At 40.7% G+C, this 42956-nt stretch carries 27 protein-coding genes and 1 pseudogene; 18 read left to right on the top strand and 10 right to left on the bottom strand.

Annotated features, from left to right (window positions below; all coding sequences use genetic code 11):
• The first annotated feature begins 421 nt into the window (after nt 1-421).
• The 3 genes from QX565_RS15400 to QX565_RS15390 all read left to right on the top strand — a co-directional run bounded on the left by QX565_RS15400 (nt 422) and on the right by QX565_RS15390 (nt 4865).
• Complete coding sequence (locus QX565_RS15400; RefSeq protein ID WP_289293377.1) at nt 422-2632, top strand: S9 family peptidase; 2211 nt, start codon at nt 422-424, stop codon at nt 2630-2632.
• A gap of 205 nt (nt 2633-2837) precedes the next feature.
• Complete coding sequence (gene lipA, locus QX565_RS15395) at nt 2838-3680, top strand: lipoyl synthase (RefSeq protein ID WP_414429715.1); 843 nt, start codon at nt 2838-2840, stop codon at nt 3678-3680.
• Nucleotides 3681-3746: 66 nt separating this feature from the next.
• Nucleotides 3747-4865 (top strand): hypothetical protein, encoded by a 1119-nt coding sequence (locus QX565_RS15390; RefSeq protein ID WP_221649280.1) that lies wholly within the window; start codon nt 3747-3749, stop codon nt 4863-4865.
• On the opposite strand, the gene QX565_RS15385 is transcribed toward QX565_RS15390, so the two are convergent.
• The 3 genes from QX565_RS15385 to QX565_RS15375 form a co-directional block, all read right to left on the bottom strand.
• Nucleotides 4831-5535: an SAM-dependent methyltransferase gene (locus tag QX565_RS15385; protein WP_221649279.1), complete on the bottom strand. Its 705-nt coding sequence runs from the start codon at nt 5533-5535 to the stop codon at nt 4831-4833. The genes QX565_RS15390 and QX565_RS15385 overlap by 35 nt on opposite strands.
• 133 nt (nt 5536-5668) lie before the next feature.
• Nucleotides 5669-6676 carry a gliding motility lipoprotein GldB gene (gene gldB / locus QX565_RS15380; RefSeq protein ID WP_221649342.1) on the bottom strand — a complete coding sequence of 336 codons (1008 nt, stop codon included), beginning with the start codon at nt 6674-6676 and terminating at the stop codon, nt 5669-5671.
• Nucleotides 6677-6700: 24 nt separating this feature from the next.
• On the bottom strand, nt 6701-7558 hold the full coding sequence (locus QX565_RS15375) for an enoyl-ACP reductase FabI (protein WP_002559373.1): 858 nt from the start codon (nt 7556-7558) through the stop codon (nt 6701-6703).
• A 327-nt stretch (nt 7559-7885) separates the two neighbouring features.
• Between QX565_RS15375 and QX565_RS15370 the strand changes: the two genes are divergently transcribed.
• From QX565_RS15370 to QX565_RS15350, 5 genes are all read left to right on the top strand, one after another.
• Nucleotides 7886-9496: a glycoside hydrolase family 28 protein gene (locus tag QX565_RS15370; protein WP_289293373.1), complete on the top strand. Its 1611-nt coding sequence runs from the start codon at nt 7886-7888 to the stop codon at nt 9494-9496.
• Nucleotides 9497-9703: 207 nt separating this feature from the next.
• Complete coding sequence (locus tag QX565_RS15365) at nt 9704-10924, top strand: DUF4861 domain-containing protein (protein ID WP_221649277.1); 1221 nt, start codon at nt 9704-9706, stop codon at nt 10922-10924.
• Nucleotides 10925-11038: 114 nt separating this feature from the next.
• Complete coding sequence (locus QX565_RS15360; protein ID WP_289293370.1) at nt 11039-11740, top strand: hypothetical protein; 702 nt, start codon at nt 11039-11041, stop codon at nt 11738-11740.
• Between the two features lie 196 nt (nt 11741-11936).
• Nucleotides 11937-13613: a glycoside hydrolase family 43 protein gene (locus QX565_RS15355; protein WP_221649275.1), complete on the top strand. Its 1677-nt coding sequence runs from the start codon at nt 11937-11939 to the stop codon at nt 13611-13613.
• A 126-nt stretch (nt 13614-13739) separates the two neighbouring features.
• Complete coding sequence (locus QX565_RS15350) at nt 13740-14393, top strand: HAD family hydrolase (protein WP_289293368.1); 654 nt, start codon at nt 13740-13742, stop codon at nt 14391-14393.
• Nucleotides 14394-14451: 58 nt separating this feature from the next.
• On the opposite strand, the gene QX565_RS15345 is transcribed toward QX565_RS15350, so the two are convergent.
• The gene (locus QX565_RS15345; protein ID WP_289293366.1) at nt 14452-15357 is read right to left on the bottom strand and encodes an alpha/beta hydrolase; all 906 of its coding nucleotides are present in this window, start codon (nt 15355-15357) and stop codon (nt 14452-14454) included.
• A gap of 159 nt (nt 15358-15516) precedes the next feature.
• On the opposite strand from QX565_RS15345, the gene QX565_RS15340 reads away from it, so the two are divergent.
• From QX565_RS15340 to QX565_RS15310, 7 genes are all read left to right on the top strand, one after another.
• Complete coding sequence (locus tag QX565_RS15340) at nt 15517-16818, top strand: acetylxylan esterase (RefSeq protein ID WP_221649272.1); 1302 nt, start codon at nt 15517-15519, stop codon at nt 16816-16818.
• Between the two features lie 159 nt (nt 16819-16977).
• Nucleotides 16978-20196 carry a SusC/RagA family TonB-linked outer membrane protein gene (locus QX565_RS15335; RefSeq protein ID WP_289293363.1) on the top strand — a complete coding sequence of 1073 codons (3219 nt, stop codon included), beginning with the start codon at nt 16978-16980 and terminating at the stop codon, nt 20194-20196.
• A gap of 18 nt (nt 20197-20214) precedes the next feature.
• Nucleotides 20215-22113, top strand: a complete 1899-nt coding sequence (locus QX565_RS15330; protein WP_289293362.1) for a RagB/SusD family nutrient uptake outer membrane protein — start codon at nt 20215-20217, stop codon at nt 22111-22113.
• A gap of 20 nt (nt 22114-22133) precedes the next feature.
• Nucleotides 22134-23783 (top strand): DUF5123 domain-containing protein, encoded by a 1650-nt coding sequence (locus QX565_RS15325; protein ID WP_289293361.1) that lies wholly within the window; start codon nt 22134-22136, stop codon nt 23781-23783.
• Nucleotides 23784-24073: 290 nt separating this feature from the next.
• Nucleotides 24074-26560, top strand: coding sequence for a tetratricopeptide repeat protein (locus QX565_RS15320; protein ID WP_289293359.1), 2487 nt, complete (start codon nt 24074-24076; stop codon nt 26558-26560).
• Nucleotides 26561-26612: 52 nt separating this feature from the next.
• On the top strand, nt 26613-28379 hold the full coding sequence (locus QX565_RS15315; protein ID WP_289293358.1) for an HSP90 family protein: 1767 nt from the start codon (nt 26613-26615) through the stop codon (nt 28377-28379).
• Between the two features lie 9 nt (nt 28380-28388).
• Nucleotides 28389-29447, top strand: a complete 1059-nt coding sequence (locus tag QX565_RS15310; protein WP_289293356.1) for a hypothetical protein — start codon at nt 28389-28391, stop codon at nt 29445-29447.
• Nucleotides 29448-29668: 221 nt separating this feature from the next.
• On the opposite strand, the pseudogene QX565_RS15305 reads toward QX565_RS15310, so the two are convergent.
• Nucleotides 29669-31198, bottom strand: a pseudogene (locus QX565_RS15305) (glycoside hydrolase family 28 protein).
• A gap of 203 nt (nt 31199-31401) precedes the next feature.
• Here QX565_RS15305 and QX565_RS15295 point away from each other — a divergent pair.
• A complete protein-coding gene (locus tag QX565_RS15295; protein WP_289293352.1) occupies nt 31402-35772 on the top strand; it encodes a hybrid sensor histidine kinase/response regulator transcription factor in 4371 nt (1456 codons plus the stop codon).
• A 137-nt stretch (nt 35773-35909) separates the two neighbouring features.
• Nucleotides 35910-38513: a xylan 1,4-beta-xylosidase gene (gene xyl3A, locus QX565_RS15290; protein WP_289293351.1), complete on the top strand. Its 2604-nt coding sequence runs from the start codon at nt 35910-35912 to the stop codon at nt 38511-38513.
• Nucleotides 38514-38576: 63 nt separating this feature from the next.
• Here xyl3A and QX565_RS15285 read toward each other — a convergent pair whose 3' ends face one another.
• From QX565_RS15285 to QX565_RS15265, 5 genes are all read right to left on the bottom strand, one after another.
• Nucleotides 38577-38969: a DUF6941 family protein gene (locus QX565_RS15285; RefSeq protein WP_289293350.1), complete on the bottom strand. Its 393-nt coding sequence runs from the start codon at nt 38967-38969 to the stop codon at nt 38577-38579.
• 7 nt (nt 38970-38976) lie between these two features.
• Complete coding sequence (locus QX565_RS15280; protein ID WP_289293349.1) at nt 38977-39414, bottom strand: hypothetical protein; 438 nt, start codon at nt 39412-39414, stop codon at nt 38977-38979.
• A complete protein-coding gene (locus QX565_RS15275) occupies nt 39407-39907 on the bottom strand; it encodes a hypothetical protein (protein ID WP_289293348.1) in 501 nt (166 codons plus the stop codon). Before QX565_RS15275 ends, QX565_RS15280 begins: the two co-directional genes overlap by 8 nt.
• A gap of 746 nt (nt 39908-40653) precedes the next feature.
• Nucleotides 40654-40941: a hypothetical protein gene (locus QX565_RS15270; RefSeq protein WP_289293347.1), complete on the bottom strand. Its 288-nt coding sequence runs from the start codon at nt 40939-40941 to the stop codon at nt 40654-40656.
• 47 nt (nt 40942-40988) lie between these two features.
• A complete protein-coding gene (locus QX565_RS15265) occupies nt 40989-41261 on the bottom strand; it encodes a hypothetical protein (RefSeq protein WP_289293346.1) in 273 nt (90 codons plus the stop codon).
• 523 nt (nt 41262-41784) lie between these two features.
• Here QX565_RS15265 and QX565_RS15260 point away from each other — a divergent pair.
• Nucleotides 41785-42657, top strand: a complete 873-nt coding sequence (locus QX565_RS15260) for an Rpn family recombination-promoting nuclease/putative transposase (RefSeq protein ID WP_289293344.1) — start codon at nt 41785-41787, stop codon at nt 42655-42657.
• The last annotated feature ends 299 nt before the right edge of the window (nt 42658-42956 follow it).

The raw sequence follows: 42956 nt of genomic DNA, 5'->3' as shown, positions 1-42956 counted from the left end.
TAAACGAAATAAAATAATACTAAATAATTAATATTCAATTAAATAACAATAAGAAAAGTACATATGCAATAGTAAATTATTTAATGCGTCGGCCCTGAGTCTCGGTAGGCAACGTTGTTTTAGATGTACATGTAAAGCTACTCCACATGCACATGTCGTACTGCTCCACATGTACATGTCGTACTGCTTTACATGTACATCTAAAACAAAGAAGCACTACGACCTTCGATACATTCGATTACAACTAACCGGACGAAACCTCTAACAGAACACCAATATGCCTTACTATAATAAAATCTGTAAAAGGGAATTAATAAAGATAACGAGTACTGGCGAACGATAGATAAAAAAGTATCCTTTCTTTGACGAATTTCAGTTTATTACTAACTTTGCAGGAATAAGAAGCAAAAACTAAGAAATAATGAAAAAGATAACCCTTACCCTTCTACTTTTCCTTGCTTGCGTGGCAGGTATGGCACAAGGTAGTAAAAAACTCGACCTGAAGGATATAACTTCCGGTAAATATCGTCCGGCAAGCATTCGGAACGTAGTCCCAATGCCCGACGGTGAGCACTACACACAGATGAATGACGAAGGTACCCAAATCACCAAATACTCTTTCAAAACAGGAGAACCTGTAGAAGTAATCTTCGACGTGGCCAAAGCCCGCGAGTGTGATTTCAAACACTTTGACAGTTATCAGTTTTCTCCGGATGGGTCCAAACTGCTTATCGCAACTGAAACAACGCCCATTTACAGGCGTTCATATACAGCCGTACATTACTTATATCCCTTGAAACGTAATGATAAAGGGGTAACGACAAACAACATTATTGAACGGCTTTCTGACGGGGGCCCTCAACAAGCCCCCGTTTTTTCTCCTGACGGAACAATGATTGCTTTTGTACGGGATAACAACATCTTTCTGGTAAAAACACTCTATGGAAACAGTGAGAGCCAGGTGACGGAAGACGGCAAACAGAATGCAGTACTCAATGGCATTCCCGACTGGGTATATGAAGAAGAGTTCGGATTTAACCGGGCACTCGAATTCAGTGCCGACAACTCAATGCTGGCTTTTATCCGTTTTGATGAAACGGAAGTTCCTTCGTACCAGTTTCCACTCTTTGCCGGAGAATCACCGCACATCAACGGGCTGGAAGATTATCCGGGAGAATACACTTACAAATATCCGAAAGCCGGATATCCGAACTCCAAGGTAGAAGTACGTACTTTCGATATCAAATCAAAAGTAACCCGCACGATGAAGTTGCCATTGGATGCCGACGGATACATCCCTCGTATCCGTTTCACGCAAGACCCTAACAAGCTTGCCATCATGACGCTGAACCGTCATCAGAATCGTTTCGACATGTACTTTGCCGATCCGCGTTCAACTGTTTGCAAACTGGCATTGCGCGATGAATCACCCTATTATATCAGCGAAAACGTATTCGACAATATTCAGTTCTACCCCGAAAACTTCAGTTTCCTCAGCGATAAAGACGGATACCCGCACCTCTATTGGTACAGCATGGGAGGGAACTTGGTAAAGCAAGTGACTAAAGGTGCTCATGAAGTAGAATCGTTTCTGGGATATGACGAGGCCGATGGTAGTTTCTACTTCATCAGCAACGAAGAAAGCCCTATGCAACAAGCTGTTTACAAAATAGACCGTAAAGGTAAAAAGACCAAGCTGTCTCAAAAAGCAGGTATGAACAGTGCTTTGTTCAGCCCCACAATGAAATACTACATCAATACATACACCAACCTTGACACTCCGGCTGTTATCACCCTGAATGACAACGAAGGTAAGACGCTGAAAACATTGGAAGCCAACAATGCACTTAAACAAAAACTGGCACAAGTAGCACTTCCCAAGAAAGAATTCTTCAAGTTTAAGACTTCCCAGGGAGTAGAATTAAACGGCTGGATGATGAAACCGGCAGACTTCTCTGCATCCAAAAAGTATCCGGTACTGATGTATCAGTACAGCGGTCCGGGATCACAACAGGTGTTGGATAACTTCGCCATCAGCTGGGAAACCTATATGGCAAGTTTAGGTTACATCGTTGCTTGTGTAGATGGACGTGGTACCGGTGGACGTGGTACAGAATTTCAAAAAAGTACTTACCTGAACCTGGGTGTAAAAGAGGCCAAAGATCAGGTGGAAGCAGCCAAATATCTAGGTACACTCCCTTATGTGGATAAAAACCGCATTGGCATCTGGGGCTGGAGTTACGGCGGATACATGGCAATAATGAGTATGAGCGAAGGAACTCCGGTATTCAAAGCAGGGGTAGCTGTGGCTGCACCAACCGACTGGAAATTCTATGATACCATCTATACAGAACGCTTTATGCGCACGCCAAAGGAAAACGCAGAAGGATACAAAGCTGCATCTGCTTTCACACGTGCCGATAAACTACACGGTAATCTCCTATTGGTACATGGTATGGCAGATGATAATGTTCATTTCCAGAATTGTGCCGAATATGCCGAACATCTGGTACAACTGGATAAACAATTCGACATGCAGGTCTACACCAATCGTAATCATGGTATTTATGGTGGCAATACCCGCCAACACTTGTACACGAAACTGACCAATTTCTTTTTAAATAACCTATAAAGTAATGAATTATGAGGGTGTCAAAAGCCGGATCAAGCTATCAATATGTAACTTTAGAAACACAGATTAACGCAAATCAGCGCAGATTTAACTTAATCTTTGCGTAAATTAGCGTTAATCCGCGTTCTAATAATGGATGATTTTACTCTTGACACACCTTCCTAATTCATAAATCATAACTCTCAAACCATAAATCATACATCCAATGAGAAAGCCCGAATGGCTGAAGATAAATATCGGTGCCAATGCACGTTACACAGAAACAAAGCGTATTGTAGAAAGTCACTGTTTGCACACCATTTGTAGCAGTGGCCGTTGTCCGAACATGGGAGAATGCTGGGGAAAAGGTACAGCTACTTTTATGATAGCCGGTGACATCTGCACCCGTAGTTGTAAGTTCTGCAATACACAAACCGGTCGCCCGCTCCCGCTGGATGTCAACGAACCAACGCATGTAGCAGAATCCATCGCACTAATGAAGTTATCGCATGCCGTAGTAACCTCCGTGGATCGTGACGACCTCCCCGACCTTGGAGCTGCCCACTGGGTACGTACCATCACCGAAATAAAAAGAATAAACCCGAAAACAACTCTTGAAGTACTGATACCCGATTTTCAGGGACGGATGGAATTAATAGATCCTATTATTTCGGCGCATCCGGAAATCATTTCACACAATATGGAAACCGTACGACGTATCAGTCCGTTGGTACGCAGTGCAGCCAACTATGATACCAGCCTTAAAGTTATCCACCGGATAGCCAGTAGTAACACTACCGCAAAAAGTGGCATCATGGCAGGGTTGGGAGAAACTCCGGCAGAAGTAGAAGAACTCATGGATGACCTTTTGGCGGCCGGATGTAAAATTCTCACCATCGGACAATACCTGCAACCCAGCCATCGGCACTATCCGGTAGCAGAATACGTCACTCCCGAACAATTTGCCGCATATAAGAAAATCGGACTGGAGAAAGGCTTTGAGCAGGTAGAAAGCGCTCCGCTCGTACGTTCTTCCTATCATGCGGAAAAACATGTGAGCAAATTTTAACTTTCAACCCTCAACTTTAAGCCATATTAGTTTGTTTTATAGGAAACAGACAAAATGTATACTAAAATGAGTCATAAAGGAATATTGTCTTCCGCATTTAACATGTCATTGGGATACATCCCCGTTATCATTTCCATAGTTTTATGCGAATTTATAACGCAAGACACTGCAATCTATATCGGAACAGGTATCGGATTACTTTATTCGTATTGTTCAATGCATCGTAAGGGAGTGCGGATTCCTAACTTTATCCTTTACATTTCTACAGCCACCCTGGTATTACTAACCATAGCAGCGTTAATTCCAGGTGACTATGTTCCTCCCGGCGCTCTGCCAATGACAGTGGAGGTAAGCATTCTTATCCCGATGCTGATTCTTTACCTGCATAAAAAAAGATTCATCAATTATTTCTTGAAAAAGAAAGAGATTTGTTCCAAACGTCTGTTTGCCCAAGGTGCAGAATCAGCCATTGTATCTGCACACATCGTATTGATACTGGGAGTGTTACACTTTATCGCCATTAGTTTGGGAATATTTTTCGTACACCCTCTTGAAAATCCGGCAAAGTGGATCATATTCAATCTCCTTCCTCCCGCCATTTTTGTTTTGGCTATTATCTTCAACCAGATCAGCATCCATTACTTCAATAAGTTGATGGCGCATACCGAATACGTACCCATTGTCAATACTCAGGGAGATGTGATAGGGAAGAGTCCGGCGCTGGAAGCTCTTAATAATAAAAATAGCTATATCAATCCGGTGATACGTATCGCAGTGGCCTCGCACGGAAAACTATTTCTTTGTGAACGCCCTCAAACAGCTACGTTGGATAGAGGTAAAATGGATATTCCAATGGAATGTTACCTCGGCTTCGGAGAATCACTTGCCGAAGGTTGTCGAAGAATTTTACACAATACCTTTCCTGGTATCAACGGATTGAAACCGACATTCAGCATCATGTATCACTTTGAAAATGCCGTGACCAACAGGCTCGTCTATCTTTTTGTTCTTGATATAGAAGATGACTCTATCCTTTGCAATCCGCAATTTAAAGGTGGAAAGCTTTGGCAGTTCCAGCAGATAGAACAAAATTTAGAACGTAACTTCTTCAGTAAATGCTTTGAAGAAGAGTACGAACACTTGAAAGATATTATTGGTATAAGAGAAAAATACAGGGAATTTTAGATAGTTCGGGAACCTTTCCTTTCCATTCTTTCACTGTTTTAGTGCGAATGTATTCGCCTTCACAAGTTATATTGGCAGCAATGCAAAGCCGGGTCTGCGGACGACAGTTCTGCAAAATATCTTCAACCATTTTGTTATTGCGATAAGGCGTCTCAATAAAAAGCTGCGTCTGGTGCTCAGCATAGACACGTTGCTCAAGCATCTTTATTTTCTTTACGCGTTCGGTTGGTTCGATAGGTAAATAGCCATGGAATGCAAAACTTTGTCCATTAAAACCAGAAGCCATCACAGAAAGTATAATCGAGGAAGGTCCTACCAACGGAACTACTTTCAGATTCTTGCGCTGAGCAATGGCAACAACATCCGCCCCCGGATCTGCGACAGCCGGACAACCAGCTTCCGAAATCACTCCCATAGAAGCTCCCCCAATCAACGGTTTCAGATAGCCGGAAATGTCTTCAGGAGAAGTATGCTTATTCAACGTATAAAATGTCAGAGTATCAATATCAATCTCCCGGTCTACTTTCTTCAGAAAGCGACGCGCCGAACGAATATCTTCAACGATAAAATGACGGATATCAAGAATGATTTCTTTATTATAAGAAGGCAATACGGACTCGATAGTAGTATCACCCAAAGTTACAGGAATGAGATAAAGAGCAGTTTCCATGAGAAATAATGAATTAAATAATGTGCCAATATGCTAATATGCCAATGTGCCAATTGGCTGCGCTATATTTAACGAAAATATGCCGAATGGTAATTGGCACATTGGCATATTGACATATTGGCACATTATTCTATTATTTATAACCTGATTCTTGTAGCATACGATGATAGTCAGTAGTCTCCAGCAATTGCTGTAAGCTGACATCTTTATGCTTTTTCATATACGAAGAAACAATACATGTACCCATCCAGGTACCAATCAATGCCGGAGCATTCTCACCAAAGAAGGCAGTAAACGGTGCAGGTTTCATATACTTACGCACTATCATCGGATCACGTGCATAGAGATGCTGATTTGCCAGCATATACTCCCATACATTCCTTTCGTTCTCCTTGCACCACTTTTCTTCTGCATCGCCATAGCCCATAGCCTCACCTGTAGAACGATATCCCAGTATTTTTTGCACTGCATAATTTATCTTACCAGAATGCAACATCATATCGAGCAGACAACTTCCTTCCTGAAAAGGAAAAGGATACTTACTCATCAGATAGAATACAAAACAATCGGGCACAATGCGGTCAGGTCGCATAGAACGGCACTGATAATCGTAATAAAAACGTTTATATAAAGGATAATCCTCCCCCATATACTTATCCAGACTAATGCCAAGTAAAGTATCCGAAAGAACTACCGATTCATTGAATGCCGAAATTTGTGAATAGACATTTGGGATTTTGATATCGGGAACCTCTTTCTTCAGTCTTTCAAAACCTTTGGTCAACCCTTTCTCTACATCTTCCAGATCAGGGAAACGAGCTTCCACATCTGCCATCAGTCGAAGCAAAGTAGTATCCGAATAAAAAGTCCGAAGCCGCAAAGAAATGGTATCATCATTAACCTGCCCCAACCCAAGAACCTCTTCAATCAAAATCTTGGTAGGCTGACGGTACTCCATATTCATTTTTTGCAGAGCGGAGAAACTATTGGAACGCACATACTCGTTCAGCAGCTTATCATAGCGAACTATGGAAATCCCATTCTCCTCATTATGCAATAGCGTATTCTCCCCCGTACCCATCCGACAGGCTACGGCGAATACACATAATATAATAAAGAGAAGAGGATTTCTTAGTCTTATCATTTTTATAACTTATAATGCTTCTTATCCGTAAATGATATTTCCTTCTTCATCTTTATACTCATCGAGTCCCTTCTCATAAGTAGCCATTGCACGAAGACTCATACCTACACTGGAGAAACCACCATCGTGATAGAGATTTTGCATAGTCACTTTACGAGTAAGATCAGAGAACATTACGATACAGTAGTCAGCACATTCATCAGCAGTAGCATTACCCAATGGAGACATACGATTAGAGAAATCGAAAAGTTTATCCATTCCCTTCACACCCGAACCTGCTGTAGTAAATGTGGGTGACTGGGAAATAGTATTTACACGCACACTATGTTCACGCCCGTAAATATAGCCAAAACTACGAGCGATAGACTCAAGCAGTGCTTTTGCATCCGCCATGTCATTATAACCATAGAATGTACGCTGAGCAGCCACATAACTCAAAGCAAGAATTGAACCATAATCTGCAATAGCGTTCAACTTTTTGGCAGCCTGAATCATTTTATGGAAAGAAACAGCTGATATATCCAACGTTTTCTCCAGCATTCCATAATCAAGATCATCATAAGTACGTTTTTTACGTACATTAGGAGACATGCCTATAGAATGAAGAACAAAATCAATCTGACCGTGCAACACATCCATAGAAGTTTTAAATACATTCTGCAAATCTTCTACACTGGTAGCATCAGCAGGGATAACTTCACAGTTCAATTTTTCGGCCAGAGCGTTTACTTCGCCCATACGTATGGCCATAGGAGTATTTGATAATGTAATAGTTGCACCTTCTTCTACGGCTTTCTCTGCTACCTTCCAGGCAATAGACTGGTCGTTCAGAGCACCGAAGATAATACCTCTTTTTCCTTTCAACAAATTGTAACTCATACCTTTTAAATAGTTAAATTAGGTTGCAAATATAGGAACTTTCTGTATAAAAACACGAGAAGTGTGCAAAGAAAAGCCGAAAATGACAAAAAATCCACCTAAACCAACAGATTGTACACATCTAACGGGATTATCGACTCTATATTTGCACCAGATAATTAAGAGGTTTTTTCATAATATTTATTTAAGGTTAGAATTAGGTTAACATGAATCTTATTATCCATTCCGGTAGATCGCTCGGGAGAGTAGTCTGCCAAAGGATAATAAACCTCTTCGGTTATCAAGTGAAGACAACCCTTAGTATTAATCCATAGAAAGATAATTTAAATGAACACATTAACAAAAAAGCTCCTGCTGTTAACAGCTATATGCCTCCCCCTCTCACAAGGGAATCGGACATGCGCTCAAGAAGGAAATGTAATTGACAACAGTATTTATAAGGATCTCCCTTTTGATATGCCTATTGTAGAGCAACCTGCATTTCCGGACTATACAATAAGCATTGTTGCATTCGGAGCTAAAAATGACGGGAAATTTCTAAACACAAAGGCCATCAATGAAGCAATTAAAGCTGTCAATGCCAAAGGCGGAGGTAAAGTTGTCATTCCGGAGGGATTGTGGCTAACGGGTCCTATCGAACTTCTGAGTAATGTAAACTTATATACAGAACGTAATGCAATGATTCTTTTCACAGATGACTTTGATGCATACCCTATAATAGAAACCTCCTTTGAAGGATTGGAAACACGGCGTTGCCAATCTCCCATCTCGGCACGCAATGCAGAAAACATAGCTATCACAGGATATGGAACATTCGACGGATCGGGAGATAGCTGGAGACCGGTTAAAAGAGACAAACTTACTGCTTCTCAATGGAGTAAGCTTGTCAAATCGGGCGGTGTAACGGACGCATCCGAAAAGATATGGTATCCAACAGCCGGTGCATTGAAGGGTGCCTTAGCGTGTAAAGACTTCAATGTTCCCGAAGGGATAAACACTGATGAAGAATGGAATGAAATCCGTCCCTGGTTACGCCCGGTACTACTCAATATTGTAAAAAGTAAGAAAGTGTTGCTGGAAGGCGTTACATTCAAGAACTCTCCCAGCTGGTGTCTACATCCATTATCATGCGAACATATCACAATCAATAATGTAAAAGTATTCAATCCCTGGTATTCTCAGAACGGAGATGCACTTGATCTGGAATCCTGTAAGAATGCTCTTATCATCAACAGTCTGTTTGATGCCGGAGATGATGCGATCTGTATCAAATCCGGAAAAGATGAGGACGGTCGCCGCCGCGGAGAACCTTGCCAGAATGTATTAGTAAAAAACAATACAGTACTACACGGGCATGGTGGTTTCGTAGTGGGAAGTGAAATGTCCGGAGGTGTAAAAAATATATACGTAACAGATTGTACTTTCCTAGGTACAGACGTAGGTCTTCGTTTCAAAAGTACCCGTGGGCGTGGTGGAGTAGTAGAAGGAATTTACATCAATAATATTAACATGATTAACATTCCGAATGAACCATTGCTTTTCGATTTGTTCTATGGTGGTAAGGGGCCGGGAGAAGAAACAGAAGAAGAACGTGCAGCAAATACGAAAACAGATTTGCCACCCGTAACCGAAGAGACTCCTGCATTCAAAGATATCCATATTACAAATATTAATTGTAAAGGCTCCGGGCGTGCCATGTTTTTCAATGGGTTACCCGAAATGCCTATCCAGAATATAACAGTGAAAAATGTTGTAATTACAGATGCTGCCGAAGGCGCTGTTATCAGCCAGGCAGATGGCGTGACTTTAGACAACATCTACATCGAAACGCAAAGTAACGGCCCCACACTCCAAATAAAAAATGCAAAGAACATTCGGATAGATGGTAAACTACATAAGCAGGTAGGTGCTCAGGGCACCAATCTAACCCTAAAGTAAAACCACATTTACATAGATTAGATCAAAGCAGACAGTCCTTTTATCATCACTAACAGGGCTGTCTGCTTTTTTTAGCTTACATTTGCAGAGGAGTTCGCCACAGTAAAACTGAGTTTCTATTATTAACAACCAGGCAATTCTCTGTACAACTCTGTGATAAACAAACGACATTGACATTCACTCAACAATAAAACAATAAAGAAAAACATGAAAAGAAACCTTTTTACCGCTTTATTATTTCTATGTTCCTGCCCGTTAGTAGTTCTGGCACAGAGCAATGAAAAGACAATCACAGTAGAAGTGAGTAACCCCTGGAAACAGGCAAAATCTGATGAACCGGTAGTAATCAACCTAAAGGATATCAACCCCGGATTTCGCATTAAATCAGCAACAGTAATAGATGGTACTACAGAAATACCATCACAACTGGATGACCTGAATGGAGATCGCCGCGCAGATGAACTTGCATTTGTTATCGATTTGCCTGCCAAAGGTAAGAGAACACTGAAAATCACCCTGTCATCAGAAAAAAGTAATAAACAATACGAACCACGTGTATATGCAGAAATGATGGTAAGTGATAAAAAAGGAAAGCATGTTCCTGTTCATTCCGTGACCATCCCGGGTACTGCCAACATCTATAACCAGATGCACCACCATGGTCCTGCATTTGAATCGGAACTGGTAGCCTACCGTTTATACTTTGACCATAAACAAACCGTAGATATCTACGGAAAATTCAATAAAGGCTTTGAGATTAAAGAATCACAGTTTTATCCTACCGATGAACAATTGGCACGTGGTTTTGGTGATGATGTACTACGTGTAAGCGGTAGTTGCGGCGTAGGTGCACTAAAGGGTTGGAATGGAAAAAAAGCACTGCACATAGAACCTGTAAGTACACTCACAGAGAGTATCATTGCTTACGGTCCTGTCCGTACTATTGCTGAAATAAAAGTAACCGATTGGCAATATCAAGGTTCTGAATTGAATATGACTACCCGTTACACCCTCTATGCCGGGCACCGCGACATGAAGGTAGAAGCTCTTTTTGAAGAACCTCTGAAGGATGAAATATTCTGCACCGGTGTACAAGACATTGAAGGTTCCGTATCTTATTCTGATCATAAGGGGCTTATCGGTTGCTGGGGTACAGACTGGCCCGTAAATGATACTGTAAAATATGCAAAAGAAACTGTAGGGTTAGCTACTTGCATACCACAGAAATATGTAGTAAAAGAAGTGAAAGACAAACCCAACTATCTCTATACCCTAACAGCCAAAGGAGATAACCATTTCTCATATCACACCACATTTACTTCAATGAAAGAAACATTCGGCTACAAAACTCCGGAAGCATGGTTCGCCTATATTCGTGAGTGGAAAGAAGGGTTGGAACATCCTTGTGTGATCAAAATAAAGCAATAAAAACAAATATTACACCCTATTCGAACAAATATTACCCATTGCGAGAGGTAATACTTCATACTTTTGTACAGTAATAAACAAAGAACATTATTGTATAACTTAAAAATTATTATTATGAAGAAACAATTACTTCTCGCAATGGCTTTCGTAGCTGGCGTATTTACAGCGAATGCACAAGGAACTTATTCTGTAGGAGAACAATTCTTAGATACTGATGGCAATCTTACGGTATCTTCTATTAGTAGCGCCGATTTAGGTAGTATAACGTCTGTACCGGGTGTTACATTAACATTTGGAACCAATACTTATACTATAAAGAAACATGATAATCCATTTAATGAAGTATTCACTGCTCGTTTTGAAGGAGGTAATAATCCTGTCATAGCAGATGGAACAGGATGTCTTTACAAATTCGAGGTAAGTGAAGACGGAGAACTCGATTTAGCATATCAATTAGGTAATGCCAAGAAGATGTATGTTCTTGACAACGGAACAGACCTAACGGAAAATGTAATGGCTGGCTTTCCTTATGAAGTTGCAGAAAAAGTTACAGAAGGAAAAACGATCAAAGTACAAGCTGGACATACTTATTATTTCTTTGGTGCAGGAACTAAGTTAGGATTCTATGGTTTCACATTCCGCAAAGCTACCAGTGGCACAGGTATTTCAGATACAGCAGTTGAAAAACAAGTAATCGCTACAGAATATTATAATGTTCTTGGTATGAGACTGAGCGAACCTGCCAAAGGTTTGAACATTATCAAAAAGATTATGGATGATGGTTCTTCAGAAACAACCAAAGCATACATGGAATAAGTTTCTATTCAAAAATATAACTGCAAGTGCCCTTACCTGTTTAAATGCAAGTAGGGGCATTTTAGTATCTAATTATTCCACATTAATGCACAATAAATCCTCCAAAGCAATCGATTATTTATCACTGCTTTCATCTGGAAGACTTATATTTGTAACCAAGAATTCTATAACATAACTAAATAATAAAAAACAATCCATGAAAAGATTAGCACAGACCTTAGGCCTCTGCCTATTAATGACAACCCCGGCCATAGCACAGAAAAGTTATGTGTCCGAAGTATGGGTTGCAGACCAGGGAAACGGAACATATAAAAATCCAATCCTTTATGCCGATTATTCCGATCCGGATGCCTGCCGTGTAGGAGATGATTTCTATATGACTTCATCCAGCTTCAACTGCCTCCCCGGCCTGCAAATTCTTCATTCAAAGGATCTTGTAAACTGGAACATCATAGGTGCTGCTGTTCCTTACGCCCTCCCTCCCATCGAAACTCCCGAACATCCGGAACATGGCAATCGTGTATGGGCACCAGCCATCCGCCATCATAACGGAGAATTCTATATCTTTTGGGGAGATCCTGATCAAGGTGCATTCATGGTGAAAGCACGTGATCCGAAAGGCCCTTGGAGCGAACCAGTACTTGTAAAAGCAGGAAAAGGTATCATCGATACTTGCCCTTTATGGGATGAAGACGGTAAGGTATACCTCGTACACGCCTATGCAGGAAGTCGTGCCGGACTAAAAAGCGTCATTGCTATCTGTGAACTGAATGCAGATGCTACCAAGGCCATCACACAGTCAAGAATTGTATTTGACGGACATGAAGCCCACGAAACCTGTGAAGGACCTAAATTCTACAAACGAGGTGATTACTATTATATATTCCATCCGGCAGGTGGTGTACCAACAGGTTGGCAGGTTGTTCTTCGTTCTAAAAATGTCTACGGTCCATATGAGTGGAAAACAGTATTAGCACAAGGTAATACTCCGGTCAATGGTCCTCATCAGGGAGCATGGGTAGATACTCCAACGGGAGAAGACTGGTTCCTGCATTTTCAGGATGTAGGTGCATACGGTCGTATCGTACATCTTCAACCGATGAAATGGATAAACGACTGGCCAGTAATCGGTAATGATACAGACGGAGATGGTTGTGGCGAACCCGTACTAACCTATAAAAAACCAAATGTCGGTAAAACCTATCCTATCTGTACACCACAAGAAAGTGACGAATTTAATGAATACACACTTTCTCCACAATGGCAATGGCATGCCAATATCAATGAAAAATGGGCATACTATGCAGGTGATCATGGGTATGTACGTCTTTATTCTTATCCGGTAGTGAATGAGTATAAAAACCTTTGGGATGTAGCCAACTTACTACTACAGAAAACTCCTTCAAATAACTTCACTGCAACAATGAAGCTGACTTTCAAGCCTACAACCAAATACAAAGGTGAACGTACCGGACTTGTAGTTATGGGTCTGGATTATGCCGGATTAATTCTTGAAAACACGGATAAAGGGCTTGTGCTCTCACAGTTAAGTTGCAAGAAAGCAGATAAAGGAACACCGGAAGAAGTAAATGAAGCTATTGATTTACAAAACAACACAGTATATCTGAGAGTTAAATTCAGCAGTGACGGTAAGAAAATCGGTAAAAGTGAAGGTGGACATGACCTTATAGTAATGTGCGACTTCAGTTATAGCACCGATGGTAAAAAATTCCAGAAATTAGGAAAACCATTCCAAGCCAGAGAGGGCAAATGGATCGGAGCTAAAATAGGAACATTCTGCACCCGTCCTGCCTTGGTAACGAATGACGGTGGCTGGGCGGATGTTGACTGGTTCCGTATCACAAAGAGATGAAACGGGAAGCTTTAGAACTATAATAACTGTTTCAAGTAAATGCATTTATGCCTCTGCAAAAAGAAACTATTGCAGGGGCATATTTGTTTTCCTACATTTGCAGAACGATTACTAAAATAAAGAGAAATGAAGAAACTTGTTATATTCGATTTAGACGGAACACTACTAAATACGATCGCCGATCTGGCAAACAGTACGAACCATGCACTTAAAAAATTGGGATATCCTATACATAAAATAGAAGAATACAACTTCATGGTAGGTAATGGAATTAACAAACTCTTTGAGCGTGCCTTACCGGAAGGAGAAAAAACAGAAGAAAATGTACTCCGTGTACGCCAGGAATTCGTACCCTATTATGACAAACACAATGCGGATGAGAGCAAACCATACCCCGGAATTGCAGCCTTATTAGAAGCACTACAGACCCAAGGGATACAGTTGGCAGTTGCGTCCAATAAATATCAGGCAGCTACAGAGAAGCTCGTAGCCCATTATTTTCCAAACATCCGGTTCGTAGCTGTACTGGGACAACGGGATGGAGTGAAAGTAAAACCGGATCCAACAATTGTGGAAGATATCTTGCGAATAGCAAACGTTGAAAAAAAAGAAGTTCTCTATGTCGGAGATTCGGGCGTAGACATGCAGACTGCCATCAACGCAGGAATCACCTCTTGTGGAGTCACCTGGGGATTTCGTCCACGTACAGAATTGGAAAGCTTTCATCCGGATTACATTATAGACAAAGCAGAAGTAGTGAAATCAATGATTAGTGATTAGTGATTAGTGCTATGCAGCGTGATTATAACGCAGCCTGCTAATCACTTATCACTTATCACTAACCGCTAATCACTCCCTCCAGCCATTTCTCAACTAGTATAGGCCATTGATTAGTTGTCCCCGGATTATTACGTAAAGCGATACTGTGTCCTCCTTCCGGAAAAATATGCAGAGTTGTTTTCTTTACATCAGCTCGTTTCAGTGCAGTATAGTAGAAAATACTGTTGAGAGAAGAGACAGACCGATCATCAGTAGCATGTACTATAAAAGCCGGTGGAGTCTGATTTGTCACACGTTCATCACAAGAAAACTGATGCAACAATTCCGGTGACAGTTCCTTTCCCAAGAGATTATCCCGACTTCCTTTATGAGCCGTTTCCCCCATTGAAATCACAGGAGAAATAAGTATCGTAAAATTAGGACGGAAAGACTCTTTATCCAGTGCATCTCCTCCAGCCCCCCAATCTTCTGAAAATGTAGAAAGACAAGCCGAAAGATGCCCTCCTGCCGAACACCCCATTACTCCTACCTTATCGATATCAATGCCATAATCTGCCGCATGAAAACGAATGTACCTCATTGCACGTTGTGCATCTTCCAAAGGAGCCTGATAGCTCACTATCACATCCGGTGATTGCGGCATACGATGATTGAGAACAAAAGCAGTAACCCCAAACGTATTGAACCATTTAGCCAACTGCCATCCACTAATCTGATAAGCCAGACGTGCATATCCTCCACCTGGAATAATTAACACGGCAGTCTTCTTATTTTCTGCTTTCGAAGGTTCAAAAACATACACTCCAGGTGTACCTACCTGATATACCCGTTCATTAGCAATACTATCTTTCACAGTAATACCTTTACTGTTTGGCATGTTATTATTCCATATAGGATAAAAAGTCTGTGCAACACCTATTTGAAACATTCCTGCCAATAACCAAAAGCATAAGCCTCTTTTCATTTCATTTATACGATTAATAAACTCAGAGTGACAAAGATAGTATAGCTTTTTTATTTCAAGGTAGAATAATTGGTACATATACTCGTAAAAAGAAACATTATTTCTACAAAAAGCTACGCAAACTCCATTAACTTTGTTTCAACATTTAATAATTGTATCATGAACCAGAAAAGCATACTACTCATTCTTACTTTATTGTACTGTCACGTAGCATCTTTCGCTCAAAAGACAAATATCAAAGACTATGTCCATATCGAGATTACTCCCGATCACGACGATTGGACATACCGTACAGGCGAACAGGCATCATTTACTATTCGAGTTATACGTGGAAACATAATGCTCAAAAACATTCCACTCACCTATGAAATAGGTCCCGAAAAACTTCCTCCTAACCAAACAGGAAGTAGCGATCTGAAGAATGGTAGCTTTAAAGTGAAAGCCGGTACAATGAAAACGCCCGGTTTCATCACTTGTCTTTGCCGTACAAAGGTAGATGGTATTATCTACTCCAACTATGTAAATATAGGGTTTAGCCCAGAAAAGCTACAAGCAACCACTACACTTCCCGAAGATTTCACCAAGTTCTGGGAACGTGCCAAAGCAGAAACAGCCAGCATACCGATGGAGCCTCTAATTACTCTGTTACCCGAACAATGTACTCCGGAAATAAATGTATACCATATCCGTTTACAACACTATCAGAAAGGAAGTTATCTTTATGGTATCCTCTGTATACCTAAAAAGTCAGGTAGATACCCGGCTGTTCTCCGTGTACCGGGAGCCGGAGTAAAGAAACAACCGGCAGAAATGAAACTTGCAGAAAAAGGAATGATCACCCTTGCCATCGGTATCCATGGCATTCCGCAAACACTACCGGATAACCTGTATGCCGATCTGAGTAAAGGTGCATTAAACAACTATGCCTTCTATAATCTCGATAGTAAAGATCACTATTACTATCGTCGCGTATATACCGGCTGCATACGTGCGCTCGATTTTCTGTGTAGCCTGCCCGAATATGATGGGGAGAACTTAGGTGTCATCGGTGGAAGTCAGGGCGGTGCATTGGCAATGGTTACTGCCGGATTAGACTCCCGAATAAAGGCACTCGTAGCTTTCTATCCTGCTCTTTGTGATGTGACCGGTTATCTTCATGGGCGTGCGGGAGGATGGCCAGCCATGTTTGCCCCTCAAAATCAGGTATTGAACAATAAACCCGAAAAGATTGAAACGTCCCGTTACTATGATGTCGTCAATTTCGCACGCTTTATTCAGGCACCCGGATATTATTCGTGGGGGTATAATGACCCGACCTGTCCTCCTACTTCCACTTTCTCTGCCTACAATGTCATCACTGCTCCCAAGCAGTTGTTCATTGCTCACGATACAGGTCACTGGCGTACAAAAGAGCAGGATATAGTGACCAATAATTGGTTCTGTAAACAGCTGATTAAGTAGTACATTTCGTCTTAAAACAAAAAATACTACCCTAAAAACAAATATTGCACATCTACTAATTCACATCCTCATACTTTTGTAGCGATCAAACTAACGCTCTATATGGGTGTAACTAAGAAAAACAATCATTTTAATAAACTAAAAGTAAACATGCAAAGAATGTCTAACCAAGTGAAAAACATGCGAATCGTGCTGCTTATGTTATTTGCAGCTCTATCGCTCAGCGTTTCCGCGCAAACAATCACTCTCACGGGTAATGTTAAAGATGCGACCGGCGAACCGATAATCGGAGCCTCTGTTGTAGAAAAAGGTAATACCACTAACGGTACAATTACTGACCTTGATGGTAACTTCACTCTTAAAGTTTCCTCTAAAGCTACTCTTGTTATTTCATACATCGGTATGAAAACTCAGGATTTTGCACTCAAAGGACAAACAAAAATTAATGTAACGCTACACGATGACACCCAGGCATTGGACGAGGTAGTAGTTATCGGTTATGGTTCAGTACAGAAAAAGGACTTGACTGGTTCTGTATCTTCAGTTAGTGCTAAGCAATTGGAATCAATTCCCGTGTCAAGTGCAGCTGAAGCTTTGCAAGGTAAAATGGCTGGTGTTCAAATTACAACAACAGAAGGTTCCCCCGATGCCGACGTAAAAATCCGTGTTCGTGGTGGTGGTTCTTTATCACAAGATAATTCACCACTTTACATCGTAGACGGATTCCCAGTGTCAAGTATCTCAGATATCGCTCCTACAGATATCCAATCTGTAGACGTATTAAAAGATGCATCTTCTACAGCTATTTATGGAGCTCGTGGTGCAAATGGTGTTATAATCATCACTACTAAATCAGGTAAGGAAGGAAAGACTCAAGTCAACTTCGGAGCTTCTTTCGGTGTACGTAATGTGGTGAAACAAGTCGGAGTACTAAATCCTTACGAATATGCCCTTTATCAATATGAATTAGATCAGACAGGAACTTCTTATGGACAATATGATGACTTGGAGATTTACAAATCGGTAGAAGGTGCCAATTATCAGGATGAAATATTTGGCCGTACAGGTACCCAACAGCAATACAACGTTAGTATCAGTGGTGGTAGCAAGCAGACTAAATACAGTATCAGCTACGCACGTAATGAAGAAACAAGTATCATGAAAGCTTCTGGCTACGTGAAGAATAATATCAACGCTAAAATTAATACAGAAATCAATAAATGGTTAAGTCTTGATTTTAACGCACGTCTTATACAACAAACAATCGATGGTTTAAGTGGAGGTGCAGACAATGAAAGTAGTAAGGCTTATTCATTGGTATCCCGATCTATCACTCATGCTCCCATCAAAGCTTTGGCAGAAGATGCAGAAGATGATGAAAACAGTACGAATGCACGTTACACTCCGACTGAACGTTTAGATGCAACTTACAAAAAACAAAAAAGATTCCGCCAAGATTATAATATAGGTCTTAACTGGGAACCATTTAAGGGATTAAAATTCAGAAGTGAATTTGGCTATGGCTGGAAATTCGACAATACTGATCAGGTTTGGGGTTATAAAGCAACAGCTAACTCTAAATATGGTCATGGCGGTTTACCACAGGCATATATCACAAAGGTTAACAACCAGAACTGGAGAAATGCCAACACATTGACTTACGACAATAAAAAGCTCTTTAACGGACGCGACCGTATCAATGTAATGATAGGACATGAAGTCTCTTCCACACAAGATGAAAAGACTTATCTCACAGCTGTAGATTTCAGCAAAGACGCAACTACAACAGAAATTCTCGCAGCTTTGGGTAATGGTACATCACTGCCAACCAGTACTTATATCGGAATAAAAGACAATTTACTCTCATTCTTTGGTCGTGCTAATTATTCATTGATGGACAAATATCTGTTCACTTTTACTATGCGTGCCGATGGTTCAAGTAAGTTTGCCTCAGGAAATCAATGGGGATATTTCCCGTCAGGTGCTTTCGCATGGCGTGTTTATGATGAAGCCTTCATGGAAGGAGCAAAAGATTATTTGTCAAACCTCAAACTTCGGTTAAGTATCGGTACATCCGGTAACAATCGTATTCCCAGTGGCTCCATGTACACTACATACTCAGTAGCCGGAACATCAGACAAAGGTATCTACTTTGATGAAAAAACAGCCGTTGTACTAAAACATGGAAACATCCTTTCCAATCCTGATTTGAAATGGGAAACAACTATATCAAGAAACTTAGGTATCGACTTTGGTTTCTTTAACAACCGCCTTTCCGGTGCTTTGGATTTCTATTGGAATACCACCAAGGATCTATTAATGAAAACAACTATTGCTTCTAGTTCCGGGTATGCTTTCCAATATAAAAATATGGGACAAACCTCAAATAAAGGTGTAGAGTTGCAGTTAGATGCTGTTTTGGCTGAGACAAAGAACTTTGGATTAAATTTGAACTTCAATATCTCATATAATCGTGGAAAAATTGATAAATTGAACAATAGTAAATTCTGGCAAAGTAGTAGCTGGGCCGGAACAGCAGTTGCAGGTATTGAGGATTTCCTAATAGAAGAAGGAGGTCGTTTGGGTGAAGTATACGGATATGAAACTGATGGATTCTATACAGCAGATGATTTTACCTTCAATCAAACAACAGGTACATATGCACTGAAAGCAGGCGTAAATGATTGTGGCTCACTTATTGGCGGAAAAGTTTATCCAGGTTCTATCAAATTGAAAGCGAATGAAAATGGTGAATACAAGAAAGTTCGTTTAGGTAATACCATTCCTCCATTATCAGGTGGTTTTGGTTTGAACGGAAGATGGAGGAACTTTGACTTCACTGCATTTTTCAACTACTCTATTGGTAACAAAATCGTTAATGCAACTAAATTGGGTTCCAGCTTTTATAGCGGTTCATCCAAAAACTGGAATTTGAATGATCATTTTACTTCGAACGATCGCTATTCATGGATTGATCCTTCTACTGGCAAAAACCTATTGAGTAGTGCCTCAATAAAAGAAAACGGTGAAGCATGGACTATTAATCGTCTGAATGAAGTGAATGGAAATGCCAGTATCTGGAATCCAGCCGGAGCAACAGCAATGCCTCTAGTAGATTGGGCTGTGGAGAACGCTTCATTCTTACGCGTCAATAATATTACAATCGGTTATACACTGCCTAAACTGTTTGTTAGCAAATTGAAGATACAAAATGTACGTATCTATGCTACAGGATATAATTTGTATTGCTTTACTAATTATAGCGGTAGTGATCCGGAGGTTGATTGCTGTACCAGCACTCCGATGACTCCGGGAATCGATTATTCGGCTTATCCAAAGAGCCGTTCATTCGTAGGTGGTATTAATGTTACATTCTAATTAAAGACAAAAACAGATATGAAAAATATATTCAAATCATTATTCATTGGAATGAGCGTAGCAACTCTCGCTTCCTGCTCAGACTTTCTGGATCAGACATCTCCTTCAGAAATGACCGGAGAAGCTGTATTCAACTCAACAACCTATACTTCGCAAGCCCTCAACAAAGTATATGCCGGTCTTACCAAAGATGAGACTTATGCACAGGTAGTCCCCTTACTTTGTTCGCTAAACTCTGATATAGAATTAGTAGACGGATTAGGAGAATCAGCAGTAAACTCTAACAACGAACGTGGTGTATGTAACTATAATCCGCAACTGGATTGGGCCAAACTGAACCGTAATTGGACTGGTATGTATGAGGCTATTGAGAATGCTAATATTGTAGTTGAAGGAATAGAAGGCAGCTCATTGATAGCAGAAGGTAATGCTTCAAGAGAAAAAATGCTGATATACAAAGGAGAAGCATTAACACTACGGGCTATGCTTTATCTTGATCTGATCCGTACTTATGGTGATGTTCCGATGAAATTTGAAACAACGAACACAAATGGTTCGAACATTTATCTACCTAAAACAGATCGTGATGTTATCTATGAAAGATTAATTCAGGATTTGGAAGAAGCTATCAGCTATCTACCATGGGCTGGAACTTCCGGTTATACAACAGAAAAAATAACAAAAGGATTTGCACACGGTTTATTGGCTCGCGTTGCTTTAACATATGCCGGTTATTCTATCCGCGAAGCGTCAAAAGCCGGTTATGAAAATTTACCTAACTGTGATGCAACTTATCCGACACAACGCCCGGGAGCAGAAAAGCGTACAGAACTTTATACATTGGCTCTAAAAAGCCTAGATGCTATCATTGCCAGTAACAAACATAAGCTAAATCCTTCTTTTGAAAACGAATGGTATTTATTGAATCAATTAAAATTAGATCAAACTTATCAGGAGAATCTTTATGAAGTAGCTCACGGAGTGAGTATGTCTGGGGAATTAGGATATACAGTTGGTATTCGTATCAATGGAAAGACCACTTATTATGGTGCAAAAGGGAACTCATCCGGTAAAGTAAAACTGACAGCTCCTTTCTTCTGGACATTCGATAAAAATGACTTACGTCGTGACCTGACATTCGCTACATACGAAATCAAAGAAGGTGATAACGGTAATACGATCGAAAATATGACAGGTAATGCACCTTTCGCTATGTATATAGCCAAATGGGATGTTCGTAAAATGTCAGATACATGGCTTAGTGCAGCAAGAGCATCTGCTGACAAAGTAGCAACAGGTATCAATTGTGTTATGCTGAGATATTCAGACGTATTATTAATGTATGCAGAAGTTTTAAACGAATTGCAGGGTGCCGATGCAGTTGGACCAACGAGTGGACTAAGCGCCAGAGAGGCACTTACACAAGTTCGTAGCCGTGCTTTTTCTGAAGCTCAACAAGCAAGTGTACTGAGTTATGTAAACAGTCTTACAAGCGGAGAAGATTTCTTCAACGCAATAGTAGATGAACGCGCATGGGAACTTGCAGGTGAAGGCGTACGCAAATACGACCTGATTCGTTGGGGATTGCTTTCTAAAAAGATTGAAGAGTCAAAAGATGAATATATGGATTTGATTACAAAAGCCCCTAAAAAGCTATATTATAAAATGAAGAAAGACAATGCAAATGAAATTGATCTTTCAAGTATTTGTTGGTATGAAGAACCAGATAATATAGATGAGTATAAAAGCGTATCAGGTTGGGGTAGTGAAGATCCATTAACAGGAAAAAATGTAGCCTTCGTTCCTTACATAAGTATCGGATTGAACAATAAAGTGATCAACAGACATGTATTCCCAATTGGTGCTACTACTATCTCTGACTCAAACGGTACATTGCAAAATTCTTACGGATTCTAATAGTATAAAAGACAATAGTTATGAAAATAAATAAATTAAAATATATGGCCTTGTCGGGAGTAGCATTACTCCTGGCAGCAATTGCCACCACATCTTGTGATGATGCCAACGACTGGACAACAGATTCGTCTTACAGCCGTTTGTTCAAAGTAACCAAGATGGGGATTACAGTTAGTGCAACAGATGCTGAGTTTACATGGACTTCAACACCTAATACAGAATATTATATCATTGAAGTTAGTAAAGATTCACTATACGATGCTATCGAAATGGGAACAACTAACGGATCTATTGTATATGGTCAAGATAAGAGCATAACAAAGTCACCATTTACCTTAATCGGCCTTGATAGTTCAAGTAAGTATTTCCTCCGTATGAAATCAATGTCCGCAACTCAGGAATCTAAATGGTCTTATCCTGAAGAGTTTTCCTTCAAAACCAAATCGGAACAAATCATGCAAGAGGTTGGTTCAGGAGATAAAACTGCTACAACAGCCATTCTACATTGGGCAGCCGAAGCCAAAGCAACCCACATCGAATTACTAAAAGGCGACCAATTGGATAGAAATATAAATCTAACCGATGAAGCGTTGGAAGAAGGAACAATTACTTTAGAAGGCCTTGAACCATTGACCACCTACACTGCCAACATTTACAATAATGAGGTAAAGAGAGGAAGTATCACTTTCCAGACTTACCCCAGTGTGCCAGCAGCTGATTATACAGCTTATCTGACCGCTACAGACTCACTCAATCAGACTCTACTTGATGAAATAGCTGCCGGAGGATATAAAAATGTAACAATTGCATTGCCAGGAGACGCACAGTATAATAACAGTAACAAATTAGTTTTACCTGACGGCATGGCAATCACATTCTTTGGATTACCCGGAGAAAAGAAAGCAACGATTGCTATTCAACAGTTTGACTTTAGTAGCAGCCATAGCTTTATCAAATTCCAGAATATAGAATTCTCTGGTTACAGTGTAAATGAAGAAGGAGAAAAAGTTCAAAACAACTATATCTTCAATCAAAGTAAAGCTACTAATGTAGGTTCTGTTGAATTCAGTGATTGTTATATCCATGATTTCAAAAATACACCGTTCAGATTACAGGGTAGCGATATCAAAACGATTGGACATCTCATTATTGACAATTGTATCATTTACGGACCAGATTCACGTACTTATAGTATAATACATGTAGATGCAAATAAAGGTGCCGGAAAATGTGAAAACATAACTATCAGCAACTCTACAATCTGGAGAAGCGGTAAAAGCTTTATCTGTTGTACTAATACTAACCTGACGAAAATAATAGTAAAGAATTGTACATTAAGTAAAGTTCCGGGTGAAGGTGATTATATTATAGATCTTGGAGCAGACGGAAGTACTTCTGAAGGTATTGTATTAGAAAGCAATATTTTAGGTAGTAAAGGCGGAGAAAAAATAAAAGGTGCTCGTTATAAAACATCTTCTATCACTGTACTTGACACCTATACTACAACAGACTTCAGCATATCAAGTAATGATATCAAAGATCTGAGTTCATATAGTGGTAGTGAAGCTGACTTATTTGTTGACCCGGAAAAAGGCAATTTTACAATCAAAGATAACTCCTTCTCAGGGAAGCGTTCTTGTGGTGACCCACGTTGGTATATGCCCGAATAAAATTATATAGTTTAGGAAGAAAAAGGATGAACATGAAAATGCTCATCCTTTTTTTTACAAATAATATAAATCCTATGTATTGAAAAAGTTTCTTACATATTGATGCCACAACTTCTTCAACTTGTCTTACTGCCAACTCAATCATCAGAAGAAATTAGCTCTATCAATGAAATAGATAAACAAAATTCATAAATTAGTCCGAAGGTTATCAGTTTTTCATTTCTTTGTTGGGTGCAATCCCATAATATTTGTACATTGCGACGACTAAAAACCTCAAAGACCCAATTATTATGGAAATGAATAAAGAAAATTTCGAAAAACTACTCAACCAGATCAAAGCATCCGGAAAGCCTGCTACCGAATGGTTTGGCAAATATACACACGATATATTAATGCATCCCGATAATTGGTGGGAAGCTCTTGCTGTATGTGAATATGCATTAGATAGTAAAGAAAATGAGAAACAAATAGCCGAATTCTTTCACCACATATTTCAGGCCTATGATTGTAATGTAGAGGCAGACCTGAACGACGAAGAATACGCATTCTGGTGGGAAAAGGTACAGGAAACTTGTGACCGTGTAGGTGAGTTTGCAGGTGTAGGACTTGTGCAGAAAGGCTCGCAATATGCCGAAGCACGTTATGGCCTGCGCGATACCAGTAAGTTAGTAGCTTATTACGAAAAAGCTGCTGATATGGGAGACGAGAATGCACAAGCCACTTTTGCCTTTTGGAAATATATGGGTTATTACTGCGAAGCGGACAAAGCTGAAGGTGAACGCCGTTTTGCCACTCTTACCACTCCCGAAGGACTGCATTGGAAGAAATTCTACGAAGCTTGCATCGAGAATTGTGCCGGACATGAAGAAAAAGCATGGGAACTCCGCCAAGAGTTACTGAAGGAACTGCCTGAAGGAGATAAAATGCGTGCCAATATATATGCTATTATTGGCGATGAACTTGATAATGACGAAACAAAAGTTGCCGAGCAAGCTGAGTACTATAAAAAAGCATTAGCTGTAGTACCCAATTTCTATGTTCAGAAAAATCTGGGTACACTCTATTTTAGGAATCCGGAATTAGGGAAAACACAGGAACAAGCTTTCGAGTTATGGGAGGGTGCATGGAAAGCCGGCGTATGGTCAGCAGCCAACTTTTTGGGATATTACTATCAGGAAGAGCCCTGGTTAGATATCCCAAAAGCTATTGAATGGCTGGAAAAAGGAATGCTTTATTGTGAACCGTATTGTGCATATGAACTTGCATTAATCTACCTCTATAATGATGAGTATCAGAATATAGAACGTGGATTATACTGTCTCGAACGATGTGTGGAAGATAATTACATACAGGGAATTGAAAGTCTCGCCATGGTTTACTTTAATGGAGAACTGGTGGAAGAGGATATCGAACGTGCTCACGAACTATTACTGAAAGCTACCGAACTGAATTCCGGAAGTGCTGCATACCGCATCGGATGGATGTATGAACGTGGTATCCTCTCAGAAAATCCTGACTATGAAAAAGCTCTGGAATATTATGAAAAGTCCGCTGCATTGGAAAACAATGATGGATATTGCAGGGCCGCTCTCTATCTGGCAAACGGTTATGCCGGAATAACAGATAAAGCTAAATCCAAAGAGTATTATGAAAAAGCAGCTGCACAAGGTTCTCCTTATGCACTTGTGGAATTAGGTTTCCTCCAGGAGAATGAACAGAACTATGAACAGGCATTCGAATTATTCAATAAAGCTGCCGAACAGGAATATCCTTATGGCATGTACCGTGTGGGCTACTACCTGAGTGAAGGAATAAAAGGTGACGCCCAACCCGAAGAGGGGGCAGCTTGGTATCTCAAAGCTGCCGAAGCCGGTGAAACAGATGCTATGTTTGCTATAGGGCGTTGTTATAAAAACGGATATGGTGTGGAAGAAGATCCCGACAAAGCACTCGCCTGGTATCAGAAAGGAGAAGAAAAAGAAGAGCCCCGCTGTATCACAGAACTGGGATTAGCATATGAAAACGGTTACGGTGTAGAAGAAAACCCGCATAAAGCAGTGGAATACATGACCAAAGCCGCCGGACTAAACTATGGGTATGCCCAGTTCAAAATGGGCGATTATTATTTCTATGGTTACGGTCCCTGCCTGGAAGATAACAAACAAGCAGTAGAATGGTACGAAAAAGCAATTGCCAACGGCAATGCACTTGCTATGCTCCGTCTAGGAGAATATTACCTTTACGATTATGACAAGCTAAATGAAAGTGAAAAAGCATTCACCTATTTCAAGCAGGCGGCAGAACAGGAATTCTACAATGAAGGAATGGGTATTTGCTATGAAATGGGCATCGGAGTAGAAGAAAACGAAACGGAGGCCTTCAAGTACTACACCCTTGCCGCAAACAATGGTAATACAATGAGTATGTATCGTACCGGCCTCTGCCATTATAACGGTGTAGGCGTTAAACAAAACCTTCAGGAAGCCTTCCGTTGGTTCAATGACGCCGCCGGAAATGAAAACATTCATGCCTGTTACTATGTAGGTAAAATGCTAATGTATGGCGAAGGATGTACTCCCAATGCAGAAAACGGCTTGCAATGGTTGCAGAAGGCAGCAGAAGCCGGTAGTGACAAAGCCCAGTTTGAGTTGGGAAATGCTTACCTGAGTGGAAATGGTGTAGAAGAGAACGATGAGATCGCCATGGAATGGTTTGAAAAAGCCGCTGAGAACGGAAACGAAAAAGCATTAAAAATAACAGGAAGAAGAAAAAGATGATGAGATTTATGAAGTATGACTTGACTTATAAATCCCATAAATCCTAAAAATCATGGAGAACGAAAATAATAATCTATTCCAGGTCAATCTAAAGGGGATGATTGCCCTGCTATCGGAACATATCTATAGTAACCCCAACACATTTGTCCGCGAACTGCTTCAAAACTGCGTAGATGCTATCACCGCCCTGCGCAATATTGACGAAAATTATTCCGGACGTATTGATGTATATCTCAATGACGACGGCTCATTAACTTTCCAGGACAACGGTATCGGACTGAAAGAAGAAGAGGTATACCGCTTTCTGACCGTTATCGGTGAAAGCTCCAAACGAGAGACTCCCGATGCCGACGATTACATTGGTCGTTTTGGTATCGGTTTGCTGTCATGTTTCGTAGTAACCAATGAGATTACAGTAGAAAGTCGTTCGGCAATGGGCAAACAAGCCGTTCGCTGGTGTGGAAAAGTAGATGGGACCTATCAGACAACCCTTCCCGCTGAGGAATGGCCTATCGGTTCACGTGTCATTCTGATCCCGAAAAAAGAATGGAGCCATCTCTTTGAGTACGAAACTTTCAAAAAGATTCTTCAAAACTACGGAGAAGTACTGCCCCACCCTATTTATCTGCATAATCAAGGTAAAGAAGAGTTGGTAAACACCCCTGCTCCCGTCTGGCTGGATCCCAAAGCCACTCGTAAAGAACTTCTTGATCACGGAACCAAAGTATTTCAGTCATCTGCTCTCGACGTCTTCCGCATTCATACAGAAAATGGTAAAGTGAACGGAGTACTCTATATACTTCCGTTTCGTACCCAGTTCTCTGTACGCAACTCCCATAAAGTCTATTTAAAACGTATGCTGTTGAGCGAAGATGATTGTAACCTGTTACCTCCCTGGGCTTTCTTTATCCGTTGCCTCATCAATGCCGACGGCCTGTTGTCTACCGCTTCAAGAGAGTCTTTTGTCAGTAATGACCAGCTAAAAGATGCACGTAAAGAGATAGGCAACGCCATTAAAGAATATCTGAAAGGACTGATAGAAAACAACCGGGAAATGTTCAACAAGATTCTCGACGTACACTACTTTCATATTAAAGCAATTGCAGCGGAAGACAATGAACTTCTCCGGCTATTTATAGACTACCTACCGTTTGAAACAAGCAAGGGAATGCGCAACTTCGGAAATATTCGTTCTACGGACAACGTTATCCGTTACACCCGTAATCTTGAAGACTTTCGTCAGGTTCGCCGTATTGCAGGTTCGCAAGGTTGGTTGGTCATCAATGCGGCCTATACCTTTGACGAGACATTGCTGAAGAAATCGGCCCGTCTCTTCCCCGAACTGACTCTGGAAGAAGTCTCTCCCGCCCGTTTGCTCGAACAGTTCGCAGAAGTAGAGGCCAGTGCAGAACATATCGATTTTGAAAAGAAAGCCAGCGAGTTATTGAAGCCCTTCGGATGCATTTGCCGTTTAAAGCACTTCACTCCGGCCGATACTCCTGTTATCTTCGTTGCCGAAGAGAAAGAAACCGGTACAAAAGCGGCCAATAATCCGCTGGCAGCCGTATTAGGTGCTATTAACGCACCAAAACAAACTCCTCCGACGCTGACATTTAATGCCGACAACGAAATGGTACAGACATTACTGAAAATCAAAGGAGACAACAAACTGTTTCAGCACATCATACATATACTTTACGTACAGGCATTGTTACAAGGCCGCTACCCGGTAAATAGCGAAGAAATGACCCTCTTCAACCATTCACTCAGTGAGCTTATGACTACTAAAATGAATGACTTTATAAACTTCCTAAATTGAGAAAGCCTTATGAAATACACCCTCGAAATACAAAAAAGATTACTACAAGTAGAAAATGGTAACCTGTCTCCTCACGAGAAAGTCCTTTTATTGAAAGAAGCTATCCGCATAGCCGATGAGAATGATGATCCACAATGGGCAGTAGAGATGCGTCTGGACTTGATTTACGAACTGAATCTGCTCTCTCAGGCCGAAGAAGAGATAGCCGTATTCTCCCGTATACTGGACGATTACGAAAACAATAAAGATCTTATCTCTGAAAATGATATCCTTTGGAAATATAAGTGGATATGCGGAGCAGCTTTCGACGTACCTGAGGTATCCCAATCACAGATAGATGCTATACTCGAAGATTTTAAAATCCGCACGTTGCGCAACGGATATTCGGCCCGTGCGTACTATCACCTGTTATTCCTGCACTACAACAGAATGCGGCAGTATGATCTGGCTAAAGAATATGCAGACAAAATGCTAAGCGAAAAGTTAGATGATATGATGTGCGAAGCTTGTGAACTGAATCTCCTGTTAGATTACTATCTGGAAACCGGACAATTTGATGAAGCCTATCATCGTGCACAACCGCTTATCAATAAACAAGTCACTTGTTACGAAGCTAATTTAAGAGCATTTCTGAAACTCGCTTATTATGCACAGAAAGCCGGAAAACCAGAAATAGCTTCCGATATGTGTGCCCGTGCAGAAGAGGCATTGGCAGGGCGCGAAAAAGACGAATACCTGCTACTTTACATCGGACAATTTATTACCTATAACTTCATGGTCAATCCGCAACGTGGCTGGGAGTATGCCGAACGTTGTATTCCCTGGAGTCTGAGAACAAGTAAATACAAGAAGTACCGTTTTGGTTGTGACATGACCGAAGCCCTGAAATATGAATCACGCCCGGAAGTAAAGCTGGAGTTACCGGAAGAATTCCCGCTTTATAATGATAGTGGGATATATAATGTAGAAGAATTGCGTACTTATTTCTATAACCAGGCAAAAGAGCTGGCACAACAATATGACGCACGCAATGGGAATAAAGGACATATGGAAAGGTTAGAATATTAATTTAATAATGTGGCAATATGCCAATTGGTATATCGGCATATTGCCACATTATTCACTAAGTAATCGTTCAAAATTATATGATACTATTATTGAAACGCAGAAATTCGCAGATTCACGCAAAGAATATCATCGCTCAAGTATAGCGCAGCTATTTAATCTGCGATCATTTGCGTTTTAATAAAATGCTGCCATAGTATGAATAAAATTTGAAGTAGTACTTATCAATTATTCACCTCATTGTACCCTTTCAAAACTTCACTATCTGATTCTTTCAGAAATTCCTTTACCAATTGCATCCCAAAGCAATTATTAACAACAGCATTCTTCACCTGTTCCAATTCAATTACCGACTGTCCGGGAAGAGATTTCTTTGAACGAACATCGTTCAACATAACCCCGTCACACAGTCTGAATCGAAATGAAGGACCCTTCTTTACTGTAAAATCCACATTATAGAAACGAAGATTCGTAGCCATCTCCGCCTCAAACCCTTCTTCCGCTTCCATATTTATATTCGAGAATGATAGTTCATCTATCGGCATTTCTTCAATACCCTTCACATATCCTACCCGTTTGATACCCGAACCCGTAATATTGCTCAAATGTATATTACGGAATACGGGAGTACGTTCGCTTACAGGTTCCGGCTTGGAATGTTTATCATAAAACAGATCAAAGATAAACGCATTACGCGAAATATTCTTCATCACAATATTGTCTACCCTGATATCTTCTACCACTCCACCACGTCCACGCGAAGCTTTCAAACGGATTCCGGCATCTGTTCCGTCAAAAATACAATTCGATATCACGACCTTTTTCACTCCACCGGACATCTCACTGCCGATAACAACCCCGCCATGCCCGGAGAGCATAATACAGTTGGTAATAGTCAGATTTTCACAAGGTCTTCCGTACTTACGTCCATCTGCATCGCGTCCCGATTTAATGGTAATACAATCATCTCCCACACTAATAAAACAATCAGAGATACGTACATTGCTGCAAGAGGTAGGATTGATACCGTCCGTATTGGGGCCTTTTGGGTTTGCCGAAGGATTTTTGATAGTCACCCCGTGTACTGTGATATTATCACAAAATGCGGGGTTGATAGTCCAGAAAGGAGAATTAATAATTTTCACATTCTCAATCACAATATTAGTACATTCAAAAAATTGGATGAAAGGAGGACGAAACATACGTCGTTCCAATGACGGCTTATAATACTCGGAAACCTCCAGGTCTTTATTAGCATCCACCCACATTTGTTGTAACTTTGTCAGAGAAGGCAGTTTACCGCCATTTTCTTTCAGTGTTTTCTTCGTATCACTTTCCCACGACCACCATTTGAATCCGTTCCCATCGAGCGTCCCTCTCCCGGTAATGGTGAGATTATCTGCACCGTCAGCATAAATCAGAGGAGACAGGGTATTCATCACCGTACCTTCCCAACGAATCCGTACAAACGGAAGATAATCCTCAAAATGATCGGAGAAACGAAGTGTTGCCCCCGATTCTATATTCAGTGTGATATTGCTTTTCATACGTATGGTGGCAGTAAGATATGTACCTGCCGGAAAATAGATTGTTCCACCTCCCTCTGCAGCCGCCTATTCGATGGATTTATTAATCAAATCCGTACAAGGTTTCACACCGGTGAGGTCAGCCCCCAACTGTTTCATATCAAAAGTACGGGCGCCAGCCATGACAGTAACCCACAACAACAAGATACAAATAGATAATTGTTTCATTGACATACAAGTTTTCTTCATTGGTTTCGCACACAAAGATATGCGCTTATTTTCCCTGTAAGGAGGAATATCCGTGCAACATAGAGGAGACAAGGTGGAAAAAACGTGCAAAAGGTCGTATTTTTCGGTTAATGCGTCTCTCCACCTTCTTTATATAATACGTTTTCACTATTTTTGCTCAATTCATTTCAATCTGTAATAGTATGAAAAAGCACCTGTTATTTTTCTCGTTTCTGATAATCCTCTTCCCACTGACAGCCCAGCCACTCTGTCAGATAGAATACTTCACCGCAAATAACGGATTATCGCAGGGTGTAATCACCGCCATACTACAAGATCAGAAAGGTTTTATGTGGTTCAGTACCTGGAACGGACTGGATAAGTTCGACGGTTACAGCTTCAGGAATTACAAAGCATTTCCGGGAGACGGCTGTATGCTAACCAACAATCGTATCGTCTTTATCACCGAAAGTAAATACGGTAATATCTGGTGCCAGACTTATGATGGGCACATTTTTTTGTTCGATACCAAAGAAGAAAAGTTTATTGACGTATTGCAATCTATTGAGGAAGAAACCAAACATATAAACCTCGTCAAACAATTTTACGTATTATCTAAGGGGGTAACCTGGGTGGTGTGTGACAAGGGATTCAATTTTAGAATAGTAGAAGAGGAACTCTATAAAGAAAAAAGCAACAAAGCAGTGACACTTTACAGTCCTTTCAATCAGGGATTGAAAGGAGAAAACGTTTTCAGCATCTATCAGGATGCCGACGGAGACGAATGGATACTGACCGATAAGGGAGTATCCGTGGTTGGTAGAAAAAAAGCAGACAGTGATTTTCCATTCAACTTTATTAAGGAGGTAAACGGACGGATATATCTGGCCTCTACATCAGGTAAATTGGCTGTCTATGATTCTAAAACGGAAAAAGTGAAGTTTACGGATATCCCCTATTCCCTGCAAACAGTATACGCCCTGACTCCTATCGGAGCCAATACGCTTGCACTTGCCACAGATAACGGACTGATTCTGTTTGATACTCAAGAGAAACAGTTCAGCCAGATCAATCTACAAACACCCACACAACCCTCCAACACTGCATTGTCCGTTTATAAAGACCATACAGGAGAACTTTGGATATTCTCAATAACTCCGGGCATTATACGCATCAATCCCGCTAACGGTGAAAAACAACATCTCGCTACTCCACCGAATGAAGTCGTAAAACACGGACGTGCCAATCGTAATGTTCTTTTCGAGGACCGGGCAGGAGTACTATGGCTCATTCCATACAAGGGAAACTTCAGTTATTACGACCGGAAGACCCAACAACTGAAACCGTTTTATACCGCTCCAGGCGATTCACAATCTGCTTTTACTCCGAACATTCGTTACTACCATGCCGACCGGCAAGGAAACCTCTGGTTTGCCGACACACGGGGGGTGGAACGCATGTCCTTTTTCCCACATTCCTACCAACAAAGCCCCATCGACTTTGGAACAGAAATCCGGTCTTTCCTGTTAGACAGCCGAAAGCGCCTTTGGGTTGCATCGAAAAACAATCACATTCGCGTCTATTCTCCCGAAGGAGAACTACTGGGCTTCGTTTCTCCACAGGGAATTATCAGTCCCAACAAAGTACCATTCTTCAGTAGCGCCTATTGTATGATAGAAGACAAAGACGGAATCATCTGGATCGGAACCAAAGAGGAAGGATTGTTCCGCCTGAAAGCAACCTCCGGAGAACGCTTCACCGTACAACAATTTGTTCATCAACAAGAAGATAAATACAGTTTGAGTAATAACAGTATCTACTCAGTTTATCAGGATAGCCGGGGACGCATCTGGATCGGATGTTTCGGAGGAGGTATCAATCTGCTGACAGAATCACAGAGTGGCGAAATCCGTTTTATCCATAGTAACAATGAACTGAAAAACTTCCCCGGAAGCCATTTTATGAAAGTACGCTGCATCACCGAAGCTCCGGGAGGCATTATCATGGCAGGAACGACCGAAGGATTACTCACTTTCTCTAACAACTTCGATCAGCCGGAAGAAATTAAATTCTACCGGAACGTACGAATACCGGGTGCAGCCACCAGTCTGGGAAGTAATGATGTGATGAATATATACACCGATAGCCGAAAGACAACCTATATAGCAACCTTCACCGGAGGGGTCAGCAAAGCACAGTCTTCCAATCTGCTCAGTGACAATATTGAGTTCAAAACCTATACCATCAGAGACGGACTGGCATCGGACCTTGCAGTTTCTATGATAGAAGACCAACAAAAAAATCTTTGGATTGTCTCTGAAAATGCTTTATCAAGATTCAATCCGGAACAAGAGACCTTTGAAAATTACGGAAGTAACTTCCTCCAACAAGAGCTCAACTTCTCGGAAGGTGCTCCTGTAACCAATGTCCGGCAGCAACTGGTATTCGGTTCAGACAAGGGTATCATCGAAATACATCCACAGGAAATAAAGAAAAACGATTATGTCCCTTCCATCGTTTTCACCGGTTTGAAAATACAAGGCAGTCAGTCACCTACCGGCATTGACGATCTGGAGGAACTACTCCTGACACCCTCGCAGAGGAATGTTACCTTTCAGTTTGCAGCACTCGATTATGTAGCTCCTCAGGAGATACACTACGCCTATCGGCTGGAAGGGTTGGAGACGGAATGGAATGATGCCGACAAAAACCGTTCGGCAAGTTACATCAATCTGCCGGCAGGAGAATACCGCCTGCAAGTACGTTCTACCAATAGTGACGGCGTATGGGTAAACAATGTACGTACATTAACCGTAAAAGTATTGCCTACCTTCTGGGAAACTCCCTGGGCGTGGGTACTCTACATTGTGTTATTCATCGCATTTACCAGTACCATTGTTTACATTCTTTTTTATATCTACCGCCTGCGCCATCAGGTAGATATCGAGCAGCAACTTTCGGATATCAAACTCCGGTTCTTCACCGATATATCGCATGAACTACGTACGCCTCTCACCCTCATAGCCAGTCCGGTAACGGAAGTTCTGGAAAACGAACCACTCTCACCAACAGCACGGGGACACCTTACACTCGTACATAAAAACACAGAACGCATGCTCCGTCTGGTCAATCAGATACTGGACTTCCGTAAGATACAGAACAAGAAGATGAAATTACTGGTAGAAGAGAGTGACCTCATCCCGCTTTTACAGAAAGTCATGGAGAGCTTCCGGCTGATTGCCGAAGAAAAACAAATTAAGTACCGGATGGATACCGATATTAAAGGATTGCATATGTGGGTAGACCGTGATAAATTTGAAAAGATATTCTTCAACCTGCTATCTAACGCTTTTAAATATACGCCTGCCGGAAAGTCTGTCATCGTCCGCGTCATTGCAGATAAAGAAAATGTAACCCTGTCCGTAGTAGACGAAGGAATTGGTATTGATCCCAACAAACAAAAATCACTGTTTCAACGATTCGAGACATTGGCACGCTACAACATACTACAGCCCTCATCGGGCATCGGACTATCCTTAGTCAGAGAACTGGTCGAACTGCATCACGGAACAATCGAAGTAGACAGTCAGCCGGATAAAGGAAGCCGGTTCAGTGTAAAGCTACCTCTACGTCGCGAAATATTCGAACAAGATCCTCAGGTAGAATTCATCCTTGAAGACAGTAATTTTTCAACTCCATGCGAAGCGTTACCGGAGCAGCCCACAGAGCCGGAAACGGTTTCTCCGCCTGAGGGAAGTATACCGGATGACAGCGAATCTCTTTCTATCCTCATTGTAGAAGACAACCGGGAACTACGCACTTTCCTGCGGAATATCCTCATAGAAAAATACACCGTAATAGAAGCTACCAATGGGCAGGAAGGCTTTGAACGTGCACTGCAAACCGTACCGGATATCATCATCAGCGATGTCATGATGCCGGTTATGGACGGACTTGATATGGTAAAGAAGATAAAGGCTAACCGGGATATCTGTCATATTCCAATGATTCTATTATCTGCCAAATCATCTTTGGACGACCGCATTGCAGGACTTGAACAAGGCATTGACGACTATATAACGAAGCCATTCAGTGCCACCTATCTCAAAACCCGTATCACATCGCTGCTTCAGCAGCGGCAGTTACTACAAGAGATATACCTGAATAATCTTTCGAAAGAAAAGAGACTACCGGACAAAAACGAATTACTCCCGACACAGCCGCAAGTAACACCTTTCGACGAGCAGTTCATGCAACAGGTAATGCAGTATATAGAAGAACAGATGGATAACTCGGAACTGACCATAGATGATTTTGCTAATAAATTGTTGCTAAGCAGAACCGTATTTTACCGCAAACTGAAATCAATCGTAGGACTGACTCCGGTAGATTTCATTCGTGACATACGTATCAAGCGGGCGGCACAACTCATTGACAGTGGCGAGTTCAATGTATCGCAAGTGGCCTACATGACAGGATTCAGTGATCCGAAATACTTTAGTAAATGTTTCAAAAAACAAATGGGAGTGACTCCAACCGAATATAAGGACAAACAGAAAGTAACGGTTGCATAAGTAGAAAATGGTGGTTACACTTCGTCTGTCCCCCTTTTCTACCAGATATTCCCCCGCTATACGGCCAAAAGCGCGTACTATTGCAAAAGAATATAAACCCTATTACATAAAGTTCATTTAAAACAAAGTAACAGATTATGAAACACCCATTTACCGGCGGCCGTGCCGGAAGAACAGTGGCAATAATCATAGGTATTGGTTTTACTACCCTCCTATCTGCACAGTTGCCTTATCAGAATTCCAACCTGACTCCCGAGCAGAGAGCTACCGACCTTCTACAACGCCTTACTCTTGAAGAAAAAGCATCACTCATGCAAAATGCTTCACCCGCTATTCCCCGGTTAGGAATAAGGCCTTATGAATGGTGGAACGAAGCCCTTCACGGAGTGGCACGTGCCGGACTGGCAACTGTATTTCCGCAAACCATTGGTATGGCAGCCTCATTCAATGACTCATTATTATATAAAGTATTTAATGCTGTATCTGATGAAGCCAGAGCTAAAAACCGGGCCTTCAACGACCGGGAACAGTACAAGCGTTATCAGGGACTGACAATGTGGACGCCCAATGTCAATATCTTCCGTGATCCTCGTTGGGGACGTGGACAAGAGACGTATGGAGAAGACCCCTATCTGGCAAGCCGCATGGGGGTAGCGGTAGTGAAAGGATTGCAAGGTCCGGACACAGCCCGTTATGATAAGCTGCATGCCTGTGCCAAGCACTTTGCCGTACACTCCGGCCCTGAATGGAACCGCCACAGCTTCAATGCCGAAAATATAGCACCACGCGACTTATGGGAAACCTATCTGCCCGCATTCAAAGTACTGGTACAGGAAGCTGATGTAAAAGAGGTCATGTGTGCCTACAATCGTTTTGAAGGCGATCCTTGTTGTGGCAGTAATCGTCTACTGACACAGATACTCCGCAATGACTGGGGCTTTAAAGGTATCATTGTATCCGATTGTGGAGCCATCTCCGACTTTTTCGGGAAGAAGAAACACAATACCCATCCCGATGCTCCCCACGCCTCAGCCGATGCTGTTCTGAACGGAACGGATCTGGAATGTGGCGGCAATTACCGGACACTACCCGAAGCGGTCAAGGCAGGACTTATCAGCGAAGAACAAATAAACACCTCTGTCAAACGATTACTGAAAGCCCGTTTCGAACTGGGTGAGATGGAAACAGACAATCACCCGTGGGCCCTCCCTTATAGTGTGGTAGATTGTCCCGAACACCGTCAGCTTGCCCTGCAAATGGCACGCGAAACGATGACTCTCCTGCAAAACAAAGACAATCTGTTGCCTCTGGATAAGAAAGTCAAAGTAGCCGTAATAGGTCCGAACGCCAACGACTCAGTAATGCAATGGGGTAATTACAACGGAGTACCTTCAAAAACAGCGACACTACTCTCGGCAATACAAGCCAAATTACCCGCTTCGCAAATCTACTATGAACAAGTATGTGGTCTGACGGACGACATCACACTCAGTAGCTTGTTCAATCAATGCAGTGATAACGGCAAACCCGGATTTTCTGCCAGTTACTGGAACAATAAGGAATTCAAAGGCACTCCCGATGCAACTGCTCAACTCTCCACTCCTTTCCGCTTTACCACCTTGGGAGCCACTGCATTTGCTCCGGGAATAGAACTAACCGGTTTTGCTTCCCGCTATCATACCGTTTTCCGTCCTGTTAAGTCGGGAAGTGCCATTTTCCGTGTTCAGACCAACGGCAACATTAAAGCATCCGTGAACGGAGAAGAAGTACTGGACCAGACCAATATCAAGAACCCCGAAAACTTATATACCCTGCAAGTAGAAGCCGGCCAAAGCTATGACATCGACCTGCAATTCACACAAATAAAAGACGGTGCTTACTTCAACTTCGACTTGGTAGAAGAGACTCCCCTAAACCTGAATGCCACACTTGCCCGGTTGAAAGATGCCGACGTGGTCATTTTTGCCGGAGGCATATCACCTCTGCTCGAAGGAGAAGAGATGAAGGTATCGGCACCGGGATTCAAAGGAGGAGACCGTACAGATATTGAATTGCCCGCTGCACAACGCAATGTACTGGCTGCATTAAAAAAAGCAGGTAAGAAGATTGTATTTGTCAACTTCTCCGGTTCGGCTATGGCACTGGCCCCCGAAGCCGGGAACTGTGATGCCATTCTGCAAGCCTGGTATCCGGGACAGGCAGGTGGAACTGCAGTTGCCGATGTATTATTCGGAGACTATAACCCTGCCGGACGATTGCCAATCACCTTCTACAAACATACGGAACAGTTACCCGATTTTGAGGATTACTCTATGCAAGGACGCACTTACCGGTATATGAAAGAAACTCCTCTCTTCCCATTTGGATACGGACTAAGTTATACTACTTTCTCTTATGGTAAAGCCCAAGCAGATAAAAATCTACTGAGCAAAGGAGATAAACTGAACCTCAGCATCCCTATTAAAAACACCGGGAAGAGAAACGGAGAAGAGATCGTGCAGGTGTATATCCGTCGCCCGGCAGACAAGGAAGGCCCGGCAAAAACACTTCGTGCTTTCAAAAGAGTAGAAATAGCCCAAGGGAAAACAGAAAATGTAATGATAGAATTGCCTTATTCGGCTTTTGAATGGTTTGATGCTACCACCAACACCATGCATCCTCTCAGTGGAGTGTATGAGATACTATACGGTAGCAGTTCCAAAGCAGAAGATTTGCATTCCTTACAAATACATGTGAAATAACAATAAAAGCAACTAATTCGCTTCGAATTAGTTGCTTTTATTATACTATTTATTCACACACACTTATGATAAGCCTACCATTAAAGGCAATTCTGCATGAAATCCATTATCCGTATTTACCATTACACGAAAAACTCCCTCTTTTGCGAATTCTACTTGATTAAAATTAACAATAAAATCGATTGTTTTAAAAGGGTTATTACCATCTATTCCACCTTCACTCGTTAACTTACCAGTTACTTCCGGAGCAATTATAGCTTCATTTTCATCTATTAATTTTATTGAAATATTCTCAAATATTTTTTCATCTTTCAACAATCGAAACTTACAAACCAAGGTAAAAGAATATTTAAATGGAAATGAAAGTGAGTTGATCATATTAAATGTACCAACAACAACCAATTTTCCCTGATAATTTTGAGCATTATCTGCTAATGTTAGAATTTCTATTTCCATATAAGGGTTATTTGCGTTCCATTACTTTAACTTTATTTTCCAATAAAGGAACCATTTCTAAATATTTAAATAAACATGCCAAAGGAGTCTTTATTTTCGAGATAGCATATACTCTTGGATTTAAGAAAATTGCCCCATGCCTTCCCGTAACTCCCTCATCCACGGTTAACTTTAATTTTCTTTTGGTCCTAATATAAATACTTATAGCATCAGCTTCTAAGATGTCATCTATCTCACAATGAAAATTCTCTGTACCTTCTTTCTTACAATCTATTCCATCACAAACTTTAACTATTTTAGAAAAAGAATTACGATCACATTCATAAAGCATCATTAACTCCTGCGTATAGGGATTTCTACGAAATCCTTTCCATTCTATCTTTCTAGCATGGGAGTCCGTATGCTCCGCATGTATAACCTCACCCTCTTTTATATATTTAGCCATTACGTTTCTCTAGTAATAAATTAACCTTGGATAAATTAAACGAAAACAAAGAAGTCAAATCCTCTACACTTTCTACATCTTTTAAATGTTCTGACAATTTTAATGCCAATTTTAATCTATCAAGAGTAATGTCATCTGATTCATCAATAATATATTCGCTTTGATTTTCTTCTATTTCTCTATCAAATGCATCTTCTGATAACGAGCCATCAAGCAACTCACAATATAATTTAAAATAATTCCTCTCTATAGTTCTATTATTAACAGCTTTAATAAGAAGGTTTAAAGCTTCTATATCATGATTTCCTAACAGTCTATTTAAGAAATCATTCTCATAAGATTTGGCAAAAACAGCATGAATCTTTTCATTATTCCCGACATCGGAAGTCAACACCCATCCGCTACATCCGGATGTACTGAAAACAGATGTTTCTACGCTATTAAAAGCTGAATCTGAATCTGAATTAGTTCTAAATGTAATTACATCTGCCATATTATATAGATTTTGGGTACAAAGTTAAACAGAATATTGAATTCTTTTGTTCAAAAGAGCTAATAAATGTTTTCTATATGCTGTATAACATCTCTAAATAGTATTTATCAAGATTATTATAATTTAAAAAAATTACTATTGAAAAATATAAATCACTCATATCTCAATATAATAATTCAATATTTGTTTGTAATCCAGTAAAATCCATATTAATTCTTTTTACTATCTCTCATTGAATAATTATTTATATTCTTTCCTTATCTATCTATTATTCCATCTTTTAAAATATCCTGCGATAATATTACAAATGTTTTATTAAGATAGATACATATCGACATATAATCAGCAAAAACAAACAGGTTCAGCACATTTTTTATCAATAGTAGAGACAGAATATTTATTTTCTTTATACTTCAAGTTTAACATCTAACTTTTAGAGAGAATTTGTATAGAATCAACACTTGTTTTCCACAACACCCTCAATCTCAAATTATCAAAACAAGCATTATCTTCTCTATGGGAAATATCCGAAGAGCTCTCTTACTACACTCCATAAGTTACATTTCAGTCTTCATAGTATTGATTAACAAGCCATTGAAAACATGCATTCTTTGTACTACAAAAGTACGTACTTAAGTATGTGTTAAATGTACACTTTTATACCCTAAAAGTACGTACTTTATGCATACAAAAGTGTACACTTTTGCATCTACAAAAACAGAAGTTAAAAATTCCCGTTAACAATGTTAATGGGAAATGATTCTTTTTCCCCGTTTCTCTATCCATATATAAAGCCATTTTAATGGCCTATACTTAAAAAGTCTCTTTGATACAATGGATTTTGCAACAGTTAATTTAGTAACAGTTTCTTTCCCGTATTTTTCTTCATCTGCCCTGGCAAGTTCTAAGGCCGAACATAGCAGACAATAGCCACATTTCAGATTTAAGAAAGAAAGGTCTTTCCAATCTTCCTCAGAGTCTATTTCTTCATAGTAGACTCTCAAGAAATCATAAACATTCCCGAACTTTTCCATATCTGTTTTCATCAGACAGGGACAATCATGAGTATCGGAAATCCATTTCATGGCATCTGATATATAGTGGAATGTTTCTTGTCTGAGTTGTCTATCCGTTCAAACAGTTCATGCAGACACATGATGCGAACCGCTTCTTTATCTGCTATTTTACAACACTCTGTTTCAGATATTTTTACTCGGAGATTCCGGATTGTTTCATCCTGTCGCTCAATACGTATCCACATCATGGCGATGACAGACAATAACATAAAGTATAATAGAATAGCTACTATGCCAACGATGTGAAGTTCTCCCGATAAAGAAAAGCGGTGCCTCATATTGTTTGTTTTTAAAGTTGGAAGTAGGCACAAAAAAACGCACCCAATTCAATTTAGTCCCCAGAGGTGCAGCAAACAACCCAGATAGCATAAACCGAACGGATGCGCATATCGTAGTTGTAGAACATACGAATGGCTGTTCGGTTTAACTTGCTATCTCTTTTAAGTTTGCTGCTTTCCGGGAGACGGTTAAACCAAATAATTATGTATGATACTCCATCCGGGAGTATCACTGCAAATATAGCGAAAAGAAAATACAATGCAATAAAAAGAAGCATTTATATGAGAGGTTTGAATATACTTCACCACAGAGGAACACAGAGTCTCATGTCGTTTTTTATTAGAAATTGTGGTTCTGTGTTCCCCTGTGGTAAATTTGTAATGGATTTGTTGTAGTGAGTTCAATACATTATTTCTCAAAAGCGATCTGAATTTTGATACGGTTATCCTGAATAAGATTACTTTCATCCACATTATCTAAAAAAAAGTCGTAGCTTTGCAATAACTTAAAAAACAGAATGATATGGTACAGCCGGACAAATACATACGGTTTGATTGGGCAATAAAGAGACTCCTCCGCCAAAAAGCCAACTTTGGTGTGTTAGAAGGTTTTTTAACCGTTTTATTGGGCGAAGAGGTGAAAATCATCGAGTTACTGGAAAGCGAAAGCAATCAGCAGACCAGTGATGATAAATTCAACCGTGTAGACATCAAAGCACGTAACAGCAAGGATGAGATTATCATTGTAGAGATTCAAAACACCCGTGAGCTCTATTATTTGGAACGCATTCTCTATGGAGTAGCAAAAGCGATCACAGAACATATCTCCCTTGGCGAACGCTATTATGAGGTGAAAAAGATTTATTCCATCAGCATCTTGTACTTCGACATCGGTAAAGGAAACGATTATCTGTACCACGGTCAGAACATCTTCACTGGAGTGCATACAGGAGACCGCCTTGAGGTGACCACTAAAGAGAAAGATGCCTTAGTACATAAGCTGCCTGCCGAAGTCTTTCCGGAATACTTCCTGATTCGTGTAAATGAATTCAATAAAGTAGCCGTCACTCCTTTGGAAGAGTGGATTGAATATCTGAAAACAGGATGTATCCGTGCCGATACCAAAGCTCCCGGTCTGGAAGAGGCTCGTGAAAAACTGATCTACTACAATATGTCTAAGGAAGAACGACATGCTTATGATGAACATCTGAGTGCCATGATGATACAAAATGACGTATTGGATGGGGCAAAACTGGAAGGACTCATAGAAGGGCGTATGGAAGGACGTGTAGAAGGACGTATGGATATGGCACGTAATTTAAAGAAATTAGGAGTCTCTACAGCTATTATCATGGAAAGTTCCGGATTGTCAGAGCAAGAAATAGAAAAATTATAACCAATATAAAGCTGCCTTTTTACTATAAAGAAGGCGTATACAAATAACAGGTTCTTTTATTCTTCTGATTTAAGATTTGCAAGTGCTCAACTCAATAGTTACAGACTTGAGCACTTGCGAAAGTTAAGAGCCTGTTTAAATTTTCTTCAAATAGGATTTTTCAGCTTCTTTTGAGTTTATTTCCGGTCTATTTTTCCGTTTTTAGTCGTCACATAGCCCGCTATGCTCCTCGTAAAAACGAAAAAATATCCTCAAAAATAACTCTCAAAAGAATGCTGAACAAAATTTAAACAGGCTCT

The sequence above is a fragment of the Bacteroides sp. 41_26 genome (genome assembly GCF_949740115.1).
Lineage (GTDB): Bacteria > Bacteroidota > Bacteroidia > Bacteroidales > Bacteroidaceae > Bacteroides > Bacteroides nordii.
The sequence above is the reverse complement of the archived record's forward strand: the minus strand, read 5'-3'. Positions and strand labels throughout refer to the sequence as shown.

Excerpts from the sequence above, each read along its gene's own strand:
- QX565_RS15400 (WP_289293377.1), top strand. The coding sequence starts at position 422 with ATGAAAAAGATAACCCTTACCCTTCTACTTTTCCTTGCTTGCGTGGCA.
- lipA (WP_414429715.1), top strand. The coding sequence starts at position 2,838 with ATGAGAAAGCCCGAATGGCTGAAGATAAATATCGGTGCCAATGCACGT.
- QX565_RS15390 (WP_221649280.1), top strand. The coding sequence starts at position 3,747 with ATGAGTCATAAAGGAATATTGTCTTCCGCATTTAACATGTCATTGGGA.
- QX565_RS15385 (WP_221649279.1), bottom strand. The coding sequence starts at position 5,535 with ATGGAAACTGCTCTTTATCTCATTCCTGTAACTTTGGGTGATACTACT.
- QX565_RS15375 (WP_002559373.1), bottom strand. The coding sequence starts at position 7,558 with ATGAGTTACAATTTGTTGAAAGGAAAAAGAGGTATTATCTTCGGTGCT.
- QX565_RS15370 (WP_289293373.1), top strand. The coding sequence starts at position 7,886 with ATGAACACATTAACAAAAAAGCTCCTGCTGTTAACAGCTATATGCCTC.
- QX565_RS15365 (WP_221649277.1), top strand. The coding sequence starts at position 9,704 with ATGAAAAGAAACCTTTTTACCGCTTTATTATTTCTATGTTCCTGCCCG.
- QX565_RS15360 (WP_289293370.1), top strand. The coding sequence starts at position 11,039 with ATGAAGAAACAATTACTTCTCGCAATGGCTTTCGTAGCTGGCGTATTT.
- QX565_RS15355 (WP_221649275.1), top strand. The coding sequence starts at position 11,937 with ATGAAAAGATTAGCACAGACCTTAGGCCTCTGCCTATTAATGACAACC.
- QX565_RS15350 (WP_289293368.1), top strand. The coding sequence starts at position 13,740 with ATGAAGAAACTTGTTATATTCGATTTAGACGGAACACTACTAAATACG.
- QX565_RS15345 (WP_289293366.1), bottom strand. The coding sequence starts at position 15,357 with ATGAAAAGAGGCTTATGCTTTTGGTTATTGGCAGGAATGTTTCAAATA.
- QX565_RS15340 (WP_221649272.1), top strand. The coding sequence starts at position 15,517 with ATGAACCAGAAAAGCATACTACTCATTCTTACTTTATTGTACTGTCAC.
- QX565_RS15335 (WP_289293363.1), top strand. The coding sequence starts at position 16,978 with ATGTCTAACCAAGTGAAAAACATGCGAATCGTGCTGCTTATGTTATTT.
- QX565_RS15330 (WP_289293362.1), top strand. The coding sequence starts at position 20,215 with ATGAAAAATATATTCAAATCATTATTCATTGGAATGAGCGTAGCAACT.
- QX565_RS15325 (WP_289293361.1), top strand. The coding sequence starts at position 22,134 with ATGAAAATAAATAAATTAAAATATATGGCCTTGTCGGGAGTAGCATTA.
- QX565_RS15320 (WP_289293359.1), top strand. The coding sequence starts at position 24,074 with ATGGAAATGAATAAAGAAAATTTCGAAAAACTACTCAACCAGATCAAA.
- QX565_RS15315 (WP_289293358.1), top strand. The coding sequence starts at position 26,613 with ATGGAGAACGAAAATAATAATCTATTCCAGGTCAATCTAAAGGGGATG.
- QX565_RS15310 (WP_289293356.1), top strand. The coding sequence starts at position 28,389 with ATGAAATACACCCTCGAAATACAAAAAAGATTACTACAAGTAGAAAAT.
- QX565_RS15295 (WP_289293352.1), top strand. The coding sequence starts at position 31,402 with ATGAAAAAGCACCTGTTATTTTTCTCGTTTCTGATAATCCTCTTCCCA.
- xyl3A (WP_289293351.1), top strand. The coding sequence starts at position 35,910 with ATGAAACACCCATTTACCGGCGGCCGTGCCGGAAGAACAGTGGCAATA.
- QX565_RS15285 (WP_289293350.1), bottom strand. The coding sequence starts at position 38,969 with ATGGAAATAGAAATTCTAACATTAGCAGATAATGCTCAAAATTATCAG.
- QX565_RS15280 (WP_289293349.1), bottom strand. The coding sequence starts at position 39,414 with ATGGCTAAATATATAAAAGAGGGTGAGGTTATACATGCGGAGCATACG.
- QX565_RS15275 (WP_289293348.1), bottom strand. The coding sequence starts at position 39,907 with ATGGCAGATGTAATTACATTTAGAACTAATTCAGATTCAGATTCAGCT.
- QX565_RS15270 (WP_289293347.1), bottom strand. The coding sequence starts at position 40,941 with ATGGAAAAGTTCGGGAATGTTTATGATTTCTTGAGAGTCTACTATGAA.
- QX565_RS15265 (WP_289293346.1), bottom strand. The coding sequence starts at position 41,261 with ATGAGGCACCGCTTTTCTTTATCGGGAGAACTTCACATCGTTGGCATA.
- QX565_RS15260 (WP_289293344.1), top strand. The coding sequence starts at position 41,785 with ATGGTACAGCCGGACAAATACATACGGTTTGATTGGGCAATAAAGAGA.